The 57671-nt window shown below is 51.4% G+C and carries 57 protein-coding genes and 3 pseudogenes (1 of these 60 running past the window's edge); 24 read left to right on the top strand and 36 right to left on the bottom strand.

Going from position 1 to position 57671, the window contains the following annotated elements:
* From mppA to pgrR, 3 genes and pseudogenes are all read right to left on the bottom strand, one after another.
* Positions 1-1046 carry the 5' portion of a murein tripeptide ABC transporter substrate-binding protein MppA gene (gene mppA, locus FTE26_RS09740; protein ID WP_000683020.1) on the bottom strand. 568 nt of this gene lie to the left of the window's left edge, so 1046 of the gene's 1614 nt are visible here — the first part of the coding sequence; it begins with the start codon at positions 1044-1046; the stop codon falls past the left edge of the window.
* Positions 1047-1192: 146 nt separating this feature from the next.
* Positions 1193-1285 (bottom strand): annotated as a pseudogene (locus FTE26_RS20280) (epoxyqueuosine reductase QueH); the annotation flags it as partial.
* Between the two features lie 97 nt (positions 1286-1382).
* Positions 1383-2282 carry a DNA-binding transcriptional regulator PgrR gene (gene pgrR, locus FTE26_RS09735; protein ID WP_000817693.1) on the bottom strand — a complete coding sequence of 300 codons (900 nt, stop codon included), beginning with the start codon at positions 2280-2282 and terminating at the stop codon, positions 1383-1385.
* Between the two features lie 137 nt (positions 2283-2419).
* Between pgrR and FTE26_RS09730 the strand changes: the two genes are divergently transcribed.
* From FTE26_RS09730 to mpaA, 3 genes and pseudogenes are all read left to right on the top strand, one after another.
* Positions 2420-3340 (top strand): alpha/beta hydrolase, encoded by a 921-nt coding sequence (locus FTE26_RS09730; protein ID WP_001296755.1) that lies wholly within the window; start codon positions 2420-2422, stop codon positions 3338-3340.
* Positions 3341-3410: 70 nt separating this feature from the next.
* Positions 3411-3548, top strand: a pseudogene (locus FTE26_RS09725) (NAD-dependent dehydratase); the annotation flags it as partial.
* A 126-nt stretch (positions 3549-3674) separates the two neighbouring features.
* Positions 3675-4403, top strand: coding sequence for a murein tripeptide amidase MpaA (mpaA, locus tag FTE26_RS09720; protein WP_000217817.1), 729 nt, complete (start codon positions 3675-3677; stop codon positions 4401-4403).
* Here mpaA and ycjG read toward each other — a convergent pair.
* Complete coding sequence (gene ycjG / locus FTE26_RS09715) at positions 4378-5343, bottom strand: L-Ala-D/L-Glu epimerase (RefSeq protein ID WP_001296738.1); 966 nt, start codon at positions 5341-5343, stop codon at positions 4378-4380. The genes mpaA and ycjG overlap by 26 nt on opposite strands.
* 118 nt (positions 5344-5461) lie before the next feature.
* On the opposite strand from ycjG, the gene tpx reads away from it, so the two are divergent.
* A complete protein-coding gene (gene tpx, locus FTE26_RS09710) occupies positions 5462-5968 on the top strand; it encodes a thiol peroxidase (RefSeq protein WP_000084387.1) in 507 nt (168 codons plus the stop codon).
* A 43-nt stretch (positions 5969-6011) separates the two neighbouring features.
* On the opposite strand, the gene tyrR is transcribed toward tpx, so the two are convergent.
* The 3 genes from tyrR to FTE26_RS09695 all read right to left on the bottom strand — a co-directional run bounded on the left by tyrR (position 6012) and on the right by FTE26_RS09695 (position 10156).
* Positions 6012-7553 (bottom strand): transcriptional regulator TyrR, encoded by a 1542-nt coding sequence (tyrR, locus tag FTE26_RS09705; RefSeq protein ID WP_001296763.1) that lies wholly within the window; start codon positions 7551-7553, stop codon positions 6012-6014.
* Positions 7554-7700: 147 nt separating this feature from the next.
* The gene (locus FTE26_RS09700) at positions 7701-8762 is read right to left on the bottom strand and encodes a YcjF family protein (protein WP_000138717.1); all 1062 of its coding nucleotides are present in this window, start codon (positions 8760-8762) and stop codon (positions 7701-7703) included.
* On the bottom strand, positions 8759-10156 hold the full coding sequence (locus tag FTE26_RS09695) for a YcjX family protein (protein WP_000825784.1): 1398 nt from the start codon (positions 10154-10156) through the stop codon (positions 8759-8761). The genes FTE26_RS09700 and FTE26_RS09695 overlap by 4 nt, the downstream gene beginning before the upstream one ends.
* Positions 10157-10310: 154 nt before the next feature.
* Here FTE26_RS09695 and FTE26_RS09690 point away from each other — a divergent pair, with 154 nt between their 5' ends.
* A complete protein-coding gene (locus tag FTE26_RS09690; RefSeq protein ID WP_000075377.1) occupies positions 10311-11309 on the top strand; it encodes a LacI family DNA-binding transcriptional regulator in 999 nt (332 codons plus the stop codon).
* 110 nt (positions 11310-11419) lie between these two features.
* On the opposite strand, the gene ompG is transcribed toward FTE26_RS09690, so the two are convergent.
* From ompG to pspA, 16 genes and pseudogenes are all read right to left on the bottom strand, one after another.
* Positions 11420-12325, bottom strand: a complete 906-nt coding sequence (gene ompG / locus FTE26_RS09685; protein WP_000735236.1) for a monomeric porin OmpG — start codon at positions 12323-12325, stop codon at positions 11420-11422.
* 44 nt (positions 12326-12369) lie between these two features.
* Positions 12370-13452 (bottom strand): ABC transporter ATP-binding protein, encoded by a 1083-nt coding sequence (locus FTE26_RS09680; protein WP_000057978.1) that lies wholly within the window; start codon positions 13450-13452, stop codon positions 12370-12372.
* A 13-nt stretch (positions 13453-13465) separates the two neighbouring features.
* Entirely contained in the window at positions 13466-14125 is a 660-nt protein-coding gene (gene pgmB, locus FTE26_RS09675) for a beta-phosphoglucomutase (protein ID WP_000775787.1), read from the bottom strand.
* Positions 14122-16389, bottom strand: coding sequence for a kojibiose phosphorylase (gene ycjT, locus FTE26_RS09670; protein ID WP_000198014.1), 2268 nt, complete (start codon positions 16387-16389; stop codon positions 14122-14124). Before ycjT ends, pgmB begins: the two co-directional genes overlap by 4 nt.
* Positions 16386-17441, bottom strand: a complete 1056-nt coding sequence (locus tag FTE26_RS09665; protein ID WP_001349887.1) for a Gfo/Idh/MocA family protein — start codon at positions 17439-17441, stop codon at positions 16386-16388. Before FTE26_RS09665 ends, ycjT begins: the two co-directional genes overlap by 4 nt.
* Positions 17442-17450: 9 nt before the next feature.
* Positions 17451-18239 carry a sugar phosphate isomerase/epimerase family protein gene (locus FTE26_RS09660; protein ID WP_000690242.1) on the bottom strand — a complete coding sequence of 263 codons (789 nt, stop codon included), beginning with the start codon at positions 18237-18239 and terminating at the stop codon, positions 17451-17453.
* Positions 18240-18256: 17 nt separating this feature from the next.
* On the bottom strand, positions 18257-19309 hold the full coding sequence (locus FTE26_RS09655) for a zinc-dependent alcohol dehydrogenase (protein WP_000737352.1): 1053 nt from the start codon (positions 19307-19309) through the stop codon (positions 18257-18259).
* Between the two features lie 30 nt (positions 19310-19339).
* Complete coding sequence (locus tag FTE26_RS09650) at positions 19340-20182, bottom strand: carbohydrate ABC transporter permease (protein ID WP_000224662.1); 843 nt, start codon at positions 20180-20182, stop codon at positions 19340-19342.
* Entirely contained in the window at positions 20169-21050 is an 882-nt protein-coding gene (locus tag FTE26_RS09645; protein WP_001080790.1) for a carbohydrate ABC transporter permease, read from the bottom strand. Before FTE26_RS09645 ends, FTE26_RS09650 begins: the two co-directional genes overlap by 14 nt.
* A gap of 20 nt (positions 21051-21070) precedes the next feature.
* Positions 21071-22363, bottom strand: a complete 1293-nt coding sequence (locus tag FTE26_RS09640; RefSeq protein ID WP_000597467.1) for an ABC transporter substrate-binding protein — start codon at positions 22361-22363, stop codon at positions 21071-21073.
* A gap of 13 nt (positions 22364-22376) precedes the next feature.
* A pseudogene (gene ycjM, locus FTE26_RS09635) lies at positions 22377-24055 on the bottom strand (glucosylglycerate phosphorylase).
* Positions 24056-24267: 212 nt separating this feature from the next.
* On the bottom strand, positions 24268-24582 hold the full coding sequence (gene pspE, locus FTE26_RS09630) for a thiosulfate sulfurtransferase PspE (RefSeq protein ID WP_000473109.1): 315 nt from the start codon (positions 24580-24582) through the stop codon (positions 24268-24270).
* Positions 24583-24656: 74 nt separating this feature from the next.
* Positions 24657-24878, bottom strand: a complete 222-nt coding sequence (gene pspD, locus FTE26_RS09625; RefSeq protein ID WP_001295585.1) for a phage shock protein PspD — start codon at positions 24876-24878, stop codon at positions 24657-24659.
* Positions 24879-24886: 8 nt separating this feature from the next.
* Positions 24887-25246 carry an envelope stress response membrane protein PspC gene (pspC, locus tag FTE26_RS09620; RefSeq protein WP_000907387.1) on the bottom strand — a complete coding sequence of 120 codons (360 nt, stop codon included), beginning with the start codon at positions 25244-25246 and terminating at the stop codon, positions 24887-24889.
* Positions 25246-25470: an envelope stress response membrane protein PspB gene (gene pspB / locus FTE26_RS09615; protein ID WP_001274959.1), complete on the bottom strand. Its 225-nt coding sequence runs from the start codon at positions 25468-25470 to the stop codon at positions 25246-25248. The genes pspC and pspB overlap by 1 nt, the downstream gene beginning before the upstream one ends.
* Positions 25471-25523: 53 nt before the next feature.
* The gene (gene pspA, locus FTE26_RS09610) at positions 25524-26192 is read right to left on the bottom strand and encodes a phage shock protein PspA (RefSeq protein ID WP_000511025.1); all 669 of its coding nucleotides are present in this window, start codon (positions 26190-26192) and stop codon (positions 25524-25526) included.
* 166 nt (positions 26193-26358) lie between these two features.
* Here pspA and pspF point away from each other — a divergent pair, with 166 nt between their 5' ends.
* Positions 26359-27336, top strand: coding sequence for a phage shock protein operon transcriptional activator (gene pspF, locus FTE26_RS09605; RefSeq protein ID WP_000852835.1), 978 nt, complete (start codon positions 26359-26361; stop codon positions 27334-27336).
* Between the two features lie 119 nt (positions 27337-27455).
* Here pspF and puuE read toward each other — a convergent pair whose 3' ends face one another.
* The 5 genes from puuE to puuD form a co-directional block, all read right to left on the bottom strand.
* The gene (gene puuE, locus FTE26_RS09600) at positions 27456-28721 is read right to left on the bottom strand and encodes a 4-aminobutyrate transaminase (protein WP_000069228.1); all 1266 of its coding nucleotides are present in this window, start codon (positions 28719-28721) and stop codon (positions 27456-27458) included.
* Between the two features lie 37 nt (positions 28722-28758).
* Positions 28759-30039, bottom strand: a complete 1281-nt coding sequence (gene puuB, locus FTE26_RS09595; RefSeq protein ID WP_000134843.1) for a gamma-glutamylputrescine oxidase — start codon at positions 30037-30039, stop codon at positions 28759-28761.
* Position 30040: 1 nt separating this feature from the next.
* Positions 30041-31528, bottom strand: a complete 1488-nt coding sequence (puuC, locus tag FTE26_RS09590) for an aldehyde dehydrogenase PuuC (protein WP_001009142.1) — start codon at positions 31526-31528, stop codon at positions 30041-30043.
* A gap of 274 nt (positions 31529-31802) precedes the next feature.
* The gene (gene puuR / locus FTE26_RS09585) at positions 31803-32360 is read right to left on the bottom strand and encodes an HTH-type transcriptional regulator PuuR (RefSeq protein WP_001278727.1); all 558 of its coding nucleotides are present in this window, start codon (positions 32358-32360) and stop codon (positions 31803-31805) included.
* Positions 32361-32386: 26 nt separating this feature from the next.
* Complete coding sequence (gene puuD, locus FTE26_RS09580; protein WP_001307158.1) at positions 32387-33151, bottom strand: gamma-glutamyl-gamma-aminobutyrate hydrolase; 765 nt, start codon at positions 33149-33151, stop codon at positions 32387-32389.
* A gap of 211 nt (positions 33152-33362) precedes the next feature.
* Between puuD and puuA the strand changes: the two genes are divergently transcribed.
* The 13 genes from puuA to rnb all read left to right on the top strand — a co-directional run bounded on the left by puuA (position 33363) and on the right by rnb (position 47294).
* Positions 33363-34781, top strand: coding sequence for a glutamate-putrescine ligase (puuA, locus tag FTE26_RS09575; RefSeq protein ID WP_001296746.1), 1419 nt, complete (start codon positions 33363-33365; stop codon positions 34779-34781).
* Positions 34782-34929: 148 nt separating this feature from the next.
* Positions 34930-35094, top strand: coding sequence for a YmjE family protein (locus FTE26_RS09570; protein ID WP_122985272.1), 165 nt, complete (start codon positions 34930-34932; stop codon positions 35092-35094).
* Positions 35084-36469 carry a putrescine/proton symporter PuuP gene (gene puuP / locus FTE26_RS09565; protein ID WP_000996861.1) on the top strand — a complete coding sequence of 462 codons (1386 nt, stop codon included), beginning with the start codon at positions 35084-35086 and terminating at the stop codon, positions 36467-36469. The genes FTE26_RS09570 and puuP overlap by 11 nt, the downstream gene beginning before the upstream one ends.
* A 133-nt stretch (positions 36470-36602) precedes the next feature.
* Positions 36603-36848, top strand: coding sequence for a YmjA family protein (locus tag FTE26_RS09560; RefSeq protein WP_001015099.1), 246 nt, complete (start codon positions 36603-36605; stop codon positions 36846-36848).
* 312 nt (positions 36849-37160) lie between these two features.
* Entirely contained in the window at positions 37161-38804 is a 1644-nt protein-coding gene (gene sapA / locus FTE26_RS09555) for an ABC transporter substrate-binding protein SapA (protein WP_001250213.1), read from the top strand.
* Positions 38801-39766: a putrescine export ABC transporter permease SapB gene (gene sapB / locus FTE26_RS09550; protein WP_000583270.1), complete on the top strand. Its 966-nt coding sequence runs from the start codon at positions 38801-38803 to the stop codon at positions 39764-39766. The genes sapA and sapB overlap by 4 nt, the downstream gene beginning before the upstream one ends.
* Positions 39753-40643 (top strand): peptide ABC transporter permease SapC, encoded by an 891-nt coding sequence (sapC, locus tag FTE26_RS09545; RefSeq protein WP_001146162.1) that lies wholly within the window; start codon positions 39753-39755, stop codon positions 40641-40643. Before sapB ends, sapC begins: the two co-directional genes overlap by 14 nt.
* Positions 40643-41635 (top strand): peptide ABC transporter ATP-binding protein SapD, encoded by a 993-nt coding sequence (gene sapD, locus FTE26_RS09540; protein WP_001128858.1) that lies wholly within the window; start codon positions 40643-40645, stop codon positions 41633-41635. The genes sapC and sapD overlap by 1 nt, the downstream gene beginning before the upstream one ends.
* A gap of 1 nt (position 41636) precedes the next feature.
* Positions 41637-42443 carry a peptide ABC transporter ATP-binding protein SapF gene (gene sapF / locus FTE26_RS09535; RefSeq protein ID WP_000573407.1) on the top strand — a complete coding sequence of 269 codons (807 nt, stop codon included), beginning with the start codon at positions 41637-41639 and terminating at the stop codon, positions 42441-42443.
* Positions 42444-42510: 67 nt separating this feature from the next.
* Positions 42511-42864 (top strand): DUF559 domain-containing protein, encoded by a 354-nt coding sequence (locus tag FTE26_RS09530; protein ID WP_000968850.1) that lies wholly within the window; start codon positions 42511-42513, stop codon positions 42862-42864.
* Positions 42865-43231: 367 nt separating this feature from the next.
* Positions 43232-44020 (top strand): enoyl-ACP reductase FabI, encoded by a 789-nt coding sequence (gene fabI / locus FTE26_RS09525; RefSeq protein WP_000506490.1) that lies wholly within the window; start codon positions 43232-43234, stop codon positions 44018-44020.
* Between the two features lie 144 nt (positions 44021-44164).
* Positions 44165-45292 (top strand): carboxymuconolactone decarboxylase family protein, encoded by a 1128-nt coding sequence (locus tag FTE26_RS09520; protein ID WP_000437858.1) that lies wholly within the window; start codon positions 44165-44167, stop codon positions 45290-45292.
* Positions 45293-45359: 67 nt separating this feature from the next.
* Positions 45360-47294 (top strand): exoribonuclease II, encoded by a 1935-nt coding sequence (rnb, locus tag FTE26_RS09515; protein WP_000484982.1) that lies wholly within the window; start codon positions 45360-45362, stop codon positions 47292-47294.
* A gap of 77 nt (positions 47295-47371) precedes the next feature.
* Here the strand turns inward: rnb and FTE26_RS09510 are convergent, their stop codons facing one another.
* Positions 47372-47476 (bottom strand): hypothetical protein, encoded by a 105-nt coding sequence (locus FTE26_RS09510; RefSeq protein WP_000221855.1) that lies wholly within the window; start codon positions 47474-47476, stop codon positions 47372-47374.
* 53 nt (positions 47477-47529) lie between these two features.
* Between FTE26_RS09510 and pdeR the strand changes: the two genes are divergently transcribed.
* Positions 47530-49515, top strand: coding sequence for a cyclic di-GMP phosphodiesterase (gene pdeR / locus FTE26_RS09505; RefSeq protein WP_000859945.1), 1986 nt, complete (start codon positions 47530-47532; stop codon positions 49513-49515).
* Here the strand turns inward: pdeR and ymiD are convergent.
* On the bottom strand, positions 49497-49625 hold the full coding sequence (ymiD, locus tag FTE26_RS09500; RefSeq protein ID WP_211180493.1) for a protein YmiD: 129 nt from the start codon (positions 49623-49625) through the stop codon (positions 49497-49499). The genes pdeR and ymiD overlap by 19 nt on opposite strands.
* Before the next feature lie 36 nt (positions 49626-49661).
* Between ymiD and FTE26_RS09495 the strand changes: the two genes are divergently transcribed.
* The 3 genes from FTE26_RS09495 to osmB all read left to right on the top strand — a co-directional run bounded on the left by FTE26_RS09495 (position 49662) and on the right by osmB (position 51161).
* Entirely contained in the window at positions 49662-49835 is a 174-nt protein-coding gene (locus tag FTE26_RS09495; RefSeq protein WP_001288368.1) for a YciZ family protein, read from the top strand.
* An 89-nt stretch (positions 49836-49924) separates the two neighbouring features.
* A complete protein-coding gene (gene yciT / locus FTE26_RS09490) occupies positions 49925-50674 on the top strand; it encodes a DNA-binding transcriptional regulator YciT (RefSeq protein WP_001088621.1) in 750 nt (249 codons plus the stop codon).
* Between the two features lie 268 nt (positions 50675-50942).
* Positions 50943-51161 (top strand): osmotically-inducible lipoprotein OsmB, encoded by a 219-nt coding sequence (osmB, locus tag FTE26_RS09485; RefSeq protein WP_000498253.1) that lies wholly within the window; start codon positions 50943-50945, stop codon positions 51159-51161.
* A 125-nt stretch (positions 51162-51286) separates the two neighbouring features.
* Here the strand turns inward: osmB and yciH are convergent, their stop codons facing one another.
* The 5 genes from yciH to pgpB all read right to left on the bottom strand — a co-directional run bounded on the left by yciH (position 51287) and on the right by pgpB (position 54940).
* The gene (gene yciH / locus FTE26_RS09480) at positions 51287-51613 is read right to left on the bottom strand and encodes a stress response translation initiation inhibitor YciH (protein ID WP_001295580.1); all 327 of its coding nucleotides are present in this window, start codon (positions 51611-51613) and stop codon (positions 51287-51289) included.
* Entirely contained in the window at positions 51613-52350 is a 738-nt protein-coding gene (gene pyrF / locus FTE26_RS09475; RefSeq protein ID WP_000176278.1) for an orotidine-5'-phosphate decarboxylase, read from the bottom strand. The genes yciH and pyrF overlap by 1 nt, the downstream gene beginning before the upstream one ends.
* A 192-nt stretch (positions 52351-52542) precedes the next feature.
* Positions 52543-53712 (bottom strand): lipopolysaccharide assembly protein LapB, encoded by a 1170-nt coding sequence (gene lapB, locus FTE26_RS09470; protein WP_000891353.1) that lies wholly within the window; start codon positions 53710-53712, stop codon positions 52543-52545.
* Positions 53713-53718: 6 nt separating this feature from the next.
* A complete protein-coding gene (lapA, locus tag FTE26_RS09465) occupies positions 53719-54027 on the bottom strand; it encodes a lipopolysaccharide assembly protein LapA (RefSeq protein WP_000876286.1) in 309 nt (102 codons plus the stop codon).
* Between the two features lie 148 nt (positions 54028-54175).
* Positions 54176-54940 (bottom strand): phosphatidylglycerophosphatase B, encoded by a 765-nt coding sequence (pgpB, locus tag FTE26_RS09460; RefSeq protein ID WP_001256538.1) that lies wholly within the window; start codon positions 54938-54940, stop codon positions 54176-54178.
* Between the two features lie 169 nt (positions 54941-55109).
* Between pgpB and ribA the strand changes: the two genes are divergently transcribed.
* The gene (gene ribA, locus FTE26_RS09455) at positions 55110-55700 is read left to right on the top strand and encodes a GTP cyclohydrolase II (protein WP_001176295.1); all 591 of its coding nucleotides are present in this window, start codon (positions 55110-55112) and stop codon (positions 55698-55700) included.
* A 63-nt stretch (positions 55701-55763) separates the two neighbouring features.
* Here the strand turns inward: ribA and acnA are convergent.
* The coding region (gene acnA / locus FTE26_RS09450) for an aconitate hydratase AcnA (protein WP_139964266.1) at positions 55764-57671 on the bottom strand (1908 nt) is incomplete at its 5' end.

The following is a 57671-nucleotide window of genomic DNA, read 5'->3' as shown; positions in this document are numbered from 1 at the left end:
GGTTCCGGCGTAAATCCGGCGGTAACATCTGGTGTAAAATGCCACGCTGGCTTTTCGCCCGTCCCTAATACTTTTTCGGTCATCAGGCGGCGATCTATCGTCATACTTAATGCCAGACGAACGCGCTGATCTGCCGTCGGCCCTTTTTGCGTGTTAAACGCATAATAATAGGTCCCGAGCTGCGGCGGCGTATAAACCTGCCCCGGAATATCCTTCAACAGCTTCTGATACATATTTTTCGGGAAGGATTCGGTGATATCAATATCCCCCGCGAGGTAACGCTTAGTGGCTGCGGATTCCTGATTAATTGGCAGGAAGGTCACTTTTTGCAGTACCGTTTTGGCGTTATCCCAATAATGGGTATTCGGTACCACGACCAGTTTTTCATTGACTACGCGCTCTTTAAGAACATAAGCGCCATTGCCGATCAGATTTCCGGGTTTCGTCCACTCTTTACCGCTTTCTACGTTGGCTTTTTGCACCGGGAAGAAGGCAAAGTTAGCGGTTAAATTCACAAACCACGGCAACGGTTTATCAAGCTGAATTTTCAAAGTATGGGCATCAACTGCGGTGACGCCAAGCTGGTCAGGTGTAGCTTTACCATCAATAATCGCCTGTGCGTTGTTGATTCCCGCCAGCGCGGCAAACCATGCAAATGGCGATAGCGTTTTCGGGTCCACCAGACGCTGCCAGCTGTAGACAAAATCTTGCGCCGTTACCGGTGTGCCATCCGCCCATTTTGCGTTATCGCGCAGGGTAAAAGTCCAGATACGGTTGTCATTACTTTTCCACTGAGTCGCAACGCCGGGGACAATCTCCCCTTTCTCGTTCTGATTCACCAGTCCTTCAAACAGATCGCGAATGACCTGAATCTCTGGCAGGCCCACGGCTTTAGCGGGATCCAGCGACGCAGGCTCATCTTTAATGTGGCGCACCAGCTCCTGCTTCTCTGCCAGTACTGTGCCGCTCGGAACTTCTGCAGCATACGAAAGAGAAATGCTGCTGACCAACAGCGCACAACACGTGACTGAAACAGAGTGCTTCATAAGTTTCCCTCTAACCGACATTAAAATTGATGCGTAATTATTTGTTTCGCCTTAAAGAAATGCAAACAACTTCCATCAAAAAAGTGACACAGGAAGCATAAAATGTTTTATGTATCAATATATTAAATCAGATTTAGTGTAAATAATCGACGCCAAAATGCGGTAAAGCACATAGAACACCGAACACTACGTTCAGGCTTCGCACGTTCAAACCAGTTTTCGGTATCATAATCAGCATCTGTCGCCATTGTACGAAGAATAAAAAATAACCAAAACGTTGAAAGGAACTGAGAATACGTTAAGAGAGAAATTAAATTAATGTATCAGCAAGTAGTGCTAAACAGCACCTTTATACTTCAGCCTATCTATAAATAATGAGAATGCCGAGCCAGCATGTCGACGGTGTGGATAGTACAGGTGATAACCGGGTAAATCTGGTGTGAATTTATCCAAAACACGTATCAGTTTTTTTTCTTTAATAGCCCGCTCAACCTGATCATAAGGTAGATACGCCAATCCATGCCCATCAATTGCAGCATCAATGATCAGGTCTATCGTATTCAGTAAAAGCTGACCTTCCATGCGAACACGAACTTCACGTCCACCGCGTATTAATCTCCAGCGATTTGCTGTACCCGATGTGGGAAGATACAAATTAATTGCCTGATGATCTATTAATTGTGACACTGACGTTGGAACACTTCGGCGAGAAAAATAATCCGGTGAGCCAACAATAGCCATTGGTATATCTGGCCCGATTCGAATGGCGATCATATCTTTATCCATCTCCCCACCCAGACGGACGCCTGCATCAAAACGTTCAGAAACGACATCGGTCAAACCATAATCAATGGTGAGCTGAATATCAATTTCAGGATGCGATTTCAGGAATGTGCGCATTGCTGGTAACAATATCGTTTTTGCTGCATGTTCTACAGTAGTAATACGTATTGTCCCGGATGGGCGGTTCTGCAGCTCGCTCAGGGATGCCAGGGCTGAATCTATGTCATGCAACATAGGGCCAAGAACAGACAAAAGATGCTCGCCCGCTTCAGTTGGAACAACGCTGCGCGTGGTTCGCGTCAGAAGCCGCAATCCCAATCGTTCTTCTATACGACGCACTATCTGGCTTAAAGCTGACTGCGCCATGCTCAGGCGGGCTGCTGCACGAGTGAAGCTACGCTCCTCTGCAACGACGACAAACGCCATCAGATCAGCGATTTCTTCACGCTTCATTCAGTATCTCCATGCAATCTATTAATCATTTAAATGATAGGTCTAATCATGATTTTGGGTCTAATCAACTTAATGATCAATATCTATAGTGATATCACCAACCGTTAAAACGAACCGACAACTCCATGAGGAACGGAATGATGAATAATAAAGTCAGCTTCACTAACAGCAATAATCCAACCATCTCTTTGTCTGCAGTGATCTATTTCCCTCCAAAATTTGATGAAACCCGTCAGTATCAGGCAATTGTGGTATCTCACCCAGGTGGGGGCGTTAAAGAACAAACGGCCGGAACCTATGCCAAAAAACTGGCGGAAAAGGGATTTGTCACTATTGCTTATGACGCATCTTATCAAGGTGAAAGTGGCGGCGAGCCGCGTCAGTTAGAAAACCCATACATTCGTACTGAAGACATCAGTGCCGTGATTGATTACCTGACAACGCTTTCTTATGTCGACAATACCCGAATTGGTGCGATGGGAATTTGTGCCGGTGCAGGATATACAGCCAATGCTGCAATTCAGGATCGCCGCATCAAGGCCATCGGTACCGTTAGTGCGGTCAATATTGGTTCGATGTTCCGTAATGGTTGGGAAAACAATGTGAAATCTATTGATGCCCTGCCATACGTTGAAGCGGGTTCAAACGCCAGAACCAGCGATATTAGCAGCGGAGAATACGCCATTATGCCACTGGCACCAATGAAGGAGTCCGATGCGCCGAACGAAGAACTGCGTCAGGCCTGGGAGTATTACCACACCCCTCGCGCGCAGTATCCAACAGCACCGGGTTACGCTACTTTGCGCAGCCTTAACCAGATTATTACCTATGATGCTTACCATATGGCGGAAGTGTACCTGACTCAGCCGATGCAGATTGTGGCGGGCAGCCAGGCAGGGAGCAAATGGATGAGTGACGACCTGTACGATCGGGCATCAAGCCAGGATAAACGCTATCACATTGTTGAAGGCGCAAACCATATGGATCTTTATGACGGCAAAGCCTATGTGGCTGAAGCAATTTCAGTATTAGCTCCGTTCTTTGAGGAAACTCTGTAATGAAACATATTCAAATCCGCAATAGTGATATGGCCTGGCATATTGCTGCCAATAATCTGGGATAATTTTCATGAAAAATGTACTGATTCTTGGTGCTGGCGGTCAGATAGCCCGCCATGTGATTAATCAACTGGCAGATAAGCAAACCATTAAACAAACTTTATTTGCCCGTCAGCCAGCAAAAATCCACAAACCCTATCCAACTAATAAAATGCAAACAACTTCCGGCAAAAAAGTGATACAAGATCGATGACATAGCGTTGAAGAAAAGGATTTGATAATCCGCAAAATTTGCACAACACTGCCTGTAATACTTCCTGAACCAGAGACGATCATGACCGTAAACCGCCCACGCGCCGAACGCGGCGCATTTCCGCCCGGAACAGAACATTACGGACGTTCATTATTGGGCGCGCCGTTAATCTGGTTTCCGGCCACTGCAGCCAGTCGCGAAAGTGGTTTGATTCTGGCTGGCACTCACGGTGATGAAAACTCTTCGGTCGTCACGCTCTCCTGTGCTCTGCGGACTTTGACACCTTCTTTGCGCCGCCATCATGTGGTGCTGTGTGTGAATCCTGACGGCTGCCAGCTGGGGTTACGGGCCAATGCTAATGGTGTGGATTTAAACAGAAACTTTCCGGCGGCGAACTGGAAGGAAGGTGAAACGGTTTATCGCTGGAACAGCGCCGCTGAAGAACGTGATGTCGTATTACTGACAGGTGACAAACCTGGCTCAGAACCTGAAACCCAGGCGCTGTGCCAGCTTATACACCGCATTCAACCTGCCTGGGTGGTCTCATTCCACGATCCACTGGCCTGTATTGAAGATCCCAGACACAGCGAATTAGGCGAATGGCTGGCCCAGGCGTTTGAATTGCCTCTGGTAACCAGCGTCGGTTATGAAACGCCTGGCTCTTTCGGCAGTTGGTGTGCAGATCTCAACTTGCATTGCATCACCGCAGAGTTTCCGCCCATCTCCTCCGACGAAGCCAGCGAAAAATATCTCTTTGCGATGGCAAACTTGCTGCGCTGGCATCCTAAAGATGCAATTCGCCCGTCGTGAACTGAAGCGCCGGTTCCACATCTACCGCCAGCCAGGTCGGTCCGTCAAGATCGGCGAAACTGACCTGCGGCACCAGCGGTAAAGCGGCGCTAATGGCACGAGAGGTACACAACATGCAGCCCAGCATCAGACTGAAACCTTGTGCACGCGCTTCAGTCGCCAGCGCCAGCGCTTCCGTCAGACCACCGGTTTTATCAAGCTTAATGTTAACCATCTCATAGCGCCCTTTCAGCGCCTTCAGATTGCTACGTGTATGACAACTTTCATCTGCACAAATCGGTAACGGATGAATAAAATTCTCCAGCGCCGCATCGTCCTGCGCAGGAAGCGGTTGTTCAAGCATCGCAACGCCTAAATCCGCCAATAGCTGGCAACGCGCCGCCAACCCTTCTGCACGCCAGGATTCATTTGCGTCAACGATCAGCGTCGCATCGGGCACAGCTGTGCGAATTGCCACCATCCGCTCACTGATAAGATGGTTATCCAGCTTCACTTTCAGTAATTTCGCGCCTGCCTGCCAGAGTGTTGATGCACTATTGGCCATCTGATCAGGCGTACCGATGACAACCGTCTGTGCAGTGATAACTGTCCCAGGAAGCGTTATGCCGATCAAATCAGCCAGCGATTGCTGCTGTTTTCGCGCCGCCAGATCCCACAATGCACAATCCAGCGCATTACGTGCTGCGCCGGCAGGGAGAATTTTTTGCAACTCCTCCCGTGTCAGCCCTTTCTCTAATTGCGGTACGACGCTCATAATTTGCGCCATTACCGAGGCATCACTTTCCCCATAACGCGGATACGGCGTGCATTCGCCGGTGCCTTTAATACCCTCTTCTTCCAGTTCAACCACCACCACGCGCGCTTCACTGCGACTTCCCCGGGCAATCACAAACGGGGTATGTAAGGGCCAGGCTTCCTCAAATACCTTAACGGTTCTCATCTTTACTCCTTGTTGTCGCGGTGGTCTGCGGATTAAGCGCAAATAGCGTTTGCTGTGTTATTGACAGTTAGCATAAACTAGGTGTGACGTTAACTATATGTAAACAGGAAAGATAATCATGTCACAAACCGTTCATTTCCAGGGCAACCCGGTTACAGTCGCCAATTCCATCCCGCAGGCGGGTAGCAAAGCGCAGACTTTTACTCTCGTGGCAAAAGATCTGTCTGACGTCACCCTCGGTCAGTTTGCGGGTAAACGCAAAGTGCTGAACATTTTCCCGAGTATTGATACCGGAGTTTGCGCCGCATCAGTACGTAAGTTTAACCAACTGGCAACCGAGATCGACAACACCGTTGTGCTGTGTATTTCTGCCGATCTGCCGTTCGCCCAGTCTCGTTTCTGCGGCGCAGAAGGTCTGAACAACGTTATCACCCTCTCCACTTTCCGTAACGCTGAATTCCTGCAAGCCTACGGTGTGGCAATTGCTGATGGCCCACTGAAAGGTCTGGCAGCACGTGCCGTTGTGGTTATTGACGAAAATGACAATGTGATTTTCAGCCAGCTGGTGGATGAAATCACCACCGAGCCGGATTACGAAGCAGCTCTGGCTGTACTGAAAGCATAATTTAATATGCCTGATGGTGTTGCACCATCAGGCATATTCGCGCTTACTCTTCGTTCTTCTTCTGACTCAGACCATATTCCCGCAACTTATTGGCAATCGCGGTATGTGAAACGCCGAGACGTTTTGCCAGTTTGCGCGTGCTGGGATAATTGCGATAAAGCTGGGTTAATACCGAGCGTTCAAAACGGCTGGTGATTTCGTCCAGCGAACCTTCCATCGCATCTTCGCCCACGGCTACCGTTGCGGCGTCATAATCTGGCAACAAAATATCCTGTGGACGCAGCTCATAACCGTCCAGTTGTGTCAGTGCGCGATAGATAGCGTTCTTTAACTGCCGCACATTTCCCGGCCACGCATAACGCGTAAGTACAGTATTCAGGTCAGCGGCCAGTTTCGGACGCGGCACGCCCTGCTCGTCGGCAAAGCGGGCGACGAACAGCTCAGTTAACGGCATGATGTCCTGCGGACAGTCACGTAGCGGCGGCAGATTGAGCGTCAACACGTTCAGACGATAATAGAGATCTTCACGGAACATGCCTTTTTGCACCAGTTCGACCAGATTCTTCTGCGTAGCGCAAATCACCCGCACATCGACATGCACCTCATGGTCTTCGCCAACCCGACGGAAAGTGCCATCATTAAGGAAACGCAGTAATTTCGCCTGCATCCGTGGTGACATTTCCCCTATTTCATCCAACAGCACCGAACCACCGTTCGCCTGCTCAAAGAATCCTTTCTTCCCTTCCGGAGCATGACCAAACAGTTCACTCTCGACCGCATCTTCCGGTATAGACGCACAGTTCAGCGCCAGGTAAGGTTTGCCCGCTCTGGGGCTTGCCTGATGGCAGGCGTAGGCAAAGAGATCTTTACCTGTACCTGTGTCACCCGTAATCAGCAGCGGCGCGCTTAGCATCGCCAGTTTCTGCGCCTGTTCGACAACATGCTTCATTTTCGGGCTGACGGCGACAATTTGACTGAAGGCGCTGACGTCCTGGGCGGCGACATTTTGCAACTGGCGGCCCATACGAATCGTTGATCGCAACATCACCACCGCACCGGTCAGGACGTGTTGATCATTTTCATCCTGAAGATAAACAGGCGTAATCTCCATCAGGAAATTCTGCCCATTAATAACGACATGCTCGTTATGGGAATCTTGCGGTTCGCTTTCCAGCCAACGTAAAAAATTAAAGCCGTTAATCAATTGTGCGGCGGTATGGTTGCGCAGGCGATCCAATTTTTGCGCAAAAAGCTGACAGCTCGCCGGGTTCGCCATATCCACTTTGCTTTTCATATCGACAGAGAGCACAGGTTCGGGCAACGCCTCCAGTAACGCGCTCAACGCCAGATGCTCACGTTCGGAAGGCATCCACGGGACAGTACGCACATCGGTAACACCTGCAATACGGCGTATTTCGGCCATCAGACTGCTGAAACTCTCAAACTCCAGTTCAGCAAAATTGAGGTAGATTCGCCCAATGGGATCAATCTCAATACCGCGTAAATCAATGCCTCTTAGCACGAGTAGATCGAGTAATTCGCGGGTCAGACCGAGTCGGTCTTCACAAAAGACTTCCAGACGCATGGGAACCTTCACCTGAAAAAAGAACAATTAATATGATGATATGACACTATTTGGATAGCAGGAAGGTTTCTGTCAACAATCATTGACACAAAGACGGAAAAACGGGCACTTCGGCGTAAAGATATCCGGTCAGCACCCGATATTGCATTATTTTTCGCTGGGCGTTTTGCCTTTTTGCAGCGTTTCTTTCACCTGACCGATAAGCTGACGACGGAAATCCCCGAGGCGAGGTTTGTCATCGTCAATCCACGGCAGCGGGCGGCAAAGCTCCATAGCTTTAATCCCGAGTCGTGCCGTCAGAAGTCCAGCACCAATTCCCTGAGCTGCGCGGGTAGACAAACGAGCAGCGAGATCTTGCGACATCCAGTCCATCCCCACTTCGCGCACCAGTTCGCTGGCTCCGGCAAAAGCGATATTCAGCAATACCAGCTTAAACAGACGCAAACGGCTGTAATACCCTAGTTCAATGCCATACAGCGTGGCGATGCGATTAATTAAACGCAGATTGCGCCAGGCGATAAACGCCATATCGACCAACGCCAGCGGGCTGACCGCAATCATCAACGTTGATTCCGCCGCCGAACGGCTGATTTCGCGCCGCGCCTGGGCATCTAAAACTGGCTGGACCAAATGCGCATACAAACTGACCACTTCACGGTCGTTTTGCGTTTCATGGATTGAGGCATACCAGCGTTGCAGCGCTGGATGAGACTGATCAATACCCGCCTGCTGCGCCAGTTTTTCGCAAAATGCGCGGCCTTTGCCCGTGCCGTGGCTGTGCAACAAATCGCGCGCTTCGTCGCGTTCATGGGCGCGCTGTCGCAAGCGCCATAAGCGCCGCCACTCTGTTACCACAGAACCTACGCCAGCGCCGATAATCAATGCCCCAGCGGCACATCCACCCAGCGCCACCCAGTCCTGAGTTTGCCAGGCATTCATTGTCCACTGTACACCCTGCCCGACAACGCTTGCGCCAAACAGAGCCAGCCCGCCCATCACCATTTTGCGCCACAGGCTGCGTTTCGGACGTAACGCTGCATCCATTACCGCTTCAACTTGCCCCTCTTCTTCAGGCGCTTCATCGAGCGTGGCCGGGGCAAAATTTTGCGCCTGATTTTCGTCAAAGGTCTGCTGCGCCCTGAATTTTGGATTCTGATCGACCTCCAGCGGACCGTCGAAATCAATACGTGGTTTTAACGGTTCGGTCATCGCAATTTATCTCCTATTAAAAATTCAAGCGCGGCATCAAGACGAATATGCGGCAGCGGTTTGTCGACATCCATCACCTGCGGGCGAAACGCTTCAAACTGGAACCCTTGCTTGTCCCAGAACGCCTGACCGGGCAAACGCGCAGGAACTTCACCGGGATAAACGGTGAGTGGCGCACCATCGCTGAGCCGGTTACCGCGCAATGCCGGAATTTTCTCGCCGTTGACGTCAATAATGCCGCTGGTGGTCGCCTGCACCGAGGCCAGCCCCAGGCAATCCATACTAATCCCTTCAAACGCCGCATTTTGCCAGGCATCCTGAATCAGTTGTTGCAGTAATGAAACCATATTGGCGTGCTGATCGATGGTCACATGGTCCGCTTTAGTGGCAGCAAACAATAGCTTATCGATAACCGGCGAAAACAAACGCCGGAACAAGGTACGCTGCCCGTAGTGGAAACTTTGCATCAGCTGCGTCAGTGCCAGACGCATATCATTAAATGCCTGTGGCCCACTGTTGAGAGGTTGCAGGCAATCAACCAGCACAATCTGGCGGTCAAAGCGCAGAAAATGATTCTTATAGAACCCCTTCACCACCTTCTCGCAGTAATAATTAAACCGCTCGCGCAGCATTCCGGCATTGGTGTGCTTATCGGCCTGCGCCAGTTTGGACTCGCCCCAGGCATCGACATCCGGCCACGGGAAGAATTGCAGCGCGGGCGCACCTGCCATATCTCCCGGCAAGACAAAGCGCCCAGGCTGAATAAAGTGCAGCCCCTGCTGTTTACAGTGGTGGAGATAATCGGTCCACGCGGCGGCAATGTCTGCCAGCCGGTTTTCGTCGGCAGGCGCTAGCGGGTCCAGCCCTTCGCACATCATTCGCCATTTGACCGACCATTCGCCGCGCTGACCATTGAGTAAGCCCGTCATCTGGCGTGACCAGCTTAAATAGTCCTGCGCCAGCATCGGCAGGTCGAGCAACCATTCGCCGGGATAATCCACAATCTCCAGATACAGCGTGGAGGTGTCCTTGAAGTGGCGTAGCAGCGAATCGTTCGATTTAAAACGTAGCGCCAGGCGGATTTCACTGACGCCGCGCGTTGGCGTCGGCCAGGCGGGAGGATCGCCATATAACTGCGCCAGTCCTTCATCATATGTGAAGCGCGGAATGCCAAAGTCACGCTGAGGAATGCGTTTTACGCCCAGCAGGCGCTCTTCACGCACCGCGCTTAACAGCGGCAAGCGTGCTCCGGCGTGAATATTGAGCAACTGATTGACCATCGCAGTGATAAACGCTGTTTTGCCGCTGCGGCTTAGTCCGGTTACGGCGAGGCGCAGATGTCTGTCGACACCCCGATTCACCAGCGCATTAAGTTCATTTTTAAGTCGCTTCATTGCTGTCCTGTGCTGCTCTGAAGACCAGAAAAAAATCATTCGTAAGGATATGAATGTGGGGGCCAGGCCATTGATTATCAACTGCCCGTGTTGTCATCGACGGGCGAACTCCATAAGATGTGCAGCATTCACGTTCGGACGGAGTTCCTGACCTATGTCCCCTACTATTTATGATATTGCCAGGGTTGCAGGCGTATCAAAATCCACCGTATCACGCGTGCTGAATAAGCAAACTAATATCTCCCCGGAAGCGCGCGAAAAAGTGTTACGGGCCATTGAAGAATTACAGTATCAGCCAAACAAGCTGGCCCGCGCGCTGACCTCTTCGGGTTTTGATGCCATTATGGTGATTTCTACCCGTTCGACCAAAACTACGGCGGGTAATCCGTTTTTCTCTGAAGTTTTGCATGCCATCACCGCCAAAGCTGAAGAGGAAGGTTTCGACGTGATCTTGCAGACGTCGCACAATCCGGCAGAAGACTTACAAAAATGTGAAAGCAAAATTAAGCAGAAAATGATTAAAGGCATTATTATGCTAAGTTCGCCAGCGGATGAGTCATTTTTTGCCCAACTTGATAAATACGATATTCCTGTCGTGGTGATTGGCAAAGTTGAAGGTCAATATGCCCATGTTTATTCTGTCGATACCGATAATTTTGGCGACAGCATTGCGTTGACCGATGCATTAATTGAAAGTGGGCATCAAAATATTGCCTGCCTGCATGCTCCGCTTGATGTCCATGTTTCAGTGGATCGGGTAAATGGTTATAAGCAGAGCCTGGCTGCGCATAATATTGCAGTGCGTGATGAATGGATTGTTGACGGCGGTTATACCCATGAAACAGCACTGCAAGCCGCGCGGGAATTATTAAGCCAGTCACCGTTGCCTGAGGCAGTGTTTGCCACTGACAGCCTGAAATTAATGAGCATTTATCGTGCGGCGGCAGAGAAAAATATTGCTATTCCGCAGCAGTTAGCGGTGGTGGGTTATAGTAATGAAACGCTGTCGTTTATTTTAACGCCTGCGCCAGGCGGTATTGATATCCCAACACAGGAGTTAGGTCAACAAAGCTGTGAGTTATTATTCCGCTTAATTTCTGGAAAACCGTCACCACAGAATATTACCGTTGCCACGCATATGACGCTGAAATAAATACCAGCTACCTTGCCTGAATGCCGGATGCGATGCTAGCGCATCTTATCCGGCCTACATTTATAGTTCGGATAAAGTACTCGTGCCGCATCCGGCAATTTAGCCCATTATCAGAACGAGTAATTTACGCCGACACCTGCATAATGGAATTTATCGCTGTCGCCTTCGTCGTGATCCTGCCACTCAAACGCGTATTCCAGCGAAACGGAAAGCCCGTTCTGGAAATCATAACCGTAAAATAAACCTACACGGTTAAAATCATGGCCTTCACGTTCAATATCATCCTGCCAGTCCCAGTTACTCCAGCGATCCAGCCCAATGCGCGTATACGGCGTCACCGAGTGGTTGCCGAGCGTCAGCGGCAAATAGGCGCGAATTTCTTGCGTAGAAAACTCACCGTTATTGCGGCTGTCGTCCATATTAAAGCCGCGCTCGAGATAATAGTTCACTCGCAAGGCAACCGTTTCGTTGAAGGTATATTGCAGGCCTGTTTCCGTTTCGACTCGGGTATCAGCGTAACCGGTCGTGTTCAGATCGTTGGCAAATTTATACATCGATAACCAACCGTTGAAACGTAAATCGTCCGTCAGTTTCACATCCCAGTCTGGCGCGATTTTCCAGCGCTGCATATTCGCCGTGTCTTTACCCGGTTCATCAACGTAGTGATAACCATAATTACGGAAACCACCGGTCAGGCCGAAACTGAAATCATCGTTTTCGAGGAACTGATAATGCACCTCCAGCTCCGGGCGATCAAACCACGTTCCACGTTTACCCGCGCTATAATCTACCGGCCCTTCCTGATAATAGGCCAGAGCAATTCTCCACGGCCCGTTGGCGGCATTAAAATAGACTGAAGGCTCCGCCAGCCCATCCATATCTTCGCCATAACCCTCGACGTTTTCTATTTCGTACATCGCGCCGATATTAAAGTGCCAGTCGTTCTTTTCCTCGGCCTGTGCGCAGGCCATTCCCGCACACATCACCAGTGCGGTACAGGGTAATAACTTTTTCATTATTGTTCCTTGTATTATCCTGGGGGAATGCCTTCCCCCTGTATTTAGCGAAGTGCTATTTCCGTTTCTGCATCAAAGAAATGACATTTCGTCATATCAAAATGAATAGTGATATTTTCTCCTGCATGATAATCATTTAACGCACCAGCACGGACCACTAACTCGTGCCCCCCAACCGTGGTGTAGAGCATAAATTCCGCACCGGTTAATTCTGCCACGCTAATTTTGGCGGAAATGTTATTTTCCTCTTGCGCGTCCGGATGAATATCTTCCGGACGTATTCCCATCACGATGGGCTTATGCAAACTTCCCTGTGTTTTCAGAACCGCTAATTTCTCTTCGGGAATGGTTAATTTAAGCGTTTCCGTAACGAATTTATCGCCATCGATCGTGCCACGAATAAAATTCATCGCCGGTGATCCAATAAATCCGGCAACAAACATATTCGCTGGTTGGTTATAAACCGTTTTCGGCGCACCAACTTGCTGAACAATCCCATCCTTCATAATCACAATCCGCGTCGCCATGGTCATCGCTTCGGTCTGATCGTGGGTCACGTAGATCATGGTGGTATTCAGCTTCTGGTGCAGCTTGCTGATCTCTGCGCGCATTTGCACGCGCAGCTTGGCATCAAGGTTAGAGAGCGGTTCATCCATTAAAAACACGCCCGCTTCGCGCACAATCGCCCGCCCGAGCGCCACACGCTGGCGTTGCCCGCCGGAAAGCGCGCCCGGCTTGCGTTTCAGGTACTCACGCAGGCCGAGAATTTGCGCCGCCCAGTTCACCCGCTCATCAATCACCTCTTTGGCGATTTTTTGCATCTTCAGGCCAAACGCCATGTTGTCGTAAACCGTCATATGCGGATACAACGCGTAGTTCTGGAACACCATCGCTATATTGCGTGCTTTGGCTGGAACGTCATTCATTCGTTTGCCGTCGATCAACAGATCGCCGCCGCTGATCTCCTCAAGCCCGGCAATCATGCGCAGGGTGGTCGACTTACCGCAGCCCGACGGGCCGACAAACACGATGAACTCTTTATCGGCAATTTCCAGGTTGAAGTCCTTCACCACATGCACCTGGTTATCGTAGATTTTTTGAATATGTTGTAACGAAAGCTGAGCCATGTTGATTCCTTTGCTATACGTTTTGCCAGAAGGCCGATAACCGCGGCCAGGTGAGTGATTCCGTTGAAGGCAACAGTAATTGCGCCCCGGTTAAGCCCGCGCCGATCCCCACCGAGCGCATACCGCTGGCGTTAATGGCGTCAATGCCCGCCTGCGCATCTTCAATGCCGATACATGCCTGCGGCGGCACGCCCAGCCCTGCACAGGCGGCGAGAAAGATTTCCGGGTCCGGTTTCGAGTTTTTAAGTTGGGAAGCATCCGCGTAGAAGGTGAAAAACTCGCGCAGCTCCAGCGCCGCTAAAATCGTCGGCGCATTCAGGGAGACAGAAGCCAGCCCAACCGGGATCTGCTGTGCACGGAGAGCTGCCAGCAAAGAGCGAATGCCGGGTAGAACAGCGTTGACCGTCAACTCGCGCAGTGAGTGGACATAGAGCAGATTTTTGCGATACGCCAGTTGCGCCCTCTCCTGCGAGTTAAAGTCGCCCTCTTTGCCCCCGTGTTGCAGAATGCGCCGCAGAGACTCATCGCGGCTGATCCCTTTTAGGGATTCGTTAAACTGCGCATCAATGCTGATGCCAATTTCAGCGGCAATCTGCTGCCACGCCTGGAAATGCAGATGCGCGGTATCGGTGATTACACCATCCAGATCGAAAATTACCCCTTGCAGTTTCATTCATCCTCCTGATGTGTGGTAGCGGTCCCATTGAAGGGCAAAATAAAATCACCCAAACAGAAAACAGATTCTTCAGCCACGGATATAAGCTGACCGTTCAAACGCAGTGAAACGGGCGCAGAAGTTCGAATCGCAATACGCTGCGCGTCGAGCGTGACCTGTAATTCGCAGCCCTGCCAGAACAGAGGGAAAGACAACTGTTGCCACTGCTCAGGTAACGCCGGATTGAGATGCAATTCACCGTCACGCACGCTCACCCCGGCAAAACCCTGAATCGCCCCCAGCCAGATAGCGCCAGTTGCGGCAGCATGGATACCATCATCACAACTATGCGGATCAGCACCAAGATCGATTTCAGTCCCCTCCCGCCAGAAGTGATATCCCTGCGCCAACAGGCCACAACGTGCGGCAACAATGCCGTGGATTGCTTTACTTAATGACGAGTCGTGAATGGTACGCGGTTCATAAAATTGCAGATTGGCGAGACACGATGCCGCTGAGAACTGCTCCGGCAGCATGTAATTGAGCATCACCACATCTGCCTGCTTGAGGATCTGCATTTCGTTCACTTCTGCGCGTGAATAATCCAGCAAAATGGTTTGCTTCCCCGCCGCCGCTTTGTATTTCGCCAGATTAATCGCTGGTTTCGCCATAAACGAATCATCCTGCGGCAAAACGCCGTCGGGCTGAGTTTCTGGTAGCCACAGTTCTTTGAGGAACATTTCGGCGCGATGAATAAACGCGTCGTCGCTACAGCCAAACTGGCGGGCAATACTCAGCGCCTGCTGGACGTTGTAATACGCCATATAGCTGGTGAAGGCGTTATTATTGACATGTTCGGTATATTCGTCAGGCCCAATAACATCATGAATTTCCAGACGGTCGTTAACCCTCACCGCGCGGCTAATCCAGAACTTTGCAGTTTCCAGAAGTAGCGCCATGCCTTCATGCGCAATGAAACTTTCATCCCCCGTGGTCTGCCAGTATTGAATAACCGCCCAGGCGATATCGGCCACCAGATGATGTTCCGCCTGCGCCGAGGCCACTTTTTGCCGCAGCCCGGTGCGAATGTTAATGGCGGCAAATTCCGGCGTCTCTTCTTCGCCGCTGCGCGCGCTTTCCCACGGAAATAGCGCGCCCTGCCAGCCGTTGCGTCGCGCTTTCTCCTGCGCGCCTGGCAAGTTGTGCCAGCGATAACGCAGTAAACTTCGGGCAACCGTCGGATCGCTAAACAGATGAAACGGTAACAAAAATACTTCTGTATCCCAGAAAACGTGGCCTTTGTAGCCTTCGCCGGTTAAGCCTTTTGCCGCAATGCTGCTGCGCTCGTCGTGGGCAGGCGTCATGATGCGCAGATGATAAAGCGCATAATCTAACGCTTGCTGATCGTGCGCTTCGCCGCCATTTACCGTGATACGACGTTTCTGCCACCATTGACGCCAGTTTTCTGTTGATACTGCAAGAAGTTGGTCGTAACTCTGCTGCGCGCACATTTCAAGCTGGCGAAGCGACGCGCTGCCCCACTCGTCTAAAACGGCTTGCCTGTCATCCCGCCAGTCGATCCACACCAGTTTTTGCAACGTCACTGTCTCGCCTGCATGAAGCTGCGCACTGGTATGTTGCTGCAAACGGCGCTCTTTGGCGGTATAGCATTGCTGCACATCACCGCTCACCATACAGCAACAGCTGATGGCCACATCACTGCGTCCATCCTGGGTGGTGTAGATCCCCTGCATCAGATGCTGACCAAACACCCGCACCTGGGTTTCGTCGAGATGTTGGCGACCGTGGTTGGTTTGCGTGGCGTCGATACCTGTTGAAATCAGCACTGACGCGTCGGCGTCCAGTGGCGTAATAGTGATTTCCAGCACAATGAGCGGCAGTTGGTCTGCCGAAACAAAGCGACGGCTGGCGATGGTGTAACCTGTGCCGTTGCTGGTACGCCAGACAACGCTACGGCGTAATTCTCCACTGGCAAAGTCAAGTTCACGCTGCCAGGCTTCGCGGGATAACGAGAAAACCTCACCATTTATGGCAATCTCCATCCCCAAGATATCAGGCAGGTTCACCAGTTCGTTGATTTCACCTTTTCCCGCCCGATGATACAGCCCCGCCAGATACATCCCTCGCGTCTGGCGCGTGTAATCTTCTTCATGGCTGGCGCGAAGCCCAAGATAGCCGTTCCCCTGCGCCATCAGCGATGCATACTTGTTCAGGGTATGCTGGCTGAAATGGGGTTCTGATAACGTTACTGGCCTGGTCATAATTCCACACGCGTCCCTGTTTCTGCGGATTGATACAACGCCGCCACCAGTTGCTGGATGATGTACCCCTGCTCGGCGTCGGCTATCATCACGGGCTTGCCCTGTACGTGATTGATAAAGGCTTCCATGCTGCGCAAATGGCGGTTGTCGTCTGCCAGTTCCCGTTGCATCAGCGTCATTAATTCACCGTTGTTATCGGTGTAGATATGTGCTGGAAACAGCGTCGCACCGGCTTTATCACCACAAAAGCTGACGTTCATAATCGACTGTTCGCGGATGTTGAGTGCAAATGACGTTTCCAGCCACAGAATGCCGCCGTTATGAAATTCAATGGTGCCAAACAGCGAATCTTCGACGCTATAAGTTGCCGGATCCCACTCGCCAAATTGACCACAGCTCTTTTGCGTGCCGATCTTTTGAAAGCTATGCGCATTCACGCTTTTCACCGCCGGAAAGCCCAGCACATACATCGCAGCATCCAGCATATGAATGCCGATGTCGATCAGCGGGCCACCACCCTGCAGTTCTTTATTGGTAAAGACGCCCCAGCCAGGAACGCCGCAGCGACGCAGGGCGCGGGCGGTGGTAACGTAAATCTCTCCCAAAACGCCGTTGGTCACCTGGTCACGCAGCTGTTGCGTATCGAGCGCAAAACGATGGTGAAAGTCGTAGGCCAGCACCTTGCCCAGTTTGCGCGCGGTATCGCACATTTCCCGCGCCTGTTCTGGCGTCATGGCGGGCGGTTTTTCGCACATCACATGGCAGCCCGCTTCCAGTGCCATCAGGGTATGTTCGTAATGAAAACGGTTAGGTGAGCAGACGCTAACCACATCAGGTTTCACCGCCAGCAGCATGGCCTGCGGATCGTCCCACACGGATGCATTCCCGTATTTTTCTGCCAGCGCCTGCGCCTGGGAAAGGCGGCTGTCACAGACAGCCACCAGTTCCAGATCGTTGCGGGTGCAGTAGTACGAAGCATGAACCTTATCCGCCACCTGGCCTGCGCCTATTATCGCGACCCGCAGCGGAGAGCTTGTCATTGCACTTTTCACAAAGACCTCTTAGCAGGTACGCAACCAGGCCAACGAATCACGGTACGCCTGGGCAGGATCTTCCGCCCGGATACGCCCTTCGTACACTACATAGCCCTGATAGTTATCCGCGCGCAGCTGTTCAAACAGCGCGTGGAAATCCAGGGTGCCGCTGCCCGGCTGGTAGCGATGGTTATCCGCAATATGCACATGACCGAGCAGGTCGCGGTTGTCATGCAGCGCCTGCGCCAGGTTATCTTCTTCGATATTCATGTGATAGAAATCGCCGATAATCTGTACATGTTTAAGATCGTTTTCGACGATGTAACGGCGGGCATCGGCGAGGGTGTTGATCATATGATCCTGATAGCGGTTTAACGGTTCGAGATACACCACGGTTCCGGTACGCGCGGCGACCTGTTCCAGTACGCGCAGGGAATCACTCACCATTTTGCGGTCGCCGTCCAGGCTACGCGGCGAGGTCATCGGCGGTAAGCGGAAGGTAAACATGCCCCACGCTGCCGGAACGACGATACCTTTACCCCCCACTTCTGCCAGCGCTTCGAGAATGCGTTCGATCTGCTTTAAGCCATTAAGACGACGCTCTTCGATAAAGTCGCCAATCCAACCGTCATAGCCACCGCAGGCGGTGGTCACCGGTAAACCGGTTTCTTTGATTGCTGCTTTGACTTCTTCGAGATTGTTGACCAGCAGTTTGCCGTCAATCTCAAAACCATCGAAGCCCATCTCTTTGATATAACGAAATTTCTCCAGAATGTTTTCCGGAAAGAATGCCTGATTCTGTGTGCCTATTTTCATTTTTTCATTCCTTTGAATTAAAACGTAACGCCCATTTTGATGCTCTGTTCCGGATGCTGATCGACATACTGCATGTAGCTTTCCGGGCTATTGGCAAAGGTCACTACCGGGTCGATTAAATCTTCGCAATTGAGATAACCGTTCATCAGCAGTTCCCAGCAGGTTTCTTCAATACGCTTACGGCTCCAGCGCGGATAATCCGGGTTCGGTTCGCTGCACGCGCGGGAGAAAACAATTTTGGCGTTATTGAAATGCGCTTCGCGTCCGAGGTTAAAACCTTCAGCAAATGGTTTGGCAAACGCGACATAAGAGATGGTGCCGCCATAAGCAAGGCCACGCAGCGCCGATTGCAGCGCGTCGGCGTAACCGCTGGTTTCGATAATCACATCGGCACCCTGCTTGCCGGTCAGCGTTTTGATCTCTTTTCCTACGTCAGTGCCAATGGGGTTAAGGCAGAAATCAGCACCGTGGCGACGGGCAATATCACAGCGATAGGCGATAGGATCGACGCCAATCACCACCGACGCGCCAGCGCGTTTCGCCAGTTGGATGGCTATTTGACCAATCGCGCCAAGCCCTACCACCACCACAAAATCACCCACGCGCACGTTGGCATCGCGCACGCCGCTCATGGCAAACTGCGCCGGGTCGTAACAAACGGCGTTTTTCCACGAGCTGCCTTGCGGCATTTTGCGCAGCTTGTAGTTATTCACCGCGTTAATGATGACCGTCTCGGAGAGCGGGCCGTAGCCGCATACGCTGTCGCCCACCGCGTAGTCGGTAACGTCGCTGCCGCACTCGATAATGTCGCCAACCACCATGTTGCCAAGCTGGAATTTGCCAAACTCAATGCCGCGCGGCGCATCTGCCGGACGCGGAGTGAACATCTGCCATTCGCCGTTAAAGTCTTCATCGATAAACGGGCTGGCGGCGCGGAAGTCGACCACTTCCGTTCCGTGTTTCGGTGCGCCGAAACGCACGCGGATTTTCACTTCATTGGCTAAAATCGCCCGATCTTCATACTCAACCAGCGCAGCAACACGCGGTGCTGTGGCTACTAACTTTTTCATTTAAAACTCCTTGTAAAGAAACTGGCCGCTTTAGCCCTTCACGCCACCGGCGGTCAAACCACTCTTAATAAAACGTTCCGAAAGCGCATACATAATCACCACCGGCAATGCGGTCACCAGTGAGGCCGCCATCATCCGTCCCCAGATGTAATCTGGCGTACTGAACAGCGCGTTCAGGCCCACCGGTAAGGTGAAATTGCTGGCGCTGGAGAGGAAGATCGACGCAAACAGATAGTCGTTCCACGCCACCATAAAGCAGTAGACGAACACGGATATCAGCCCGGACATCGCCAACGGCACGGTGATGCGGAAGATAATTTGCAGACGGTTGAGGCCATCCATCATCGCCGCTTCTTCGATCTCATCGGGGATGGTGTCGAAGTAGCTTTTCAGCATAAACACGGCGGTGGGCAGAGTTTGCGTCACCATGGTGATGATCAGCGCCATCTCAGTGTCGTAAATGCCCAGCGCGGTGATGATTTTGAACAGCGGCACCACCAGCAAAATGCCAGAGAACATATACACCGTGTAAAAGCTGGCGTTGATGGTCATCCGACCTTTAAAGCGCAGGCGGGAAAGCGCGTAAGCCCCAAGAATGCCGAGGAATACCGCCACCACGGATGAAACCACAGACACCACCAGACTGTTACGGAAGTAGTCGACAAACGGGAAAATCATCGGGTTAAAAATGTCGACGTAATGCTTCAGCGTCCACTGCTGCGGCAGCAGCGTAGGATGCAGTGAGATCGCCTCTTTCGCGCCCTTGAACGAGGTCATCAGCATCACAAAAAATGGAAACAGCGTGATGATGAGAAACAGCGCCAGCCCGCAGTAAAAACCGATGCGACTGAGTGTGCGTTTATTTGTTGCCATTGAGGTTCACCCGTTTCCTGGTCAGCAGAATGACAGCGAAAATAATGATGAAGAGCACCACCGAGATCGCCGCCGCTTTTCCTAAATCATTAAAGGCAAAGGCGGTTTTGTAGAGATATACACCGAGAATATCGACCTTGGTCGTCAGCAAATAAACATCCGCGAACATGTAGAACATCCAGATGGTGCGCAGGGTCACCACCGTCGCCAGGACCGGCATAATCGCGGGCAGCGTGACGATACGAAACCGTTGCCAGGCATTAGCGCCATCCATCTCTGCCGCTTCGTACAGCGATTTGTCGATGGTCTGCAAAATCGCCAGAAACGAGATAAAGGCATACGGGAAGTAGCGCCAGATGGCGAACAGCACCACCAGCACAAAGCTACTGCCCGGATTATCGAACCACAGCGGTGCCTGCTCATAGAGATGCAGAAGATCGACGCCGAGGTAGTTCACAATGCCGTAGCCGTTGTTGAACATGTATTTCCAGGCAAACACCAGCGAAATGGACGGCGTTACGTAGGAGAGGATCACCAGCGAACGCGCGGTTTTGCGCAGGCGGAACTCGCGGTTGAAAAACATCGCCACTGCCAGCCCGAGCACGGTGCTGCCCGCCACCACCAGCGCGGTATACCAGACCGTCATCCACAGCGAGTGCCAGAAGCCGGGATCGGAGAGGATACGCACATAGTTACTCACCCCAACAAAGGTTGACTCGATGTTGGGATTGAGCGGCAGACGTAAAAAACTGATTTCGATATTCGACACCATTGGCCAGGCCACCAGACCACCCAGCAGTAATAAGCTGGGCGCGAGAAGCAGCAGCGCAAAGGGCATATCGGAACGACCTGAAAAAAGCCTGTTCATTGCGGATTCCTGTCCTGGGTTTAGTGCTGTTCGATCAGTTCATCCAGCTTTTTCTGGCTCGCTTGCAGCGTGCCAGGGAGATCGGCTTTACCCACGGTGACGTTATGCACCATGGAGCTCACCACGCCAGAACCCGTCACATCACCCATGCGGGTAAAGTTTTTATCCCCTACTGCACCAAAGACCTGAATATTTGGCAGTTCACCGATTAGCTGATTCGGTAGTTCACCCAGCGCCTTAATAACGTCGTTGTCTTTCCAGGTGGCGGTAGTGACAACCGCTTTATTCACCGGCAGCGCAGCACCTGGCGACATCATCACCCAGTCGGCAATGTTGTCTGCCTGCTCCATAAAGGTGACAAATTTTTCAGCTGCTTCCGTCTCTTCGGTCTTTTGCCCGGCGGTAATGGTCAGCGAGGTCAACATGCCGTAGACCGCAGAGTTTTTCTCGGTTGGCACCACGAAACCGACGTTTTTCGGGTCGCCTTCTTTAATCACAGCCGGAAGGATATAGGTGGAGTAAATCGCCATCGGCGCGGTGCCGTTCATAAAGGCGTCTTTCACTTCCATGATGTCGTTAGAACCCGGCATAGTGTTGGCAGCAAGGTCGCGGTAATAGGTCAGTGCCTGCATCATCTCTGGTGTATCAAGGGTGATGTTGCCTTCGGCGTTAAAGACGTTAGCCTGGTTGGATAACGCAAACTGGGAGAAGGATTGTTCCGTCAACACGCTTTCTGCTGTAGGCAGCGCAATGCCGTATTTTTTATTCGCCGGGTCATTCAGTTTCTGTGCAACGTCCAGCAGCTGTTGCCAGTTTTTCGGCTCCTCAAGCCCCGCTTTTGCCAGCACATCTTTGCGATACCAGATACCGCCAATCCAGGCGCTGACAGGAACACCGGTCCATGCGCTACCATCTTCGGTACGCACAATACGCAGTACGCCATCGTAAAACGCGCCTTCACCAACGTTGCTGATGACTGTGGCAACCGCTTTGCGATCAATAAGCTGCTCTTTGTCCATCACTTTGGCGTAGTCATGGCTGGTTTCGATCACTTCCGGCAGCGAACCGCTACGTGAAAGAGTAATGACTTTAGTGTTATAGGCATCTTCTTCCACGGGCACTTGCTTAACGGTGATGCCAGGGTTTTCTTTTTCAAAACGGGCAATCAATTTACTGATAACGGCCTGGCGCTCCTGCTCCACCGAAGAATGCATAAATTCGATGGATACATTCGTTTTATTTTCTTCTTTACAGCCTGAAATCAGGGCGCAGGAAACCAGTGCTGATAACAGCACGATTTTTGATTTAATCATGAGATGTTCCTTTTTATTTAATCCACATAACCTGCCAGGGGCGCAGCGTTATTTCATTACCCAATATATCAACTTCACTAATCAGATCCCGACCATGCAGATTAGTAATATTTACATGCTGAATATTTTTACTGACATTAAACAATCCAGTCAGACAATTACCATCAGCGTTACTTCTTTGAATACGCATTACGGATGAATTAATCGTATCAATGGTAAAATTATTATCCGGATGAAACTCGTTATGGCTGCGACGAAGTGTAATTAAACGCGACAACTCATGATATACCGCATGCCTTAATGTAGCTTCATCGTTCAGTTCTCGGGTTATCTCTTTACTGTGATATTTTTTACGGTTAATCGCACGGTTATATCCGAGTTTTTCGACACCTGCGTAATCATTACGCGAGCCAAGAATACTTTGAATATATATCGCTGGCACACCGGGGAAACTTAACAAAATCGCATGGGCGAGAATAAACCTGGCGCAACGTTCTTCATCGCTACTCTCACGGCGGCTTAACGCATCCATATAGGTCACATTTATTTCATACGGACTGCGTGTACCGTCGGGATTATTTTTCCAGTTTACTAATGCACCTTCCTGCTGTAACGCCTCGACCAGCTCTAATATTTCGCTTTCAGGCAACAAGCCCCGTAGCGGGTTTAGCCCGATGCCATCGTGAGAGGCGAGGAAGTTAAACCAGGTGGTGTTGCTGGAAGGTAGTGTCAGGTTTTGCGCCCACGCACAAAGCGCCTCAACGTTCTGTTTTTGCACCGCATGCAGCACCAGTGGCGGCAGCGAGAACTGGTACACCATATGTGCTTCGTCATCGCCTGCGCCAAAGTAAGCAATGTTGTCTTTATGCGGAACATTGGTCTCGGTAATGATCACTGTACCTGGCGCAACGTTATCAATAATCGACCGTAACAGTTTGATAATCAGATGTGTTTTTCCAGATGGATGCAGCTTGTTCCCGGCTCTTTCCACATAAAGCCAACGGCATCCAGGCGGACATACTCAGCACCTTTCGCAAGGTAACAGAGTAAAACATCCACCATCGCCAGCAACACTTCAGGGCTACGGTAATTCAGGTCAATTTGATCGTCACTAAAGGTGGTCCATAAATGGCGCGTTGAATGATCGCGCATCTGGAATGGCGTTAATAACGGTAACGCACGCGGGCGAGTGACGGCGCTGAGATCGGTTTGCGGGTCAACGGCAATAAAAAAATCTTCAAAACCTGGATGCTGTTGTAAATAGTTTTTAAACCATTCACTTTTTGCCGACATATGGTTGCAGACAAAATCAAACATTAAATGACTGCATTCACCGAGTTGCTGAATATCCTGCCACTCCCCCGCTTCACTGGCGACCTGATGATAATCAATTACCGAAAAGCCATCATCAGATGACCATGGATAAAACGGCAACAAATGAACATGTGAAAAAATGCTTTGCAGCCATTGATGGTAAAACTGATTAAATGTGGGTAATGGTTTTAAATCATTGCTGTGAAATTGATCGGCATAGGTAATTAACACGACATCACTTTCATCCCAGTGTTTTTTACGTCGCTGTGTAATTAATCGTTTCGCACTCTCAAGACGCGTTACAAGTTTCTGTAAATGAGTTGCGGTAAATGTTCCACCGTAGATTTCGTCCAGGTAATCCGTAATTTTCTGTTTCATGTTGCCTTTCCGTGGTAGCGGTCCCATGAAACGAGAGACTACTCCGCAGAAAATAAACTGTCAATTGAGCACAAGGGTTTTAGTCACGCAGAAAAACATTTTTTACCAGGGAAAAAGCGTATTTGTGAGCTGACGCAAATAATCTATGGGGATGTAAATAAGGTGTGACAGAAAAAAAAACGGCGCATAAGCGCCGCTCATGGTGAATTCTTTTAACCTTTGACCTTCGGCATTGCGATGTCTTTCAGGCCACCGGCGTTCTCAACGTGGGTATATCCCATCTCGCTAAGGATCTCTTTTGCTTGCCCTGACTGGCGTCCGGCATTGCAATACACTTTCACGGTGTCGTTTTTATCCGGAACGGCGGTGGCAATGCGCTCTTTCACTTCCTTCAGGGGAATATTGATGGCCCCCTGAACGTGCTCTTGCTGATACTGCTCTGGAACACGAACATCGATCCAGTGTTCAGCGGCGAAAACGGGCAGTGAAAACACCAGTGCCAGAGCAAGTAAGCCTTTTTTAAACATGTAAGCGTCCTTCTATGGATGAAAATTGCCATCCATTATACGCCTGAGATTTAACAATTTTTGCGAAACTCCCCTCACCTTTTATAACGCTGTGCCAGTTTATTAGCAGCCCGACTTAACAGCGGTTCCAGCGCCACAGCCAGCAACATTTTCAGCGGTCGGCGAGCAACTGATTTTATCGCCCAGCCCGCCACACCCGCCGGGCCATAGCGCAGTGCGGTAAGAAGTACCAGCTTGCCTGCTAATTTGAAACCAGGCTTTACCTTTTGCCCGGCCTGTTGCCAGCGAGTATTCATAACTTTCCTCACAGTTGACGGAAACGGCTACGTAACGTGAAAGTATCGGAAGTGACATAACGTTCCATCTCGCGTAAACGCGTTTCACTTGCCGCCAGTTCACGGTCGACTTCATCCAGCAATTCGCTGCTGGAAGGTAGCTGCTCACCAAAGGCCATGTTGTCCGGCATTGGATCAAGCGCAAATGACAAAATGATGTAAGCAACCAGGGTAAACAGCGCCAGACCGAAGAAAATCGACAGCACCACCAGGATACGCACCAGTTTTACCGGTACATCAAAATAGTTGGCAATCCCGGCGCAGACGCCGCGGACCATGCCCTGCTGTGGAATACGCCATAATTTTTTATTGAGATTAATGCCCGCCATTAGCGATCCCTCCAGTTCGGATGTTCTGCATCAAGAATAGATTCCAGCGCCTGAATACGTTCGCGCATCCGTTTTGCTTCATCAGCCAGTTGCGCTAATCGCTGCTGCTCACTTTGCAACAATTCACTGCGACCAGAACGATTGCTGTAATGCAGCCATAACCAGATCGGTAAAACAAACAGCACAAAAATGGTTAACGGAATAGCCAGAAATAGCGCGCTCATAAGTACTCCTTAGACGATGAGCGGCGGCGCGTTCGGACGCCGCCTGGATGTTATTATTGATTGTCTTGCTTCATTTTGGCTTTTAATTGTGCCAGTTGTTCGCTGATTGCATCATCGGCTTTCAGTTCGGCAAACTGATCGTCCAGCGATTTTTGTTTACCGAAGCTGTGGCTTTCTGCTTCCGCTTCCATCTGGTCAATACGACGTTCGAAAGATTCGAAACGAGCCATTGCTTCATCCAGTTTGCCACTGTCCAGCTGACGACGCACATCGCGCGACGAGTTTGCCGCCTGATGACGTAACATCAATGCCTGCTGGCGAGCGCGTGTTTCGCTCAATTTGTTTTCCAGCTCGCCAATCTCTTTCTTCATGCGTGCCAGCGTATCGTCCACCAGCGTCACTTCATGTTCCAGGGACTTAATCAGATCGGTCAGTTTCTGTTTTTCAATTAACGCTGCACGTGCCAGATCCTCTCTCTCTTTCAGCAGCGCCAGTTCGGCTTTTTCCTGCCATTCAACTTCACGCGCCGACGCTTGTTCAATACGGCGAGTCAGCTGTTTCTTTTCTGCCAACGCGCGCGCCGAAGTAGAACGTACTTCAACCAGTGTATCTTCCATCTCCTGGATCATCAGACGAACCAGTTTCTGTGGATCTTCCGCTTTCTCTAACAGAGCGTTGATGTTGGCATTCACGATGTCGGCAAAGCGAGAAAAAATACCCATAATGTTGTCCTCTTGATTTCTGCGTTCAGGATTGTCCTGCTGAACTGTTAATACAATTTGCGTGCCAATTTTTTATCTTTTTGATTTATAAAGATCTGATTGAAGAATCAACAGCAACATGCCAGGATGAGTTAGCGAATTACACTAACAAGTGGCGAATTTCATCATGGCAGAATACAAAGATAATTTACTTGGTGAGGCGAACAGCTTTCTCGAAGTGCTGGAACAGGTTTCGCATCTCGCACCGCTGGACAAACCGGTGCTCATCATCGGCGAACGCGGCACCGGTAAAGAGCTGATTGCCAGCCGCCTGCATTATCTCTCCTCCCGTTGGCAAGGGCCGTTTATTTCCCTTAACTGCGCGGCGTTAAATGAAAATCTGCTGGATTCCGAACTGTTTGGTCACGAAGCGGGGGCGTTTACCGGTGCGCAAAAACGTCATCCAGGGAGATTTGAACGTGCCGACGGCGGTACGCTATTTCTTGATGAACTCGCTACGGCACCGATGATGGTGCAGGAGAAATTATTGCGCGTGATTGAGTACGGTGAACTGGAGCGCGTTGGCGGCAGCCAGCCATTGCAGGTGAATGTGCGGTTGGTATGCGCGACGAATGCCGATCTCCCGGCGATGGTCAATGAAGGCACTTTTCGCGCTGACCTGCTCGACCGACTGGCTTTTGATGTTGTACAACTGCCACCACTGCGCGAGCGCGAAAGCGACATAATGTTGATGGCAGAACACTTTGCCATCCAGATGTGTCGGGAAATCAAGCTGCCTCTGTTCCCGGGGTTTACGGAGCGCGCCAGAGAAACATTGCTGAATTATCGTTGGCCGGGAAATATTCGTGAATTGAAAAACGTGGTGGAACGTTCAGTGTATCGCCACGGCACCAGCGATTATCCGCTTGATGACATCATTATTGATCCCTTTAAACGGCGTCCGCCTGAAGACGCTATCGCCGTTTCAGAAACCACCTCGCTTCCAACACTGCCGCTGGATTTACGTGAGTTTCAGATGCAGCAGGAAAAAGAGTTGCTGCAACTCAGTTTGCAACAAGGGAAATATAACCAGAAGCGCGCGGCTGAATTACTGGGGTTAACTTATCATCAGTTCCGCGCGTTGTTGAAAAAGCACCAGATTTAGCGAAGTTGAGCAATACAACTTGCAGGATGCGGCGTGAATGCTTTATTCGGCATACATAATCAATACGTCGTTTGCAGGCCTGATAAGCGCAGCGCATCAGACATTATTGCGTTGGGCTATTAATCGCTCAGCGCATCCTGCAAAATTTTCATTGCCGCATCGAATTGCACATCCGGGATGGTCAGCGGATACAGGAAGCGAATCACGTTGCCGTATGCGCCACAGGTCAGCAGGAGCAGCCCCTGCGCCAGCGCGCGTTGCTGGATTTTCTGTGCAATCGCCGCTGACGGCTTGCCCGTTTGCGGATCGTTAAACTCTGCCGCAATCATCGACCCCAGGCCGCGTACCGCAGCAATGGCCGGAACGCTTTCTTTGGCATCAATCAACGTGTTTTTGAGACGCTGGCCCAGTTGATTCGCGCGTTCGCAGAGTGATTCTTTGTCGATAATATTGAGCACCGCGTGCGCGGCAGCCACCGCCAGCGGGTTCCCGGCGTAGGTGCCACCCAACCCGCCCGGCGCGGGCGCGTCCATAATATTCGCGTTACCGACCACGCCCGAAAGCGGCATCCCGCCCGCGAGGCTTTTCGCCATCGTCATTAAGTCCGGCTTATCGGCGTAATGATCCATGGCAAACAGTTTACCGGTACGCGCAAAGCCGCTTTGCACTTCATCGGCAATCATCACAATACCGTGCTCGTCGCACAGGCGGCGAATGGCGGCAACCAGCTCTTTTGGCGCAACGTTGAAACCGCCCTCGCCCTGCACCGGTTCGAAAATAATGGCCGCGACCTGCTTCGCTTCGATGTCTGATTTAAACAAGCGTTCGATGGCGTCGAGGGAGTCCTGTGTTGAAATGCCGTGTAAATCTGACGGATAAGGTACGTGATACACCGAACCAGGGAACGGGCCGAAGCCGATTTTGTACGGCGCAACTTTTCCGGTCAGCGCCATGGTCATATATGTACGACCGTGGAAGCCACCGCTAAACGCAATCACGCCAGGTCGTCCGGTATGGGCGCGAGCAATTTTCACCGCGTTTTCCACCGCTTCCGCACCGGTAGTGAAGAATGCGGTTTTAGCCTGCCCGCTCACTGGGGCAAGGGCGTTAATTTTCTCCGCCAGCGTGACGTAGCTTTCGTACGGCACAATCTGATACGCCGTGTGGGTAAACTGTTGCAATTGCTGCTCCACCGCCGCGACCAGATCAGGGTGGCGATGCCCGGTATTCAGCACCGCAATGCCTGCGGCGAAATCGATGTATTCGTTGCCCTCTACGTCCTTCAGCGTAGCGTTTTCTGCCGACTGGGCGAAGAAGTTACACATCACGCCAACCCCGCGTGGGGTAGCAGAAAGACGACGCTGATGGAATTCATTGTTACTCATGTTTCACACCTTTTGACTCTTCACTGTTAATCGGAAATTAAACGCCCAGACGATCGCGCAGGCTGTAATAAGCCGCGCCCATCGCGGTAAATGGCACGCGCAGCGTGCGCCCGCCGGGGAACGGGTAATGCGGCAGATTGGCGAAGGCATCGAAACGTTCGGCGTCGCCGCGCAGCAGTTCGGCAATCAGACGCCCGGCAAGATGGGTACAGGTGACGCCGTGGCCGCTGTAGCCCTGCATGTAATAGATGTTGGTATCAAGGCGACCGAACTGCGGCATGCGCGACAAGGTCAGCAGGAAGTTGCCCGTCCAGCGGTAATCAATTTTCACGCCCTTCAGCTGCGGGAAAGTTTTCAGCAGTTTCGGCACCACAAGGCGCTCAACGTCATCCGGGTCGCGCGCGCCGTAGACCACGCCGCCGCCGTACAGCAGGCGGTTGTCGGCGGTAAGACGGTAGTAATCAAGCAGATAGTTACAGTCTTCCACACAGTAGTTTTTCGGGATCAGCGAACGGGCTAAATCTTCCGACAGCCGTTCGGTGGTGATCACCTGCGTGCCGCACGGCATGCTGCGTTTCGCCAGTTCCGGCTCTACTTTATCGCCCAGATACGCATTCCCGGCGACAATCACATACTTCGCCGTCACCTGACCTTTGGCAGTTCGCACAACGGCTGGCGTGGTGTGCTGGATCTGCGTCACGGCAGAAAGTTCATACACGCGCCCGCCGTTGAGGCGGATGGCGTCGGCTTCACCAATGGCGAGGTTCAACGGGTGAATATGCCCGCCGCTGTGATCAAGCAGCGCGCCGGTATAGCGATCGCTGGCGACCTCGCGGCGAATGGCGTTGGCGTCCAGCAGTTCCAGCTGTTTATTGCCGTAGCGTTCCCAGTTCTCTTTCTGCTCTTCAAGTGTGGCGAGTTGTTTATCATTCATCGCCACAAACAGGCCGCCGGGGCGGTAGTCGCAGTCAATCTGATAACGTTTGATACGTTCGCGGATGATCTCGCCGCCTTCAAACATCATGCTGCCGAGCATACGGGCGGTATCCATGCCGTAGCTTTTTTCGATAACGTCGATGTCGCGGCTGTAGGAGTTCACAAGCTGCCCGCCGTTGCGCCCGCTGGCACCAAAGCCGATGCGTGAGGCTTCGAGAACCACTACGTCAAAGCCCGCTTCCGCCAGATGCAACGCGGAGGAAAGCCCGGTATAGCCGCCGCCGACCACGCAAACGTCGCAGGAAATCGACTCATTCAGCGTGTCGAAAGGCGCATATTTATTCGCACTGGCGGCGTAGTAACTGCTGGTATGTTCGGTCATTTCAGGCCTCCAGGCTTATCCAGATGGTTTTCAGTTCAGTGAATTTTTCAAGGGCATGCAGGGATTTGTCTCGACCGTTGCCGCTCTGCTTATAGCCGCCAAACGGCACGGTCATATCGCCATCGTTATAGTTATTGACGAAGACGGAACCGGCTTTCAGGCGACGGCTCATACGGTGGGCGCGGGAGAGATCGCGCGTCCACACCGCCGCGCCGAGGCCATACTGGCTGTCATTGGCAAGCTGTAGCGCCTGATCTTCTGATGTGAAACGGGTGACCACCAGCACCGGGCCGAAAATCTCTTCGCGGCTTAAGGACGCATTGGGGTCCACATCCACAAAGATGGTCGGGCCGATGGCCGCAGCCAGCTTTGCGTTACGACCATCCAGCAGTAGTTGCCCTTTGCCTTCGCCTTCACGAATAAAGCCATGCACCGAGTCAGCGTGAGCGCTGTCGATTAAGGTGCCCATGGTAGTTGCGGGGTCAAGCGGATGGCCCGGCTGCCAGTTTTGCGCCTGCTGTTTTAACAGGGCTAAGAATTCATCGGCGATGCTCTCTTCCAGCAACAGGCGCGTTCCGGCGATACACACCTGCCCCTGGTTGTAGAAAATGCCCGCAGCGGTGGCGCTCGCCGCTTTTTGCAGATCCGGACAATCGGCGAAAACGATGTTGGCGCTTTTGCCGCCCGCTTCCAGCCAGACGCGTTTCATGTTGCTGTCGCCCGCATCTTTCAGCAGCTGTTTCCCGGTACGGGTCGAGCCGGTGAAGGCGATGGCGTCGATATCGTCATGGCGTGACAGCGCCTGCCCCGCTTCATGACCAAAACCCGTCACCACGTTCAACACACCATCCGGCAAGCCTGCTTCTTTCGCCAACCCGGCGAGACGAATCGCACTGAGCGGTGATTTTTCAGACGGTTTCAGAACAACGCTGTTCCCTGCTGCCAGCGCCGGGCCAAGCTTCCAGCAGGTCAGCAGCAGCGGGAAGTTCCACGGTACAATGGCGGCAATCACACCGACCGGTTCACGCACGATCATCGCCAGCTCATGGCTACTGGTGGTCGCCACTTCGCCATACACTTTGTCGATTGCTTCGGCGTACCAGCGAATGGCGCGCGCCGCGCCGGGAATATCATCACGCAGGCTGTGTCGAATCGGTTTACCGGTGTCGAGGGTTTCCAGCAGCGCCAGTTCTTCGGCGTGGGCTTCCATTAAATCGGCGAGTTTATTCAGCACCGCTTTACGTTTAGCCGGAGAAGAGAGTGACCAGTCGCCGCGTTCAAATACGCCGCGTGCTGCGCTCACCGCACGGTCGATATCGACGCTCTTGCCGCGGGCAATTTTCGCCAGCGGTGCCTGGGTGACCGGATCAACGGTTTCAAAGGTTTCATTTTCCGCCGCAGCAGTATATTCACCGTTAATAAATAAGCGGGTTTCAATGGCGAGACTTAACGCTTTATCCTGCCAGTAAGCCAGATGATGAAAATTCATTATGACTCCTGTTTCACGTCTATCAGATATATGCAGTTTGTGAACGTCAGGGCGCAGAGATCCCCGGGCCGTATGCCCGTTTATTTCTGGCGACATTCTTTATATACACTTCATCCTTCAAGCCGCCTCTGCCTTGGCTGCGTTCGCTCCCCCGAATCACTTACCTGAGTAAACTCATCGGGATTCGCTCACTTGCCGCCTTGATGCAACTTGAATGATTTTGTGTATAGATTGCCGGGCGCATTGCGCTTACCCGGCTTACAGAACAAAAAGATTAAAACGTGGTGGGCGTATGGGCGCTGATAATTCGGCAAATACCTGCCGACGTATTACTGAAACTGTGCGGGATGCCGGTATTAATGGCATAACTTTGCCCCGCGACGAGGTGGTAATCCTGACCATTAATCGTCAGAACAATTTCACCTTCCAGTACTGTGCCTATTTCCTCACCCTGATGCTTAATTCTTTCCCCAGTGGTTGTGCCCGGCTGGTACGTTTCAAAGATCATCGCCAGCGTGCGATTCGGGTTACCGTTATGAACCAGCTTCATTGACACACCCTGACTGCCCATCTCAATTAAGTCGTCCTGATTAATGACGACCTGCGGCTCATCAGGTTTTTCCGGCTCGGAAAAGAATTCCGAGAGTGACAGACCATACACCTTCAGCAGCTTTTGCAGCGTACTGATGGCAGGGCTGACTTTATCTTGTTCTATCGTACTGATAGCACTGTGAGTCAGCCCGGAGAGTTCGGCGGCACGACGTTGTGAAAGCCCCTGCTGCTGGCGGATTTCCGACAAGCGTTTTCCTGGCGCCAGTCCCTCATCACTCATATTTGCATTTCCTTAAACTGTAGTGGTCAGAGTCGCTGTTTTTCAGCGATATGGTGCTGACAAGCGGTGATAAAGCCCTCGAACAATATACGCGAAAGCGCGTACTCGCTACTGTTCCATTCCGGGTGCCACTGTACGCCCAGCGCAAAAGGATGATTGATGACGCTAACCGCCTCAACTAAGCCATCCGGCGAGCGAGCTTCAACACGCAACCGTGGGCTAACGACCTTCGCCCCTTGCCCATGCAGAGAGTTTACCCAAAAGTTGCTACATTCAGGTAACAACGCAGACAGTAATCCCCCCTCTTCAACCTGAACTTCATGCGACGGTGCATATTGCTGTTCCACCGGCAGTTCGGGATCTTCCCGATGTTCCAGCAATTCAGGCTGTTCGCACAGCTTGCGATGCAACGAACCACCGGTTGCCACCACCAGTTCCTGTAAACCCCGGCAGATGGCGAAAATGGGGATGCGCCTTTCGAGTGCGGCATTAATTAACGCCATGCTCAGAAGATCACGCCCGGGATCGGCGTCAGGCTCATCGCCGTTTTCACCATATAGGTGCGGCTGCACATTGCTGGGACTACCAGGAAGATAAATGCCATCGAGTTTCGGCAAAAGTTGTTCAAGTAATGACGGTTCCGCCAGCGCATGTGGTAGCGCAATTGGCAAGCCGCCTGCGTGGATGATGGCATTCAGGTACTTTTCTTGCAGAGTCTGGGTCGCATGACCCTTAAGCCTGTTCCTGCACATTACGACACCGATAACCGGATTGTTCATTATATTTTCCATGCTCAATCTCACAAAGTGGACTAAATTATCGCCATTACTGCGGTTTAAATGACCTTTATGTTCAATATTTTTTCAATCTAGCAGTGGGTTTTCATTTTTGCAAACTCAATTTAACATTTGACAAACATTTAGTTTGCATACAGATTCGAATGGTGGTCATTATATTTTACGCTTTGATAACGAGCGGAAAACAAACCAAAGGCGAAGAATCATGGAAACCAATATCGTTGAAGTAGAGAACTTTGTTCAGCAGTCAGAAGAGAGGCGGGGTAGCGCCTTTACGCAGGAAGTGAAACGCTACCTGGAGCGCTACCCGAATACGCAATATGTTGATGTTTTACTTACTGATTTGAATGGTTGCTTCCGTGGAAAACGTATCCCTGTTTCAAGCCTGAAGAAGTTGGAGAAAGGGTGTTATTTCCCGGCCTCGGTGTTTGCAATGGATATTCTGGGCAACGTAGTAGAAGAAGCGGGTCTGGGTCAGGAAATGGGCGAGCCGGATCGTACTTGTGTTCCTGTTCTCGGTTCCTTAACCCCTTCTGCCGCCGATCCAGAGTTTATCGGTCAGATGCTCCTGACCATGGTCGATGAAGATGGCGCTCCCTTTGACGTTGAGCCGCGGAACGTTCTTAACCGCCTGTGGCAGCAGCTACGCCAGCGCGGATTGTTCCCGGTTGTAGCGGTAGAGCTGGAGTTCTATTTACTGGATCGTCAGCGCGACGCTGAAGGGTATCTGCAACCGCCCTGCGCGCCCGGCACCGATGACCGCAATACACAAAGCCAGGTTTACTCCGTTGATAACCTCAACCACTTCGCCGATGTGCTCAATGATATTGATGAACTGGCGCAGTTACAGTTAATTCCCGCCGACGGTGCGGTCGCCGAAGCCTCGCCGGGTCAGTTTGAAATCAACCTTTACCATACCGATAACGTGCTGGAAGCCTGCGATGATGCGCTGGCGCTAAAACGCCTGGTGCGTCTGATGGCAGAAAAGCATAAGATGCACGCCACTTTTATGGCGAAGCCGTATGAAGAGCACGCGGGCAGCGGAATGCATATCCATATCAGTATGCAAAATAACCGTGGCGAGAACGTGCTTTCTGACGCGGAAGGCGAAGATTCGCCGCTGCTGAAAAAGATGCTCGCCGGGATGATTGACCTGATGCCGTCATCAATGGCGTTGCTGGCACCAAACGTGAACTCGTATCGCCGCTTCCAGCCGGGAATGTATGTGCCGACGCAGGCGTCGTGGGGCCATAACAACCGCACCGTCGCCCTGCGTATTCCGTGCGGCGACCGTCATAATCACCGCGTGGAATATCGCGTGGCGGGTGCCGATGCCAACCCATATCTGGTGATGGCAGCGATTTTTGCCGGTATTTTGCATGGCCTTGATAACGAGCTGCCGTTGCAGGAAGAAGTCGAAGGCAACGGGCTGGAACAGGAAGGCTTACCCTTCCCGATTCGCCAGAGCGATGCCCTGGGTGAGTTTATCGAGAATGATCACCTGCGCCGCTATTTAGGCGAACGGTTTTGCCATGTGTATCACGCCTGTAAAAATGATGAGCTGTTGCAGTTTGAGCGCCTCATCACAGAAACAGAAATTGAGTGGATGTTGAAAAACGCGTAATTCCCCATGCGGGGTTGTTTCATCGGCCTGAGCGGAGCCAGGCCTGACATTTGCTGGTAATCCAGACATTTCCCGGATGTCGCGTTATGGAGCGCAGGCGGCAACGGGCTTCCGTTAACGATTAAGACTGTGACGAGGAAATGAGATGATGCCGATGATTAAATCCCCGCATGGCGAGGGTGGCTGCGTATGCGCCCCTCCTGCTACTGACTGGACTCCGCCCCCTTTGCTTCCCTTGCTAAACAGGTTTGATTTCAGGTTGACACGACCGCAAACCTTATTACGCAGGGGAGGCAGCAATTATGGCTATTAATTCACCACTGAATATTGCTGCGCAACCCGGCAAAACCCGTCTGCGAAAATCACTGAAATTGTGGCAGGTGGTAATGATGGGTCTGGCCTATCTCACGCCGATGACCGTATTTGATACTTTTGGTATTGTCTCCGGCATTAGCGACGGTCACGTTCCGGCGTCCTATTTGCTGGCGCTGGCGGGCGTGCTGTTTACCGCTATCAGCTACGGCAAACTGGTTCGCCAGTTTCCGGAGGCCGGTTCGGCCTATACCTACGCGCAAAAGTCGATTAATCCGCACGTCGGATTTATGGTCGGCTGGTCATCACTGCTGGATTATCTCTTTTTGCCAATGATCAACGTTTTGTTGGCGAAAATCTATCTCTCCGCCCTCTTCCCGGAAGTGCCGCCGTGGGTGTGGGTGGTAACCTTCGTCGCCATTTTAACCGCCGCGAATCTGAAGAGCGTCAACCTGGTCGCTAACTTCAATACCCTGTTTGTACTGGTGCAAATCTCCATCATGGTGGTGTTTATCTTCCTGGTGGTTCAGGGACTGCATAAAGGAGAAGGCGTTGGCACCGTCTGGTCACTTCAGCCGTTTATCAGCGAGAACGCGCACCTGATCCCGATTATTACCGGTGCGACGATTGTCTGTTTCTCGTTCCTCGGTTTCGATGCGGTGACCACGCTTTCGGAAGAGACGCCGGACGCCGCACGCGTGATCCCGAAAGCCATCTTCCTGACGGCGGTATACGGCGGCGTTATCTTTATCGCGGCGTCGTTCTTTATGCAGCTGTTCTTTCCCGATATCAGCCGCTTTAAAGACCCGGACGCCGCACTGCCTGAAATTGCGCTGTACGTCGGCGGTAAGCTGTTCCAGTCGATTTTCCTTTGCACCACGTTTGTGAACACGTTAGCGTCTGGCCTGGCCTCACATGCCAGCGTGTCACGTCTGCTGTATGTGATGGGGCGCGACAATGTGTTTCCGGAGCGCGTGTTTGGCTATGTGCATCCGAAATGGCGGACTCCGGCACTGAACGTCATTATGGTCGGGATTGTCGCGATGTCGGCGCTGTTCTTCGATTTAGTTACCGCCACAGCGTTAATTAACTTCGGCGCGTTGGTAGCGTTTACCTTCGTTAACCTGTCGGTGTTCAACCACTTCTGGCGGCGCAAAGGAATGAATAAAAGCTGGAAGGAACACTTCCACTATTTATTAATGCCGCTGGTTGGCGCGCTGACGGTGGGCGTGCTGTGGATTAACCTCGAAGCCACCTCGCTGACGCTGGGTCTGGTATGGGCTTCGTTAGGCGGCGCATATTTGTGGTATCTGATCCGCCGCTATCGCAAAGTGCCGCTGTACGAAGGTGACAGAACGCCAGTGAGCGAAACGTAATAGTCGGATGCGCGCCGCATTATCCAGCCTGAGGGTAATGCGCCGCGCCATTAACTATAAAAAGATGTATGACCCGGATCACGAGTGCTATCATCCGCCCTTATGCTTAGCGCATTAACCCCAGGGGCAAATAATGAACCACGATATCCCGCTAAAATATTTTGATATTGCCGATGAGTACGCGACCGAATGCGCAGAGCCTGTCGCAGACGCTGAACGCACACCGCTGGCCCACTACTTCCAGTTACTGCTCACCCGTTTGATGAACAATGAAGAGATCAGCGAAGAAGCCCAACATGAAATGGCTGCTGAAGCGGGGATTAATCCCGTACGCATTGATGAGATCGCAGAGTTTTTGAATCAATGGGGTAATGAGTAATTATTTAATTGCAGACGATCGGTCAGTATCGTTGTCCGGATAAAGCGTTCACGCCGCATCCGGCTAACAATGACACGCACTGCAGCGTGCTTTAATGGGTTTCTCACGATCGTACCGCTCTGCTCCTCGCTAAGTTGTTCTGTGAGTTATAGTTATAGAGAAATCACGGGTACGAATGTTGAACAGATGGCGACGCCACCTGTTCAACGACCAACCACACGGCCCTCATTACGCCCCCTGAACACAAACGGTAATGGCAAATGTCATTAAATATTAGTAAGATAGCCTCTTTACATAAAATCCCTTAATATTATGCGCCAGGTATTATCGTCTCTTTTGGTGATTGCTGGACTTGTGAGTGGTCAGGCAATCGCCGCGCCTGAATCCCCCCCGCATGCTGATATCCGCGACAGCGGTTTTGTCTATTGCGTCAGCGGGCAAGTCAACACCTTTAACCCATCCAAAGCGAGCAGTGGGTTAATTGTTGATACCCTTGCCGCCCAGTTTTATGATCGACTGCTGGATGTCGATCCCTATACCTATCGCCTGATGCCGGAACTTGCCGAAAGCTGGGAAGTACTCGACAACGGCGCGACCTATCGCTTCCACCTGCGTCGCGATGTTCCGTTTCAAAAAACCGACTGGTTTACTCCCACTCGTAAAATGAATGCCGACGATGTGGTGTTTACCTTCCAGCGAATTTTTGACCGCAACAACCCGTGGCATAACGTCAACGGCAGCAACTTCCCCTACTTCGACAGCCTGCAATTTGCCGATAACGTGAAAAGCGTCCGCAAACTGGATAATCATACCGTTGAGTTCCGACTCGCCCAGCCGGATGCTTCTTTTTTGTGGCACCTCGCAACCCATTATGCTTCGGTCATGTCGGCAGAATATGCCCGGAAGTTAGAGAAAGAAGATCGCCAGGAGCAACTCGACCGTCAACCGGTCGGCACCGGTCCGTATCAGTTGTCGGAATACCGCGCCGGGCAATTTATTCGCCTACAACGTCATGATGACTTCTGGCGCGGTAAACCGTTAATGCCGCAGGTAGTGGTGGATTTAGGCTCCGGCGGCACCGGACGTCTGTCGAAACTCCTGACCGGGGAATGCGACGTTCTGGCCTGGCCTGCTGCCAGCCAGCTATCCATTTTGCGTGACGACCCGCGCTTGCGTTTAACGCTGCGTCCTGGGATGAACGTCGCCTATCTGGCATTTAACACCGCCAAACCGCCGCTAAATAATCCCGCTGTCCGCCATGCACTGGCACTGGCGATTAATAACCAGCGCCTGATGCAATCCATCTATTATGGTACGGCTGAAACGGCGGCCTCTATTTTACCGCGCGCCTCGTGGGCCTATGACAACGAGGCTAAAATTACTGAATACAATCCGGCGAAATCGCGCGAACAGTTGAAGGCGTTGGGGCTGGAAAACTTAACGCTGAAACTGTGGGTGCCCACACGTTCGCAGGCGTGGAACCCCAGTCCACTGAAAACTGCCGAACTGATTCAGGCGGATATGGCGCAGGTTGGCGTAAAAGTGGTGATTGTGCCGGTAGAAGGTCGCTTTCAGGAGGCGCGGTTGATGGATATGAGCCATGATCTGACGTTATCCGGTTGGGCGACGGACAGTAACGACCCGGACAGTTTCTTCCGTCCGTTACTGAGCTGCGCGGCAATTCATTCACAGACCAACCTCGCCCACTGGTGCGATCCGAAATTCGACAGCGTGTTGCGTAAGGCGCTCTCCTCGCAGCAGCTGGCAGCGCGTATTGAAGCCTATGACGAAGCGCAGAGTATTCTGGCGCAGGAATTACCTATTCTGCCGCTGGCGTCGTCATTGCGTTTGCAGGCCTATCGGTACGATATCAAAGGTCTGGTACTTAGCCCGTTTGGTAACGCCTCCTTTGCTGGGGTGTATCGCGAGAAACAGGATGAGGTGAAAAAACCATGATTATCTTCACCTTACGCCGCATTTTGTTATTGATTGTCACCTTGTTCCTGCTGACCTTCGTTGGCTTCAGTTTGAGCTATTTCACTCCACACGCGCCGTTACAAGGCGCGTCACTGTGGAATGCCTGGGTGTTCTGGTTTAACGGCCTGATCCACTGGGATTTTGGTGTTTCCAGCATTAACGGTCAACCGATTGCCGAACAGTTAAAAGAGGTCTTCCCTGCGACGATGGAACTGTGCATCCTCGCCTTCGGTTTTGCGCTGATTGTTGGCATCCCCGTGGGGATGATTGCCGGGATTACGCGCCATAAGTGGCAGGATAACTTGATCAACGCCATCGCCTTGCTGGGCTTTTCAATCCCGGTGTTCTGGCTGGCGCTTCTGTTGACGCTGTTTTGTTCACTCACGCTAGGTTGGTTGCCCGTTTCAGGGCGTTTCGATCTGCTGTACGAAGTGAAACCGATTACCGGGTTTGCGTTGATTGATGCCTGGCTTTCGGACTCACCATGGCGGGCTGAAATGATCATGAGCGCAATCCGCCATATGATATTGCCCGTGATCACCCTGTCGGTTGCGCCAACAACTGAAGTGATCCGACTGATGCGTATCAGCACTATCGAAGTGTATGACCAGAACTATGTTAAAGCGGCGGCTACCCGCGGTTTGTCGCGCTTTACTATTTTGCGTCGCCACGTTCTGCATAACGCGTTACCGCCGGTTATTCCTCGCCTGGGCTTACAGTTTTCCACCATGCTGACGCTGGCAATGATCACCGAAATGGTTTTTAGCTGGCCGGGTTTAGGGCGCTGGTTAATTAACGCCATCCGCCAGCAGGATTACGCAGCCATTTCCGCCGGAGTGATGGTGTGTGGCTCACTGGTCATTATTGTTAACGTGATTTCTGATATTTTGGGTGCCATGGCTAACCCTCTGAAACATAAGGAATGGTATGCCTTACGATAGCGTATACAGCGAAAAGCGCCCGCCGGGCACGCTGCGTACCGCCTGGCGCAAATTTTATAGTGACGCCTCTGCGATGGTCGGCCTGTACGGCTGCGCGGGGCTGGCTGTACTGTGTATTTTTGGCGGCTGGTTTGCGCCTTACGGCATCGACCAGCAATTTCTCGGTTACCAATTATTGCCGCCGTCATGGTCGCGCTATGGCGAAGTTTCTTTCTTCCTGGGGACTGACGACCTCGGACGCGATGTTTTAAGCCGTTTACTGAGCGGAGCTGCGCCAACCGTGGGTGGCGCATTTGTGGTGACGCTTGCCGCGACGATCTGTGGCCTGGTACTGGGCACCTTCGCCGGGGCGACGCACGGCCTACGCTCAGCGGTGCTTAACCATATTCTGGATACCTTACTGGCGATCCCTTCGCTGCTGCTGGCAATTATCGTTGTAGCGTTTGCCGGACCGAGTTTGTCCCACGCTATGTTTGCTGTCTGGCTGGCATTGCTGCCGCGTATGGTACGTTCGATTTACAGCATGGTGCATGACGAACTGGAAAAAGAGTACGTTATCGCCGCCCGTCTGGATGGCGCATCAACGCTGAATATTCTCTGGTTTGCTGTGATGCCAAACATCACCGCCGGGCTGATCACCGAGATCACCCGCGCACTGTCGATGGCAATTCTCGATATCGCCGCGCTGGGCTTTCTCGATCTCGGCGCACAACTCCCCTCGCCTGAATGGGGAGCGATGCTCGGTGATGCGCTGGAACTGATTTATGTCGCCCCGTGGACTGTCATGCTGCCAGGTGCGGCAATTATGATTAGCGTGTTGTTGGTTAACCTCCTTGGCGATGGCGTTCGTCGTGCGATTATTGCGGGGGTGGAATAATGCCATTACTCGATATTCGTAACCTGACCATTGAATTTAAAACCGGTGATGAGTGGGTTAAAGCCGTCGACCGGGTAAGTATGACCTTAACCGAAGGTGAAATCCGCGGTCTTGTTGGTGAATCCGGTTCCGGCAAGAGTTTGATTGCGAAAGCGATTTGTGGGGTGAATAAAGATAACTGGCGTGTTACTGCTGACCGTATGCGTTTTGATGATATCGATTTGCTGCGTCTCTCCGCACGCGAACGGCGCAAACTGGTTGGCCATAACGTGTCGATGATTTTCCAGGAACCGCAGTCGTGTCTTGACCCTTCAGAACGTGTGGGTCGCCAGTTGATGCAAAACATCCCAGCCTGGACCTATAAAGGCCGTTGGTGGCAGCGTTTTGGCTGGCGCAAACGCCGTGCCATTGAACTGCTGCACCGCGTGGGGATTAAAGATCACAAAGATGCGATGCGCAGTTTTCCCTATGAGTTGACCGAAGGTGAATGTCAGAAAGTGATGATAGCCATTGCACTGGCGAATCAACCGCGTCTGCTGATTGCTGACGAACCGACCAACTCAATGGAGCCAACAACCCAGGCGCAAATCTTTCGCCTGCTGACGCGTCTCAACCAAAACAGCAATACCACTATTTTGCTTATCAGCCATGACTTACAAATGCTTAGCCAATGGGCGGATAAAATTAACGTGCTTTACTGCGGTCAAACAGTGGAAACCGCGCCGAGTAAGGAGTTGGTGACGATGCCACATCATCCTTATACCCAGGCGCTGATCCGCGCGATACCAGACTTCGGCAGCGCGATGCCGCATAAAAGTCGCCTCAATACGCTGCCCGGCGCTATCCCACTGCTGGAACAGTTACCGATTGGTTGTCGTCTGGGGCCACGTTGCCCGTATGCACAACGAGAATGCATTGTGACGCCACGTTTGACGGGGGCGAAAAATCATCTCTATGCCTGTCATTTCCCGCTGAACATGGAGAAAGAGTGAGATGATCGAAACGCTGCTTGAAGTGCGTAATTTAAGTAAAACGTTCCGCTACCGGACCGGCTGGTTTCGTCGTCAGACCGTAGAAGCGGTTAAACCCTTGAGCTTTACGCTACGTGAAGGCCAGACACTGGCGATTATTGGCGAGAATGGTTCGGGTAAATCCACGCTGGCAAAAATGCTGGCGGGAATGATAGAGCCTACCAGCGGCGAGTTATTGATTGACGATCATCCACTGCATTTTGGCGATTATTCCTTCCGCAGTCAGCGTATTCGCATGATTTTTCAGGATCCTTCGACCTCGTTGAATCCCCGTCAACGTATCTCGCAAATTCTGGATTTTCCACTGCGCCTGAACACCGACCTGGAACCGGAACAGCGTCGCAAACAGATTATTGAAACGATGCGTATGGTTGGGCTGCTACCGGATCACGTCAGTTACTATCCGCATATGTTGGCACCCGGACAAAAACAGCGTCTGGGTCTGGCGCGCGCGCTGATATTGCGCCCAAAAGTCATTATTGCCGATGAAGCCCTCGCTTCACTGGATATGTCGATGCGTTCGCAGTTGATTAATCTGATGCTGGAATTACAGGAAAAACAGGGCATTTCGTATATTTATGTTACCCAGCATATCGGAATGATGAAGCACATTAGCGACCAGGTGCTGGTGATGCATCAGGGCGAGGTTGTCGAACGAGGGAGCACCGCGGATGTGCTGGCATCGCCGCTGCATGAACTCACCAAACGGCTGATTGCCGGGCACTTTGGCGAAGCATTGACAGCGGATGCGTGGCGTAAAGATCGCTAATTTTCTGAATCCTCCTTCCAGATTATCCACCTCATTCTGACAAGAGATTAAATCTTGTCAGAATGAGGTGATGGATAAAATAAAATCAAATGCGCGTGATTTAAGACGCAATCTCACTTTGCAGGAACGAAAGCTCTGGCGATATCTTCGCAGCCGACGTTTTGGTGATTTCAAATTTCGCCGTCAACATCCGGTGGGGAGCTACATTCTCGATTTTGCTTGCTGCTCGGCGCGCGTAGTCGTTGAGCTGGATGGTGGGCAGCATGATTTGGCAGTTGCCTATGATACCAGGCGCACTAGCTGGCTTGAGTCGCAGAGCTGGACCGTGCTGCGTTTCTGGCATAACGAGATTGATTGTAATGAGGAGGCGGTGCTGGAGATTATTCTGCAGGAACTGAACCGCCGGTCACCCTCACCCTGAAAGGGCGAGGGGGCCGACCGAGCCGAATAGCTGTTGTGGTGAAAACATGGAGACAGTGCTGGAGAATATTCGGCAAGGTCTGAACCATCCCAGCCATCGCCATAAAAGGGTTAGGGGCTGTATGAGCCTGTTTGTTGCTGGGGTAACAATATTTGCACAATATGGTCCCCTCGCCCCTCTGGGGAGAGGGTTAGGGTAAGGGGAAAAGCGCCCACCCTGCCGCAGCCTGCTCCGGTCGGACCTGGCAACTATAGCTACTCACAGCCAGGTTGATTATAATAACCGTTTATCTGTTCGTACTGTTTACTAAAACGACGAATCGCCTGATTTTCAGGCACAACAAGCATCAACAATAAGGATTAAAGCTATGGGTTTTCTTTCCGGTAAGCGCATTCTGGTAACCGGTGTTGCCAGCAAACTATCCATCGCCTACGGTATCGCTCAGGCGATGCACCGCGAAGGAGCTGAACTGGCATTCACCTACCAGAACGACAAACTGAAAGGCCGCGTAGAAGAATTTGCCGCTCAATTGGGTTCTGACATCGTTCTGCAGTGCGATGTTGCAGAAGATGCCAGCATCGACACCATGTTCGCTGAACTGGGGAAAGTTTGGCCGAAATTTGACGGTTTCGTACACTCTATTGGTTTTGCACCTGGCGATCAGCTGGATGGTGACTATGTTAACGCCGTTACCCGTGAAGGCTTCAAAATTGCCCACGACATCAGCTCCTACAGCTTCGTTGCAATGGCAAAAGCTTGCCGCTCCATGCTGAATCCGGGTTCTGCCCTGCTGACCCTTTCCTACCTTGGCGCTGAGCGCGCTATCCCGAACTACAACGTTATGGGTCTGGCAAAAGCGTCTCTGGAAGCGAACGTGCGCTATATGGCGAACGCGATGGGTCCGGAAGGTGTGCGTGTTAACGCCATCTCTGCTGGTCCGATCCGTACTCTGGCGGCCTCCGGTATCAAAGACTTCCGCAAAATGCTGGCTCATTGCGAAGCCGTTACCCCGATTCGCCGTACCGTTACTATTGAAGATGTGGGTAACTCCGCGGCATTCCTGTGCTCCGATCTCTCTGCCGGTATCTCCGGTGAAGTGGTCCACGTTGACGGCGGTTTCAGCATCGCTGCAATGAACGAACTCGAATTGAAATAATCATTCTGTTGGTAAATATTGGGCGGCGTTCTGCCGCCCGTTATCTCTGTTATACCTTTCTGATATTTGTTATCGCCGATCCGTCTTTCTCCCCTTCCCGCCTTGCGTCAGGATAACGATTTCCTTTACGACCAAGGAGCGCCCATGGAACAACGCCACATCACCGGCAAAAGCCACTGGTATCATGAAACGCAATCCAGTACTGCGGAGTATGACGTTCTGCCTCTGGTCCCGGAAGCCGCAAAGGTCAGCGATCCCTTTCTGCTCGACGTGATCCTTGATGAAGAAACGCTGGCTCCCTTCCTTTCATGGCTGGTCCCTGCGCGCGTTCTTGCAGTGGAATTGTTCCCTGACCAGCTTACCGTGACCCGTTCACAGACCTTCACCGCTTATGAACGCTTGTCTACGGCCCTGACGGTTGCTCAGGTTTGCGGCGTCCAGCGGTTATGTAACTACTATTCGGCGCGACTTACGCCGCTCCCCGGGCCTGATTCCTCCAGGGAAAGCAATCATAGGTTGGCACAAATCACGCAATATGCCCGCCAACTGGCTAGCTCGCCTTCTATTATCGACAACCGATCGCGCCAGCATCTGAATGACGTCGGTCTTACTGCCGGGGACTGTGTGATCATTAACCAAATCATTGGTTTTATTGGCTTTCAGGCGCGGACCATTGCGACATTTCAGGCTTATCTCGGGCACCCGGTACGCTGGTTACCCGGTCTGGAAATACAAAACTACGCCGACGCGTCACTGTTTGCTGATGAATCAATACGCTGGCGAAGCAGCTATGAGGTGGAAAAACTACCTGAAGAGTACACAAAAAGTTCAACAGCAGAACTTTGCCAACTGGCCGAAACACTCTCTCTCCACCCTATTTCACTTTCCCTTCTCGAAAGGTTGTTAAACAGTACACGGGTTAATACACAGCCGGATAATAAGCTTGCGGCGTTGTTATGCGCGCGGATAAATGGCAGTCCTGCTTGTTTTGCCGCCTGTATGGATTCATCAAATGAATATAAAAAAATCAGCCCCCTTCTGCGCAAGGGCGAAAATGAAATTAACCAATGGGCTGACCGTCATTCTGTTGAGCACGCTACCGTTCAGGCGATACAATGGCTGACCCGAGCACCCGATCGCTTTAGCGCCGCCCAGTTCAGCCCTTTACTCGAACACGAAAAATCATCAACGCAGATTATTAATCTGCTGGTATGGAGCGGGCTGTGTGGCTGGATAAATCGCTTAAAAATCGCGTTGGGTGAGACATATTAACCTTGCCGCGTCAGACAGATTCGCGTAAAACTGTCAGCCGCTCTAATGGCCACCAAAATAGACAATTATGTTTCAGGACAACCCGCTGCTAGCGCAGCTTAAACAGCAACTGCATTCCCAGACGCCACGCGCTGAAGGGGTGGTAAAAGCCACAGAAAAAGGCTTTGGCTTCCTGGAAGTCGACGCGCAAAAAAGTTATTTCATTCCGCCGCCGCAGATGAAAAAAGTCATGCATGGCGACCGAATTATCGCGGTGATCCACAGTGAAAAAGAACGTGAATCCGCAGAGCCAGAAGAACTGGTTGAACCGTTCCTGACTCGTTTCGTGGGTAAAGTTCAGGGCAAAAATGACCGTCTGGCCATCGTTCCTGATCATCCACTCTTAAAAGACGCCATTCCTTGCCGCGCAGCCCGTGGCCTGAACCACGAGTTTAAAGAAGGCGACTGGGCGGTTGCCGAAATGCGCCGTCATCCGCTGAAAGGCGATCGTTCTTTCTATGCTGAACTGACACAATACATCACTTTTGGTGACGACCACTTTGTACCGTGGTGGGTTACCCTTGCGCGCCATAATCTGGAAAAAGAAGCACCAGACGGCGTCGCTACCGAAATGCTCGATGAAGGTCTGGTTCGTGAAGATCTGACCGCGCTGGATTTTGTCACCATCGACAGTGCCAGCACAGAAGATATGGATGACGCCCTTTTCGCTAAGGCGTTGCCGGATGACAAACTTCAGCTGATTGTGGCGATTGCCGATCCAACCGCGTGGATTGCTGAAGGCAGCAAGCTGGACAAAGCCGCGAAAATTCGCGCATTCACCAACTATCTGCCTGGCTTCAACATCCCTATGCTGCCTCGCGAGCTTTCTGACGATCTCTGCTCACTGCGCGCCAATGAAGTCCGCCCGGTACTGGCATGCCGCATGACGCTCTCCGCTGATGGCACCATTGAAGATAATATCGAATTCTTTGCCGCCACCATCGAATCCAAAGCAAAGCTGGTGTATGACCAGGTTTCTGACTGGCTGGAAAATACCGGTGACTGGCAGCCTGAAAGTGAAGCAATTGCCGAACAAGTCCGTTTGCTAGCGCAAATTTGCCAACGCCGCGGCGAGTGGCGTCATAACCACGCACTGGTGTTTAAAGATCGCCCGGATTACCGCTTTATTCTCGGTGAAAAAGGTGAAGTGCTGGATATCGTCGCCGAGCCTCGTCGCATTGCCAACCGTATCGTCGAAGAAGCGATGATTGCCGCTAACATTTGTGCGGCCCGCGTACTGCGCGATAAGCTCGGTTTTGGCATCTATAACGTGCATATGGGCTTTGATCCGGCGAATGCCGACGCGCTGGCAGCGTTGCTGAAAACGCACGGTCTGCATGTCGATGCCGAAGAAGTGCTCACGCTGGACGGTTTCTGCAAACTGCGTCGTGAACTGGATGCGCAACCAACTGGTTTCCTCGACAGCCGCATTCGTCGCTTCCAGTCATTTGCTGAAATTAGCACTGAACCCGGTCCTCACTTTGGCCTCGGTCTGGAAGCATACGCCACCTGGACTTCGCCGATCCGTAAATATGGCGACATGATCAACCACCGTCTGCTGAAAGCGGTTATCAAAGGCGAAACTGCGACGCGCCCACAGGATGAAATCACTGTCCAAATGGCCGAGCGTCGCCGTCTCAACCGGATGGCAGAACGTGATGTTGGCGACTGGTTATACGCACGCTTCCTGAAAGACAAAGCCGGGACCGACACCCGTTTCGCGGCGGAAATTGTCGATATCAGCCGTGGCGGCATGCGTGTGCGTTTGGTTGATAACGGCGCTATCGCCTTTATTCCGGCACCTTTCTTACACGCTATGCGCGATGAACTGGTTTGCAGCCAGGAAAACGGCACTGTACAAATTAAAGGTGAAACGGTTTACAAAGTAACTGACGTTATTGACGTCACCATTGCCGAAGTCCGCATGGAAACCCGCAGCATTATTGCGCGCCCGGTCGCGTAATCTCCTTTCACGGCCCATTCCTCATGGATGGGCCGTTTATTTCCCCGCTCTACCTTCGTTATATCCAGGCAGATTTTTTAACTGACTTTCGTTTGAAAACTGGCGTTTTTCCAAAACTGGATTACAAATAAATATATAAAAAAAACAATGCGTTTAGCCGCCGTTAATTTCATGTAAGTCATGTTGTTCCTTTTATTTAACCGCGGACTCCGCTGTTAACCGGAGGATATGCATCATGAAAACCGTTAGGGAGTCCACAACGTTGTACAACTTTCTCGGATCGCACAATCCATACTGGCGGTTGACGGAAAGCAGCGATGTTTTGCGCTTTTCTACCACCGAAACCACAGAACCTGATCGTACATTGCAGTTATCTGCCGAACAGGCTGCTCGCATCAGGGAAATGACGGTCATCACCTCCAGCCTGATGATGAGTCTGACCGTCGATGAAAGCGATCTTTCTGTGCATCTGGTAGGACGAAAAATCAATAAACGGGAATGGGCTGGCAACGCGTCTGCATGGCATGACACACCGGCGGTTGCTCGTGATTTATCACACGGGCTTTCCTTTGCTGAGCAGGTAGTTTCTGAAGCACATTCCGCAATAGTGATTCTCGACAGCCGGGGGAATATCCAACGCTTCAATCGGTTATGTGAAGATTACACAGGGTTGAAAGAACACGACGTCATTGGGCAAAGCGTGTTTAAACTGTTTATGAGCCGTCGTGAAGCTGCGGCATCCAGGCGCAATAACCGTGTATTTTTTCGAAGCGGCAATGCATATGAAGTCGAACTGTGGATACCAACATGTAAAGGCCAGCGGCTGTTTCTGTTTCGCAATAAATTTGTCCACAGCGGCAGTGGCAAAAACGAGATTTTTTTAATCTGTTCCGGCACCGACATTACCGAAGAGCGCCGCGCTCAGGAGCGACTGCGTATTCTGGCAAATACCGACAGTATCACTGGACTGCCGAATCGTAACGCAATGCAGGATTTAATCGATCACGCTATTAATCATGCAGATAACAATAAAGTTGGGGTTGTGTATCTTGATTTGGATAATTTCAAAAAGGTCAACGACGCCTATGGGCATTTGTTTGGTGACCAGTTATTACGCGACGTGTCATTGGCTATTTTAAGCTGTCTCGAACATGACCAGGTGTTGGCGCGTCCAGGTGGGGATGAGTTTCTGGTACTGGCATCCAACACCTCACAAAGCGCGCTGGAAGCAATGGCATCACGAATTTTGACCCGCTTACGGCTCCCCTTTCGCATTGGTTTAATTGAAGTTTATACCAGCTGTTCAGTAGGTATTGCACTCTCTCCCGAACATGGTTCAGACAGCACGGCTATTATTCGTCACGCCGACACAGCAATGTACACAGCGAAGGAAGGCGGACGAGGACAATTTTGCGTTTTTACCCCAGAAATGAATCAACGGGTATTTGAATATCTCTGGCTGGATACCAACTTGCGTAAAGCACTGGAAAACGATCAGTTGGTTATTCACTATCAACCGAAAATCACCTGGCGTGGCGAAGTGCGCAGTCTGGAAGCACTAGTACGTTGGCAGTCACCTGAACGTGGGTTGATTCCACCGTTGGACTTCATTTCCTACGCCGAAGAGTCAGGGCTAATTGTGCCTTTAGGCCGTTGGGTGATTCTCGATGTCGTACGCCAGGTGGCAAAGTGGCGGGATAAAGGCATAAACCTGCGAGTGGCGGTAAATATTTCTGCACGTCAGCTCGCCGATCAAACCATTTTCACCGCCCTGAAACAGGTTCTCCAGGAACTCAATTTTGAATACTGCCCTATAGATGTTGAACTGACAGAGAGTTGTCTGATTGAGAATGATGAACTGGCACTGTCTGTTATTCAACAATTTAGCCAACTAGGTGCGCAAGTGCATCTGGATGATTTTGGTACCGGCTACTCTTCACTTTCGCAACTGGCGCGCTTTCCGATCGATGCCATCAAACTTGACCAGGTTTTTGTTCGAGATATTCACAAACAACCTGTCTCGCAGTCACTGGTCCGGGCGATCGTCGCTGTGGCCCAGGCATTGAATCTTCAGGTGATCGCCGAAGGTGTAGAGAGTGCAAAGGAAGATGCTTTTTTAACCAAGAACGGGATCAATGAGCGGCAAGGATTTTTGTTTGCCAAACCGATGCCCGCCGTCGCCTTCGAACGCTGGTATAAACGCTATCTGAAGCGCGCATAAGTAGATGAATATATATACTTAGCGCTATATCCCGTCATTATATATCGTATTCCTGGATGATAATTAGCCGTTGCTGTTAAACACTTCTCTTTTAGCGGCAATTTTTGCATTATTCATTTTCCACTTTTACTATAAGGATGTCCTTGATGTCTGAATTTGATGCCCAGCGCGTTGCCGAACGTATTGATATTGTGTTAGATATCCTTGTAGCAGGCGATTACCACTCTGCGATCCATAATCTCGAGATACTTAAAGCAGAACTCTTGCGCCAGGTTGCTGAATCTACGCCAGACATCCCGAAGGCACCGTGGGAGATTTAACAATCGTGCCTTCAGGTTTTCCTATTTGAGGATGCCCGGCGCGTCAGTATTTTTTTATTTAGTATTATAACGTTATAAGAATTACAGCGATGAATTCCCGACAACAAACTATTCTACAGATGGTCATTGACCAGGGTCAGGTTAGCGTAACCGATCTGGCAAAAGCCACTGGAGTTTCTGAAGTTACCATTCGCCAGGATCTCAACACCCTCGAAAAACTGAGTTACCTCCGCCGTGCACATGGCTTTGCAGTTTCGCTTGATAGTGATGACGTCGAAACCCGTATGATGAGCAACTATACGCTGAAGCGTGAACTCGCCGAGTTTGCCGCGTCACTGGTTCAACCGGGCGAAACCATCTTTATCGAAAATGGTAGCAGCAATGCCCTGCTCGCCCGGACTCTGGGGGAGCAGAAGAAAAATGTCACTATCATCACGGTCAGCAGCTACATCGCGCATTTGCTGAAAGACGCGCCTTGTGAAGTCATTTTGCTCGGTGGCGTGTACCAGAAAAAAAGCGAAAGTATGGTTGGCCCGTTGACACGCCAGTGCATCCAGCAGGTGCATTTCAGCAAAGCATTTATTGGTATTGATGGCTGGCAACCTGAAACTGGATTCACCGGTCGCGATATGATGCGTACCGATGTGGTCAATGCCGTGCTGGAAAAAGAGTGCGAAGCGATAGTCCTGACTGACAGCTCGAAATTTGGTGCTGTACATTCATACTCCATCGGTCCCGTTGAGCGATTCAATCGCGTGATTACCGATTCGAAAATACGCGCCAGCGATCTGATGCATCTTGAGCACAGTAAACTCACCGTTCACGTCGTTGACATTTAACCATTTCCCTTCTCTACGGATGATTTGCAGTTTGGCAAATCATCCGCTCTAAGATGATTCCTGGTTGATAATTAAGACTATTTACCTGTTATTAACACTCTCAAGATATAAAATTATTATCAGCGATATAACAGGAAGTCATTATCACCTGCGTGATATAACCCTGCGCGCGAGCAGATTTCACGGAATAATTTCACCAGGCTTATTCTTAGCTATTATAGTTATAGAGAGCTTACTTCCGTGAATCATAAATTCAGGAGAGAGTATTATGTTTGTAACGAGCAAAAAAATGACCGCGGCTGTTCTGGCAATTACTTTGGCAATGTCTCTGAGTGCCTGTTCTAACTGGTCTAAACGGGACCGCAACACCGCAATCGGCGCGGGTGCAGGGGCATTAGGCGGTGCAGTACTGACCGATGGCAGTACGTTGGGTACATTAGGTGGTGCAGCTGTCGGTGGTGTTATTGGTCACCAGGTCGGTAAATAATCGTAAATAAATGTCGATTATCGACTCGCAATTATAATACGCTTGATTCTGTTCAGTACGAAATAACTGAATAATACGCACAGTAAAATATTCGAAAGCCACGGATATATCCGTGGCTTTTTATGTTAACCGCCTGCGAGTTTTACCTTCATCCCTTTCGCTTCAAGTAGTGATTTTAATAAATCACGCTTATCGCCCTGGATTTCAATAACTCCATCTTTAACTGCTCCGCCGCAGCCGCATTTTTTCTTCAGTTCCGCTGCAAGTTTTGTCAGTTCGGCATCATCGAGATCGACACCGGTAATCAGGCAAACGCCCTTACCTTTACGTCCACTGGTCTGACGCTGAATACGCACCACACCGTCGCCTTTAGGGCGTACAGGGGCCGCTTTGGGCTCATCAATACGTCCGGTTTCCGTTGAGTAGACCAGACGGCTGTTGGAATCACTCATCATGCACTCCGCTGTAAAGAGGCGTTGATCGCTTTCAGCGTCTGCGCTGGATCTACCGATTGCGTTACCGGGCGACCAATCACCATATAATCAACACCAGCCGACAACGCCTGTTCTGGCGTCATAATGCGGCGCTGGTCACCAGCTTCACTCCCCTGCGGACGAATGCCCGGCGTAACCAGTTTGAACTCCTGACCGAATACCTGTTTAAAGCGCACAGCTTCCTGAGCAGAACACACCACACCATCAAGGCCACATTTTTGCGTCAGTGCCGCCAGACGTTCTGCATAATCTGCAGGTGACAGTGTCATGCCAAGATCGACCAGGTCGCTGGCTTCCATGCTGGTCAACACTGTCACAGCAATCAAAAGCGGTGCATCTTTGCCAAACGGAACCAGTGCCTCACGCGCGGCGGTCATCATACGCGCCCCACCAGAGGCATGAACATTCACCATCCACACGCCTAAGTCAGCTGCAGCAGCGACAGCGTGCGCTGCAGTGTTAGGAATATCGTGGAATTTCAGGTCAAGAAAGATATCAAAACCACGCTGTTGAAGTTCGCGCACAAACTGTGGCCCAAACAATGTAAACATCTCTTTGCCGACCTTCAGACGACAATCGCGTGGGTCGATCTTGTCGACAAAGGACAGCGCGTCATCACGATTATGATAATCAAGGGCAACAACCACAGGAGAATTCGTAACAGCGCGGGAAGAAGATGAAGCAGTTAACGTCATGACCAGACCTTCTTGATGATGGGCACCGGAAGTGGCGCGAAACAGGTAAACGGCGAGCATTCTACCCGTGGAAATAAAAAATTAACAGTTGCGATTTTTCCCCTGGCAGGCTTTTTCTGCGCCGTCGTTGCCGGAGCACAATGGAACATCAATAACTAGTATGTTGTAACTAAAGTAGGATTTTTTTAAAAATTACAGGCCATCAAGACCGCGAATCGGTTTAATGGTTGACCAGGCCCGACAAGACGGACAATGCCAGTAGAGGGTGTATGCGGTAAAACCACATTTCTGGCAGCGATAACGAGGCTTACTACGTACCTTTTCGCCAACCATGTCACGCAGCACCATCAGGCTCTCTTTGGCACGCCCTTCTTCCGCTTCATTTAAGTGGTAATCCATTAACTTATGGAACACACGCATGGTCGGATGACGCTGAAGCTGGCGCGTAATATAGACCTGTGCGGCCTCACTACCGTCGCGCGCTTCGATGATATCAGCAAGCATCAATTCAGCATCGGCACCGGTGTTCTCTTCCACCGCGCGTTGCAGGAATTCTGCCCATTCGGCAGTTTTACCCAACTGCTGATAGCAGGTTTGCAACATTTCCAGCGTTTCGCTGACCAGTTCTCTGTCCTGGGATATCACGCGTTGCAAACTTTCGACGGCTTTGGCGTATTCTCCTTTCGCCATAAACACGCGTCCCATCATGATGGATACGCGGGCGCTGTTTTTATCTGCCGCCGCCCCTTTTTTTAGCAAGGTCATGGCACGATCGAGATCGTCGCTGGCCATATGCTGCAGGGCTAACTCACAGTAGAAATGGGCAATTTCGACGCGCTGTTTATCTTTACCCAGCTTCACCAGGCGTTCGGCAACATCAATTGCTTTCTGCCACTCACTGGTAGCCTGGTAGATTTGTAGCAACTGTTGCAGAGCGCCAATGCGGAAGTCAGTTTCATCGGTCAGCTGATTGAACATGTCTTCCGCGCGGTCGTATAACCCGGCGGCCATGTAATCACGCCCTAGTTGTTGAATCGCCAACAGACGCTGTTCATAGGTCAGCGAGGCGCTTTCCATTAGGGTCTGATGGATGCGAATAGCGCGATCAACTTCGCCACGCGAACGGAACAGGTTTCCGAGCGTAAGGTGGGCTTCAACGGTGCCTGTATCCTCTTTAAGCATATCGAGAAACAGGTCTACCGCTTTATCCTGTTGATTACTAAGCAGGAAGTTAACCCCCGCTACGTAATCACGCGACAAGCGGTTGGCTTCATCTTGCTTGTTTTGTTGCGCACTTCTGCGGCCCATATACCAGCCATAGGCAGCGGCTACAGGCAAAAGCAGAAACAACAACTCCAGCATAGAAAGTTATTCCTTCGCCGCTGACGAGTGCGGCACTACAGCCACGTCAGTCGCGGGTGAAAGCTGGTTTTCCAGTCGCTTTATTTTACGTTCAGCGCGCGCCAGGGAAACACGAACTCGCAGCCAGAACAGGCCACAAATCAACCAACCGATAGCAAACCCCGCAGCAAACAATACCGCCAGCAATGTGGAAATACGGTACTCCCCTTGCGCTAACAGATAATTAAACGTCACCTGTTGATCGTTCTGCGCACCCAACGTGACCGAAATCACGAAGATCGCTAACACCAGTAAGAAAATGAGTAAATATTTCACATTACTTCCCGTTATGTGGTTAGAGCGAATAAATTATGGTCAACTTACCGCAATAGCCCTTTAAAGTACCATTTTCGCGCCGTCTGCGAAATGGCATCCACGCGCATTGTTGATGATTTAAGGGCTAAATTCGGAAAATCAACCAGCGTTAACTTTCTTGTTCTCGTTGCGCTATTTCGCGATTTTCTTCCGCAGGTGGTGTTAATGGCCCACAAATTCGTTGCGCAAGCCACGTTGCCACCGCCACCAGCGCCCACGAAATCAACGTAGCTACTACCAGATCGCGTGGCCAATGCATCCCGAGCAGCAGGCGGCTTCCCATGACTCCCGTTGCCCAGACCAGCAAGATAGCAATGGTTAACGTTCGCCGACGCGGCCACAGCAAACCAACGGCCAGCAGTGCCCAACTGGCAGCAAACATCGTGTGACCGGAAGGAAAGGCAAACCCCGTCTCTTTCTGCCAGTGTGAACGCAAATATTGTGGGATATTTTTCTCTTCAGCCAACTGTTCTTTCACTAGATTTCCGCGTTCTGCTCGCTTTAAAGTGTAGAACTCATCAACCGGAATATGATGTGTTTTTTCCAGCCAGATAACAAAAGGTCGTGGTTCCTGGACTTTGTCTTTGATCCAGGATTTAACGCCTTGTCCCACAAGGATTGCGGCCGCCAGAATGGCAAATAATACAAAGGCAGCCTTAATGCGAAAACGCAGACACCAGAGAAACCAGCCGAATAAAATCAAATGTGTAATGACGCCCCAGGGCTGGGTGACAGTTTCAGTAACCCAAAAAGCCGCTTTTAGTAGCCAACTTTGTTCTCCAGGTTGCCAACGCCAGCCAGAAATCCATACGGCTACTGGCATGACAAGCAATAGTGCAGCTCCCACTGCGGTACGTCTGGCAATCGAACGCATGGCCTCTCCTTTTTGATAAGTCCCACAATCATAACTGAAAACGCCAGTTCCAGGAAAAATTGACAGATTTGTGCCATTCCGTGAACGATCGACGCGTCGTGATTAGGTGAACCCCTTCTCGTTATGGCAAAATAAGCCAATACAGAACCAGCATTATCTGGAGAATTTCATGCAGCTTAAACGTGTGGCAGAAGCCAAACTGCCAACCCCATGGGGCGATTTCCTGATGGTGGGATTTGAAGAACTGGCAACCGGACACGATCATGTCGCGCTAGTCTATGGCGATATTTCCGGGCATACCCCGGTACTTGCGCGCGTCCATTCCGAATGTCTGACCGGTGACGCCCTGTTCAGCTTGCGCTGCGATTGTGGCTTCCAGCTCGAAGCGGCATTGACGCAAATTGCCGAGGAAGGCCGTGGTATTTTGCTGTATCACCGTCAGGAAGGTCGTAACATTGGTCTGCTGAATAAAATCCGCGCTTACGCACTGCAGGATCAAGGTTACGATACCGTAGAGGCTAACCACCAGTTAGGCTTCGCCGCTGATGAGCGCGACTTCACTCTTTGCGCTGATATGTTCAAACTCCTTGGCGTCAATGAAGTCCGCTTGTTAACCAATAACCCGAAAAAAGTCGAAATTCTGACCGAAGCAGGGATTAATATTGTTGAACGCGTACCATTGATTGTAGGTCGTAACCCCAATAACGAACATTATCTCGATACCAAAGCCGAGAAAATGGGCCATTTGCTGAACAAATAACCCTCTTGCATTGTGTAATTAGTTTGCTTGCCGGAAGCAAAATAACCGGCAAGCAAATACTTGTTACTTCAACATATTACGAATGACATAATGCAAAATGCCGTCGTTCTGGTAGTAGGTCAACTCCGTCGCGGTGTCGATACGACAACGGCAGGGTACGACCTCCTGGCTACCATCCGCGCGCGTAAGCGTCACCGGAACCGTCGCACCGGGTTGTAGATTTTGCAGATCGCCAATATCAATCTTCTCTTCCCCGGTTAGTCCTAACGTTTTACGCGTTACGCCTTGCGGAAATTCCAGCGGCAGGATGCCCATGCCAATTAAATTCGAACGGTGAATTCGTTCAAACGATTCGGCAATCACCACACGAATTCCAAGCAGACGAGGACCTTTTGCCGCCCAGTCACGGCTTGAGCCTGAACCATACTCTTTCCCGGCAATCACCGCCAGCGGCGTTTGTTCCTGCTTATAGCGCATCGCAGCATCATAAATAGAGACTACGTCGCTGTCAGGTAAATGCCGCGTCATCCCCCCTTCAACGCCAGGCACCATTTCATTACGGATGCGAATATTGGCGAAGGTGCCGCGCATCATCACTTCATGGTTACCACGCCGCGAACCGTAGGAGTTAAAGTCTTTTCGCTCAACACCCCGACCTTGTAGATATCGACCCGCTGGGCTGTCGGGCTTAATACTGCCCGCCGGAGAGATATGGTCAGTGGTGACTGAATCCCCCAGCATTGCGAGGATCCGCGCACCGTGAATATCTTCCACTGGTGCTGGTGTTGCCTGCATTTCATCAAAGAAAGGCGATAAGCGAATATAGGTTGAGTCCTCCTGCCAACCGTAGGTATCGGATCGTGTGACGTTAATTTCCTTCCACTCTGCTGTGCCTTCAAAAACTTCTGCGTACTCTTTGCGGAACATTTCTGTGGAGACTTGTTCTACCGCACGGGCAATTTCTTGTGCCGATGGCCAGATATCTTTCAGATATACCGGATCGCCTTTACGATCATGGCCGATAGGCTCAGAAGCCAGGTTGATATTCATATTTCCCGCCAGCGCATAGGCAACCACCAGCGGCGGCGAGGCCAGCCAGTTGGTTTTAACCAGCGGATGGATACGGCCTTCAAAGTTACGGTTGCCGGACAGCACTGCACCGACGGTTAAATCGCCTTTTTTGATTGCCGTTTCGATAGGATCGGGCAGCGGCCCAGAGTTACCAATACAGGTGGTACAACCGTATCCCACAAGGTTAAACCCCAGTTCGTCGAGATACGGTGTCAATTTCGCTTTTGCCAGATAATCAGAAACAACTTTCGAGCCTGGTGCCAGCGACGCTTTGACCCACGGTTGCCGCTTGAGGCCAAGAGTTACGGCTTTTTTCGCCAGCAAGCCTGCAGCCATCAGCACACTTGGGTTAGAGGTGTTGGTGCACGAGGTTATCGCAGCAATGACCACAGCGCCATCAGGTAACTGATACTGATGTCCGTTCATAACATAATCGACCGGCTGGCGATCTTTATGCGTGGCATTCACTTCCAGTTCGTTACTGGCGGCAAATGCTTTAGGTACATCGGGCAGTGCAACGCGATCCTGTGGGCGTTTTGGCCCTGCCAGGCTCGCTTCAACGTCATTCATATCCAGTTCTAACGTACTGGTAAAAATCGGTTCATCGCCCGGGTTACGCCACATGCCCTGCGCTTTGGCATATTTTTCGACCAACTCAACCTGATCTTCGCTGCGCCCGCTTAAACGCATGTAATCGAGGGTTACAGCATCGATTGGGAAGAAGCCACAGGTGGCACCATATTCTGGCGACATATTGGCAATGGTGGCGCGATCCGCCAGCGGTAGTGAATCCAGACCATCACCATAAAATTCGACGAATTTCCCCACCACGCCATGTTTGCGCAGCATTTGGGTAACAGTGAGAACCAGGTCTGTGGCGGTAATACCTTCACGTAATTT

The organism is Escherichia sp. S10b (assembly GCF_028421345.1).
Taxonomy (GTDB): Bacteria; Pseudomonadota; Gammaproteobacteria; order Enterobacterales; family Enterobacteriaceae; genus ECMA0423.
The sequence above is the reverse complement of the archived record's forward strand: the minus strand, read 5'-3'. Positions and strand labels throughout refer to the sequence as shown.

Bases quoted from the DNA above. Each gene is read 5' to 3' on its own strand.
- pgrR (WP_000817693.1), bottom strand. From the start codon at position 2,282: ATGAAGCGTGAAGAAATCGCTGATCTGATGGCGTTTGTCGTCGTTGCA.
- FTE26_RS09730 (WP_001296755.1), top strand. From the start codon at position 2,420: ATGATGAATAATAAAGTCAGCTTCACTAACAGCAATAATCCAACCATC.
- mpaA (WP_000217817.1), top strand. From the start codon at position 3,675: ATGACCGTAAACCGCCCACGCGCCGAACGCGGCGCATTTCCGCCCGGA.
- ycjG (WP_001296738.1), bottom strand. From the start codon at position 5,343: ATGAGAACCGTTAAGGTATTTGAGGAAGCCTGGCCCTTACATACCCCG.
- tpx (WP_000084387.1), top strand. From the start codon at position 5,462: ATGTCACAAACCGTTCATTTCCAGGGCAACCCGGTTACAGTCGCCAAT.
- tyrR (WP_001296763.1), bottom strand. From the start codon at position 7,553: ATGCGTCTGGAAGTCTTTTGTGAAGACCGACTCGGTCTGACCCGCGAA.
- FTE26_RS09700 (WP_000138717.1), bottom strand. From the start codon at position 8,762: ATGACCGAACCGTTAAAACCACGTATTGATTTCGACGGTCCGCTGGAG.
- FTE26_RS09695 (WP_000825784.1), bottom strand. From the start codon at position 10,156: ATGAAGCGACTTAAAAATGAACTTAATGCGCTGGTGAATCGGGGTGTC.
- FTE26_RS09690 (WP_000075377.1), top strand. From the start codon at position 10,311: ATGTCCCCTACTATTTATGATATTGCCAGGGTTGCAGGCGTATCAAAA.
- ompG (WP_000735236.1), bottom strand. From the start codon at position 12,325: ATGAAAAAGTTATTACCCTGTACCGCACTGGTGATGTGTGCGGGAATG.
- FTE26_RS09680 (WP_000057978.1), bottom strand. From the start codon at position 13,452: ATGGCTCAGCTTTCGTTACAACATATTCAAAAAATCTACGATAACCAG.
- pgmB (WP_000775787.1), bottom strand. From the start codon at position 14,125: ATGAAACTGCAAGGGGTAATTTTCGATCTGGATGGTGTAATCACCGAT.
- ycjT (WP_000198014.1), bottom strand. From the start codon at position 16,389: ATGACCAGGCCAGTAACGTTATCAGAACCCCATTTCAGCCAGCATACC.
- FTE26_RS09660 (WP_000690242.1), bottom strand. From the start codon at position 18,239: ATGAAAATAGGCACACAGAATCAGGCATTCTTTCCGGAAAACATTCTG.
- FTE26_RS09655 (WP_000737352.1), bottom strand. From the start codon at position 19,309: ATGAAAAAGTTAGTAGCCACAGCACCGCGTGTTGCTGCGCTGGTTGAG.
- FTE26_RS09650 (WP_000224662.1), bottom strand. From the start codon at position 20,182: ATGGCAACAAATAAACGCACACTCAGTCGCATCGGTTTTTACTGCGGG.
- FTE26_RS09645 (WP_001080790.1), bottom strand. From the start codon at position 21,050: ATGAACAGGCTTTTTTCAGGTCGTTCCGATATGCCCTTTGCGCTGCTG.
- FTE26_RS09640 (WP_000597467.1), bottom strand. From the start codon at position 22,363: ATGATTAAATCAAAAATCGTGCTGTTATCAGCACTGGTTTCCTGCGCC.
- pspE (WP_000473109.1), bottom strand. From the start codon at position 24,582: ATGTTTAAAAAAGGCTTACTTGCTCTGGCACTGGTGTTTTCACTGCCC.
- pspD (WP_001295585.1), bottom strand. From the start codon at position 24,878: ATGAATACTCGCTGGCAACAGGCCGGGCAAAAGGTAAAGCCTGGTTTC.
- pspC (WP_000907387.1), bottom strand. From the start codon at position 25,246: ATGGCGGGCATTAATCTCAATAAAAAATTATGGCGTATTCCACAGCAG.
- pspB (WP_001274959.1), bottom strand. From the start codon at position 25,470: ATGAGCGCGCTATTTCTGGCTATTCCGTTAACCATTTTTGTGCTGTTT.
- pspA (WP_000511025.1), bottom strand. From the start codon at position 26,192: ATGGGTATTTTTTCTCGCTTTGCCGACATCGTGAATGCCAACATCAAC.
- pspF (WP_000852835.1), top strand. From the start codon at position 26,359: ATGGCAGAATACAAAGATAATTTACTTGGTGAGGCGAACAGCTTTCTC.
- puuE (WP_000069228.1), bottom strand. From the start codon at position 28,721: ATGAGTAACAATGAATTCCATCAGCGTCGTCTTTCTGCTACCCCACGC.
- puuB (WP_000134843.1), bottom strand. From the start codon at position 30,039: ATGACCGAACATACCAGCAGTTACTACGCCGCCAGTGCGAATAAATAT.
- puuC (WP_001009142.1), bottom strand. From the start codon at position 31,528: ATGAATTTTCATCATCTGGCTTACTGGCAGGATAAAGCGTTAAGTCTC.
- puuR (WP_001278727.1), bottom strand. From the start codon at position 32,360: ATGAGTGATGAGGGACTGGCGCCAGGAAAACGCTTGTCGGAAATCCGC.
- puuD (WP_001307158.1), bottom strand. From the start codon at position 33,151: ATGGAAAATATAATGAACAATCCGGTTATCGGTGTCGTAATGTGCAGG.
- puuA (WP_001296746.1), top strand. From the start codon at position 33,363: ATGGAAACCAATATCGTTGAAGTAGAGAACTTTGTTCAGCAGTCAGAA.
- FTE26_RS09570 (WP_122985272.1), top strand. From the start codon at position 34,930: ATGCCGATGATTAAATCCCCGCATGGCGAGGGTGGCTGCGTATGCGCC.
- puuP (WP_000996861.1), top strand. From the start codon at position 35,084: ATGGCTATTAATTCACCACTGAATATTGCTGCGCAACCCGGCAAAACC.
- FTE26_RS09560 (WP_001015099.1), top strand. From the start codon at position 36,603: ATGAACCACGATATCCCGCTAAAATATTTTGATATTGCCGATGAGTAC.
- sapA (WP_001250213.1), top strand. From the start codon at position 37,161: ATGCGCCAGGTATTATCGTCTCTTTTGGTGATTGCTGGACTTGTGAGT.
- sapB (WP_000583270.1), top strand. From the start codon at position 38,801: ATGATTATCTTCACCTTACGCCGCATTTTGTTATTGATTGTCACCTTG.
- sapC (WP_001146162.1), top strand. From the start codon at position 39,753: ATGCCTTACGATAGCGTATACAGCGAAAAGCGCCCGCCGGGCACGCTG.
- sapD (WP_001128858.1), top strand. From the start codon at position 40,643: ATGCCATTACTCGATATTCGTAACCTGACCATTGAATTTAAAACCGGT.
- sapF (WP_000573407.1), top strand. From the start codon at position 41,637: ATGATCGAAACGCTGCTTGAAGTGCGTAATTTAAGTAAAACGTTCCGC.
- fabI (WP_000506490.1), top strand. From the start codon at position 43,232: ATGGGTTTTCTTTCCGGTAAGCGCATTCTGGTAACCGGTGTTGCCAGC.
- FTE26_RS09520 (WP_000437858.1), top strand. From the start codon at position 44,165: ATGGAACAACGCCACATCACCGGCAAAAGCCACTGGTATCATGAAACG.
- rnb (WP_000484982.1), top strand. From the start codon at position 45,360: ATGTTTCAGGACAACCCGCTGCTAGCGCAGCTTAAACAGCAACTGCAT.
- FTE26_RS09510 (WP_000221855.1), bottom strand. From the start codon at position 47,476: ATGACTTACATGAAATTAACGGCGGCTAAACGCATTGTTTTTTTTATA.
- pdeR (WP_000859945.1), top strand. From the start codon at position 47,530: ATGAAAACCGTTAGGGAGTCCACAACGTTGTACAACTTTCTCGGATCG.
- ymiD (WP_211180493.1), bottom strand. From the start codon at position 49,625: ATGCAAAAATTGCCGCTAAAAGAGAAGTGTTTAACAGCAACGGCTAAT.
- FTE26_RS09495 (WP_001288368.1), top strand. From the start codon at position 49,662: ATGTCTGAATTTGATGCCCAGCGCGTTGCCGAACGTATTGATATTGTG.
- yciT (WP_001088621.1), top strand. From the start codon at position 49,925: ATGAATTCCCGACAACAAACTATTCTACAGATGGTCATTGACCAGGGT.
- osmB (WP_000498253.1), top strand. From the start codon at position 50,943: ATGTTTGTAACGAGCAAAAAAATGACCGCGGCTGTTCTGGCAATTACT.
- yciH (WP_001295580.1), bottom strand. From the start codon at position 51,613: ATGAGTGATTCCAACAGCCGTCTGGTCTACTCAACGGAAACCGGACGT.
- pyrF (WP_000176278.1), bottom strand. From the start codon at position 52,350: ATGACGTTAACTGCTTCATCTTCTTCCCGCGCTGTTACGAATTCTCCT.
- lapB (WP_000891353.1), bottom strand. From the start codon at position 53,712: ATGCTGGAGTTGTTGTTTCTGCTTTTGCCTGTAGCCGCTGCCTATGGC.
- pgpB (WP_001256538.1), bottom strand. From the start codon at position 54,940: ATGCGTTCGATTGCCAGACGTACCGCAGTGGGAGCTGCACTATTGCTT.
- ribA (WP_001176295.1), top strand. From the start codon at position 55,110: ATGCAGCTTAAACGTGTGGCAGAAGCCAAACTGCCAACCCCATGGGGC.